At 33.0% G+C, this 57,671-nt stretch carries 49 protein-coding genes, 1 tRNA gene and 1 riboswitch (1 of these 51 running past the window's edge); of the genes, 32 read left to right on the top strand and 18 right to left on the bottom strand.

Features of this window, described 5'->3' with window-relative positions:
* The 3 genes from BLW23_RS20120 to BLW23_RS20110 form a co-directional block, all read right to left on the bottom strand.
* Positions 1 to 1,462: the 5' portion of a serine hydrolase domain-containing protein gene (locus tag BLW23_RS20120; protein ID WP_093673301.1), read on the bottom strand. 341 nt of this gene lie to the left of the window's left edge; the window shows 1,462 of its 1,803 coding nt (coding positions 1-1,462); its start codon is at positions 1,460 to 1,462; its stop codon lies off the left edge, out of view.
* Positions 1,463 to 1,648: 186 nt separating this feature from the next.
* Entirely contained in the window at positions 1,649 to 2,440 is a 792-nt protein-coding gene (locus tag BLW23_RS20115; RefSeq protein WP_093673299.1) for an alpha/beta fold hydrolase, read from the bottom strand.
* Positions 2,441 to 2,726: 286 nt separating this feature from the next.
* On the bottom strand, positions 2,727 to 3,221 hold the full coding sequence (locus BLW23_RS20110) for a lipocalin family protein (protein ID WP_093673296.1): 495 nt from the start codon (positions 3,219 to 3,221) through the stop codon (positions 2,727 to 2,729).
* Between the two features lie 460 nt (positions 3,222 to 3,681).
* Between BLW23_RS20110 and BLW23_RS20105 the strand changes: the two genes are divergently transcribed.
* Positions 3,682 to 4,938, top strand: coding sequence for a transposase (locus tag BLW23_RS20105; protein WP_093668298.1), 1,257 nt, complete (start codon positions 3,682 to 3,684; stop codon positions 4,936 to 4,938).
* Between the two features lie 138 nt (positions 4,939 to 5,076).
* On the opposite strand, the gene BLW23_RS20100 is transcribed toward BLW23_RS20105, so the two are convergent.
* The gene (locus BLW23_RS20100) at positions 5,077 to 6,021 is read right to left on the bottom strand and encodes a hypothetical protein (protein ID WP_093673294.1); all 945 of its coding nucleotides are present in this window, start codon (positions 6,019 to 6,021) and stop codon (positions 5,077 to 5,079) included.
* A 514-nt stretch (positions 6,022 to 6,535) separates the two neighbouring features.
* On the opposite strand from BLW23_RS20100, the gene BLW23_RS23810 reads away from it, so the two are divergent.
* From BLW23_RS23810 to BLW23_RS20090, 3 genes are read left to right on the top strand one after another with little or no spacing between them, the layout of a single operon-like run.
* Complete coding sequence (locus tag BLW23_RS23810) at positions 6,536 to 6,790, top strand: tyrosine-type recombinase/integrase (RefSeq protein WP_255362708.1); 255 nt, start codon at positions 6,536 to 6,538, stop codon at positions 6,788 to 6,790.
* Positions 6,791 to 6,822: 32 nt separating this feature from the next.
* A complete protein-coding gene (locus BLW23_RS23805; protein WP_410529751.1) occupies positions 6,823 to 7,140 on the top strand; it encodes a tyrosine-type recombinase/integrase in 318 nt (105 codons plus the stop codon).
* Positions 7,140 to 8,288: an IS91 family transposase gene (locus tag BLW23_RS20090; protein ID WP_093667562.1), complete on the top strand. Its 1,149-nt coding sequence runs from the start codon at positions 7,140 to 7,142 to the stop codon at positions 8,286 to 8,288. The genes BLW23_RS23805 and BLW23_RS20090 overlap by 1 nt, the downstream gene beginning before the upstream one ends.
* Positions 8,289 to 8,561: 273 nt before the next feature.
* Here the strand turns inward: BLW23_RS20090 and BLW23_RS20085 are convergent, their stop codons facing one another.
* Positions 8,562 to 9,290, bottom strand: coding sequence for a hypothetical protein (locus BLW23_RS20085; RefSeq protein ID WP_093673292.1), 729 nt, complete (start codon positions 9,288 to 9,290; stop codon positions 8,562 to 8,564).
* A 600-nt stretch (positions 9,291 to 9,890) separates the two neighbouring features.
* Between BLW23_RS20085 and BLW23_RS23800 the strand changes: the two genes are divergently transcribed.
* Genes BLW23_RS23800 through BLW23_RS20075 form a run of 3 tightly spaced genes read left to right on the top strand, consistent with a single transcriptional unit; the run spans position 9,891 to position 11,643 of the window.
* Positions 9,891 to 10,145, top strand: coding sequence for a tyrosine-type recombinase/integrase (locus tag BLW23_RS23800; RefSeq protein WP_255362708.1), 255 nt, complete (start codon positions 9,891 to 9,893; stop codon positions 10,143 to 10,145).
* 32 nt (positions 10,146 to 10,177) lie between these two features.
* Positions 10,178 to 10,495, top strand: coding sequence for a tyrosine-type recombinase/integrase (locus tag BLW23_RS23795; protein ID WP_410529751.1), 318 nt, complete (start codon positions 10,178 to 10,180; stop codon positions 10,493 to 10,495).
* Positions 10,495 to 11,643: an IS91 family transposase gene (locus BLW23_RS20075; protein ID WP_093667562.1), complete on the top strand. Its 1,149-nt coding sequence runs from the start codon at positions 10,495 to 10,497 to the stop codon at positions 11,641 to 11,643. Before BLW23_RS23795 ends, BLW23_RS20075 begins: the two co-directional genes overlap by 1 nt.
* A 373-nt stretch (positions 11,644 to 12,016) precedes the next feature.
* Here BLW23_RS20075 and BLW23_RS20070 read toward each other — a convergent pair whose 3' ends face one another.
* The 4 genes from BLW23_RS20070 to BLW23_RS20055 are packed head-to-tail and all read right to left on the bottom strand — an operon-like array spanning position 12,017 to position 15,254.
* Positions 12,017 to 12,475, bottom strand: a complete 459-nt coding sequence (locus BLW23_RS20070; protein ID WP_093673290.1) for a hypothetical protein — start codon at positions 12,473 to 12,475, stop codon at positions 12,017 to 12,019.
* A 3-nt stretch (positions 12,476 to 12,478) separates the two neighbouring features.
* The gene (locus BLW23_RS20065) at positions 12,479 to 13,729 is read right to left on the bottom strand and encodes a hypothetical protein (protein ID WP_093673288.1); all 1,251 of its coding nucleotides are present in this window, start codon (positions 13,727 to 13,729) and stop codon (positions 12,479 to 12,481) included.
* The gene (locus BLW23_RS20060) at positions 13,730 to 14,962 is read right to left on the bottom strand and encodes a DNA cytosine methyltransferase (protein ID WP_093673286.1); all 1,233 of its coding nucleotides are present in this window, start codon (positions 14,960 to 14,962) and stop codon (positions 13,730 to 13,732) included. It abuts the gene before it with no gap.
* Positions 14,949 to 15,254 carry a helix-turn-helix domain-containing protein gene (locus BLW23_RS20055; RefSeq protein WP_093673284.1) on the bottom strand — a complete coding sequence of 102 codons (306 nt, stop codon included), beginning with the start codon at positions 15,252 to 15,254 and terminating at the stop codon, positions 14,949 to 14,951. The genes BLW23_RS20060 and BLW23_RS20055 overlap by 14 nt, the downstream gene beginning before the upstream one ends.
* 1,221 nt (positions 15,255 to 16,475) lie before the next feature.
* A riboswitch (SAM riboswitch) is annotated at positions 16,476 to 16,580 on the top strand.
* 52 nt (positions 16,581 to 16,632) lie between these two features.
* Here BLW23_RS20055 and BLW23_RS20050 point away from each other — a divergent pair.
* The 5 genes from BLW23_RS20050 to metF are packed head-to-tail and all read left to right on the top strand — an operon-like array spanning position 16,633 to position 22,055.
* The gene (locus tag BLW23_RS20050) at positions 16,633 to 17,643 is read left to right on the top strand and encodes a homocysteine S-methyltransferase family protein (RefSeq protein WP_093673282.1); all 1,011 of its coding nucleotides are present in this window, start codon (positions 16,633 to 16,635) and stop codon (positions 17,641 to 17,643) included.
* Complete coding sequence (locus BLW23_RS20045; protein WP_093673280.1) at positions 17,627 to 18,097, top strand: hypothetical protein; 471 nt, start codon at positions 17,627 to 17,629, stop codon at positions 18,095 to 18,097. Before BLW23_RS20050 ends, BLW23_RS20045 begins: the two co-directional genes overlap by 17 nt.
* Before the next feature lie 49 nt (positions 18,098 to 18,146).
* Positions 18,147 to 20,825: a methionine synthase gene (gene metH / locus BLW23_RS20040; protein ID WP_093673278.1), complete on the top strand. Its 2,679-nt coding sequence runs from the start codon at positions 18,147 to 18,149 to the stop codon at positions 20,823 to 20,825.
* A gap of 4 nt (positions 20,826 to 20,829) precedes the next feature.
* Positions 20,830 to 21,078, top strand: a complete 249-nt coding sequence (locus BLW23_RS20035; protein ID WP_093673276.1) for a hypothetical protein — start codon at positions 20,830 to 20,832, stop codon at positions 21,076 to 21,078.
* A 20-nt stretch (positions 21,079 to 21,098) separates the two neighbouring features.
* The gene (gene metF / locus BLW23_RS20030) at positions 21,099 to 22,055 is read left to right on the top strand and encodes a methylenetetrahydrofolate reductase [NAD(P)H] (protein WP_093673274.1); all 957 of its coding nucleotides are present in this window, start codon (positions 21,099 to 21,101) and stop codon (positions 22,053 to 22,055) included.
* Between the two features lie 1,198 nt (positions 22,056 to 23,253).
* Here the strand turns inward: metF and BLW23_RS20025 are convergent.
* A complete protein-coding gene (locus BLW23_RS20025; RefSeq protein ID WP_093673272.1) occupies positions 23,254 to 23,781 on the bottom strand; it encodes a YceI family protein in 528 nt (175 codons plus the stop codon).
* A 35-nt stretch (positions 23,782 to 23,816) separates the two neighbouring features.
* On the bottom strand, positions 23,817 to 24,533 hold the full coding sequence (locus BLW23_RS20020) for a pirin family protein (protein ID WP_218134073.1): 717 nt from the start codon (positions 24,531 to 24,533) through the stop codon (positions 23,817 to 23,819).
* 327 nt (positions 24,534 to 24,860) lie between these two features.
* Between BLW23_RS20020 and BLW23_RS20015 the strand changes: the two genes are divergently transcribed.
* The 3 genes from BLW23_RS20015 (at position 24,861) to BLW23_RS20005 (ending at position 28,461) form a co-directional block, all read left to right on the top strand.
* Positions 24,861 to 26,969 carry a sigma 54-interacting transcriptional regulator gene (locus BLW23_RS20015; protein ID WP_093673268.1) on the top strand — a complete coding sequence of 703 codons (2,109 nt, stop codon included), beginning with the start codon at positions 24,861 to 24,863 and terminating at the stop codon, positions 26,967 to 26,969.
* 152 nt (positions 26,970 to 27,121) lie between these two features.
* Positions 27,122 to 27,340: a hypothetical protein gene (locus BLW23_RS20010; protein WP_093673266.1), complete on the top strand. Its 219-nt coding sequence runs from the start codon at positions 27,122 to 27,124 to the stop codon at positions 27,338 to 27,340.
* 56 nt (positions 27,341 to 27,396) lie between these two features.
* Entirely contained in the window at positions 27,397 to 28,461 is a 1,065-nt protein-coding gene (locus tag BLW23_RS20005; RefSeq protein WP_093673264.1) for a clostripain-related cysteine peptidase, read from the top strand.
* 351 nt (positions 28,462 to 28,812) lie between these two features.
* On the opposite strand, the gene BLW23_RS20000 is transcribed toward BLW23_RS20005, so the two are convergent.
* From BLW23_RS20000 to BLW23_RS19985, 4 genes are all read right to left on the bottom strand, one after another.
* A tRNA-Arg gene (locus BLW23_RS20000) sits at positions 28,813 to 28,886 on the bottom strand.
* Positions 28,887 to 28,933: 47 nt separating this feature from the next.
* The gene (locus BLW23_RS19995; protein WP_093673262.1) at positions 28,934 to 29,161 is read right to left on the bottom strand and encodes a putative signal transducing protein; all 228 of its coding nucleotides are present in this window, start codon (positions 29,159 to 29,161) and stop codon (positions 28,934 to 28,936) included.
* An 11-nt stretch (positions 29,162 to 29,172) separates the two neighbouring features.
* Entirely contained in the window at positions 29,173 to 29,325 is a 153-nt protein-coding gene (locus BLW23_RS19990) for an SsrA-binding protein (protein ID WP_093673260.1), read from the bottom strand.
* A gap of 250 nt (positions 29,326 to 29,575) precedes the next feature.
* A complete protein-coding gene (locus tag BLW23_RS19985) occupies positions 29,576 to 30,904 on the bottom strand; it encodes a cell envelope integrity TolA family protein (RefSeq protein ID WP_093673258.1) in 1,329 nt (442 codons plus the stop codon).
* A gap of 500 nt (positions 30,905 to 31,404) precedes the next feature.
* Here BLW23_RS19985 and BLW23_RS19975 point away from each other — a divergent pair, with 500 nt between their 5' ends.
* Positions 31,405 to 32,346, top strand: coding sequence for a calcium/sodium antiporter (locus BLW23_RS19975; protein ID WP_093673254.1), 942 nt, complete (start codon positions 31,405 to 31,407; stop codon positions 32,344 to 32,346).
* Between the two features lie 54 nt (positions 32,347 to 32,400).
* Here the strand turns inward: BLW23_RS19975 and BLW23_RS19970 are convergent, their stop codons facing one another.
* Positions 32,401 to 33,423, bottom strand: coding sequence for a glutamine synthetase beta-grasp domain-containing protein (locus BLW23_RS19970; RefSeq protein WP_093673252.1), 1,023 nt, complete (start codon positions 33,421 to 33,423; stop codon positions 32,401 to 32,403).
* A 190-nt stretch (positions 33,424 to 33,613) separates the two neighbouring features.
* On the opposite strand from BLW23_RS19970, the gene BLW23_RS19965 reads away from it, so the two are divergent.
* The 4 genes from BLW23_RS19965 to BLW23_RS19950 all read left to right on the top strand — a co-directional run bounded on the left by BLW23_RS19965 (position 33,614) and on the right by BLW23_RS19950 (position 39,797).
* A complete protein-coding gene (locus tag BLW23_RS19965) occupies positions 33,614 to 35,797 on the top strand; it encodes a glutamine synthetase III family protein (protein WP_093673250.1) in 2,184 nt (727 codons plus the stop codon).
* A 19-nt stretch (positions 35,798 to 35,816) separates the two neighbouring features.
* The gene (locus tag BLW23_RS19960; RefSeq protein ID WP_218134071.1) at positions 35,817 to 36,275 is read left to right on the top strand and encodes a GNAT family N-acetyltransferase; all 459 of its coding nucleotides are present in this window, start codon (positions 35,817 to 35,819) and stop codon (positions 36,273 to 36,275) included.
* An 8-nt stretch (positions 36,276 to 36,283) separates the two neighbouring features.
* Complete coding sequence (locus tag BLW23_RS19955) at positions 36,284 to 36,772, top strand: GNAT family N-acetyltransferase (protein WP_093673248.1); 489 nt, start codon at positions 36,284 to 36,286, stop codon at positions 36,770 to 36,772.
* Positions 36,773 to 38,615: 1,843 nt separating this feature from the next.
* Positions 38,616 to 39,797, top strand: coding sequence for an AIR synthase related protein (locus BLW23_RS19950; RefSeq protein WP_093673246.1), 1,182 nt, complete (start codon positions 38,616 to 38,618; stop codon positions 39,795 to 39,797).
* Positions 39,798 to 39,867: 70 nt separating this feature from the next.
* On the opposite strand, the gene BLW23_RS19945 is transcribed toward BLW23_RS19950, so the two are convergent.
* On the bottom strand, positions 39,868 to 40,161 hold the full coding sequence (locus tag BLW23_RS19945; protein WP_093673244.1) for an integrase core domain-containing protein: 294 nt from the start codon (positions 40,159 to 40,161) through the stop codon (positions 39,868 to 39,870).
* A 27-nt stretch (positions 40,162 to 40,188) separates the two neighbouring features.
* Positions 40,189 to 40,416, bottom strand: a complete 228-nt coding sequence (locus BLW23_RS23945; RefSeq protein WP_410529761.1) for a DDE-type integrase/transposase/recombinase — start codon at positions 40,414 to 40,416, stop codon at positions 40,189 to 40,191.
* Between the two features lie 711 nt (positions 40,417 to 41,127).
* Here BLW23_RS23945 and BLW23_RS19935 point away from each other — a divergent pair.
* From BLW23_RS19935 to BLW23_RS19885, 12 genes are all read left to right on the top strand, one after another.
* Positions 41,128 to 47,319 carry a hypothetical protein gene (locus BLW23_RS19935; protein ID WP_093673242.1) on the top strand — a complete coding sequence of 2,064 codons (6,192 nt, stop codon included), beginning with the start codon at positions 41,128 to 41,130 and terminating at the stop codon, positions 47,317 to 47,319.
* A gap of 60 nt (positions 47,320 to 47,379) precedes the next feature.
* Entirely contained in the window at positions 47,380 to 50,745 is a 3,366-nt protein-coding gene (locus BLW23_RS19930) for a leucine-rich repeat domain-containing protein (RefSeq protein WP_093673240.1), read from the top strand.
* Positions 50,735 to 51,466: a LolA3 family protein gene (locus BLW23_RS19925; protein WP_093671736.1), complete on the top strand. Its 732-nt coding sequence runs from the start codon at positions 50,735 to 50,737 to the stop codon at positions 51,464 to 51,466. The genes BLW23_RS19930 and BLW23_RS19925 overlap by 11 nt, the downstream gene beginning before the upstream one ends.
* Before the next feature lie 18 nt (positions 51,467 to 51,484).
* On the top strand, positions 51,485 to 51,766 hold the full coding sequence (locus BLW23_RS23390; protein ID WP_176829893.1) for a hypothetical protein: 282 nt from the start codon (positions 51,485 to 51,487) through the stop codon (positions 51,764 to 51,766).
* Positions 51,723 to 52,790: a DUF6443 domain-containing protein gene (locus BLW23_RS19920; RefSeq protein WP_093673238.1), complete on the top strand. Its 1,068-nt coding sequence runs from the start codon at positions 51,723 to 51,725 to the stop codon at positions 52,788 to 52,790. The genes BLW23_RS23390 and BLW23_RS19920 overlap by 44 nt, the downstream gene beginning before the upstream one ends.
* On the top strand, positions 52,721 to 53,074 hold the full coding sequence (locus tag BLW23_RS19915) for a hypothetical protein (RefSeq protein ID WP_093673236.1): 354 nt from the start codon (positions 52,721 to 52,723) through the stop codon (positions 53,072 to 53,074). The genes BLW23_RS19920 and BLW23_RS19915 overlap by 70 nt, the downstream gene beginning before the upstream one ends.
* Positions 53,075 to 53,424: 350 nt before the next feature.
* Positions 53,425 to 53,730, top strand: a complete 306-nt coding sequence (locus BLW23_RS19910) for a hypothetical protein (protein WP_093673234.1) — start codon at positions 53,425 to 53,427, stop codon at positions 53,728 to 53,730.
* A gap of 397 nt (positions 53,731 to 54,127) precedes the next feature.
* Positions 54,128 to 55,558 (top strand): hypothetical protein, encoded by a 1,431-nt coding sequence (locus BLW23_RS19905; RefSeq protein WP_093673232.1) that lies wholly within the window; start codon positions 54,128 to 54,130, stop codon positions 55,556 to 55,558.
* On the top strand, positions 55,485 to 55,892 hold the full coding sequence (locus BLW23_RS19900) for a hypothetical protein (RefSeq protein WP_093673230.1): 408 nt from the start codon (positions 55,485 to 55,487) through the stop codon (positions 55,890 to 55,892). The genes BLW23_RS19905 and BLW23_RS19900 overlap by 74 nt, the downstream gene beginning before the upstream one ends.
* A 190-nt stretch (positions 55,893 to 56,082) precedes the next feature.
* Positions 56,083 to 56,616: a thrombospondin type 3 repeat-containing protein gene (locus tag BLW23_RS19895; RefSeq protein ID WP_255362850.1), complete on the top strand. Its 534-nt coding sequence runs from the start codon at positions 56,083 to 56,085 to the stop codon at positions 56,614 to 56,616.
* Between the two features lie 62 nt (positions 56,617 to 56,678).
* Positions 56,679 to 57,320: a hypothetical protein gene (locus BLW23_RS19890; protein ID WP_143032240.1), complete on the top strand. Its 642-nt coding sequence runs from the start codon at positions 56,679 to 56,681 to the stop codon at positions 57,318 to 57,320.
* Positions 57,292 to 57,671: hypothetical protein (locus tag BLW23_RS19885; RefSeq protein ID WP_143032239.1), on the top strand; the 380-nt coding region annotated here is incomplete at its 3' end. The genes BLW23_RS19890 and BLW23_RS19885, both read left to right, overlap by 29 nt.

Raw genomic sequence — 57,671 nt, 5'->3', positions numbered from 1 at the left:
CAATTAATCCTAGTATAAGACTTAGCCACATTAAAACTAAATAAGTTGTGTTAACTTTTTCGTAGGTAACTAATCCATCGCTAATTATGGCTACATTTCCATTTTTGTATAAAACGTGAGAAGAGTTTACTCTATCTTCTTTTCTCAATAAATTACGATCAACAGGTAAAATAGTGTAAGTTTCTTTTTGAATTGATTTAACAAGGAGGCTATTGTTTTTCTTCTCCACTTTTATGGAATTGAAAAGTAAATCTAGGTAAGCAAAGAGTTTAAATCGAACAGGTTTCATTTTATAATAACCTTCAAATTCTTCAATATTTGAGGGTAAGTTTTCTTTTACATTCAGTTGTTCAGGCTTATTAACCTCAAGGTGATTTATTAAAATTGCATTGAATTTCTCATAATTAGCAGTTTCACTATCAGTATTAAAGCTTATGAAAAACGCTTTTTTTTGCTCGGGGAATAGATAGAATGTTGCTATGTAACCAGTTGTATTTCCACGATGAAATTTACCTACAACTCCATATCGATCTCTGTAGCTTAGTCCAAACTGATAGCCGGATTTTAATCCATTTTTATACGATTCTGTTGATGTTGGACTTCCCATTTGATTTAAAAGGGCTTTATCAATAAAAAGCTTTCCATCAATAGTACCATTGCTCATTAAGAATTTGGCGAATTTGGCCATATCCTTTGCAGTTGTGGTAAACTGACCTGCGGGACGTAAAAACATAGGTATGTTCTCTTGTGTTTTCCCATTGTCAAAATGTCCCATAGCTAGGTGCTTGTCAATATTCTTTCCTTTTTGAGATGTAAATTGAAAAGTACTGTTTTTCATGCCTAGAGGAACAAGTAAATTTTTATCCAGATAGGTTTCATAAGGTTTCTTAGTAACTTTTTCAATAATTAAACCTAAGAATGAATACCCCATATTTGAGTATGAAAATCGAGTTCCGGGTATGGTTCTCACTTTCAATACATATGGATTTTTAGTAAAAAGATATTCTAGTGGTGTAGTAGAAGTTGATTGAGTACTGAAAACCTGCCAAAATCTAGAATCTTCAATTCCTGCTGTATGATTTAATAAATCTCTAATTGTAACTGGATTACTTTCTCTCCAAGGATTGTTAAAGGTTATATTAGTTGAAAATTTGTAAACTGGAGCGTCAATATCTAATTTTCCACGGCTTGCTAAGTGAAGAATACCCGTGGCAATTAGTGTTTTTGTGACTGAACCAATTAAAACTCTATCATCATTTTCTAAAATTTCTTTTGTATCCGAATTCTTTAAGCCTATTGCCCCAGATGTAACCACACCATCTTTAACAGTTGACCATACAGCACCAGTTAAATTTTCGCTTCCAATGACCTTTTTTAATTCTTCTTCTAAAGTGTTATTCTCTTGTGCAACTGAGATATTATAAAAGAATACTGAGAGAAATAAAATAAAAAATTTAATCATTTTAAATAGTTTAAGAAGATGACGATTTATTATCCCGCTTGTTACGTTGTTGACGTTTTTTGTGGTGTTTTACGTATGATTATTTACGTTGTTTTTTACTAAAAGTAACTAAGAACACTTGTTTATCGTAAATACTTTATAAAGTAGCTTAAACCTAGTAATTAATTTTATATAGTGCTAGCAGCTTTATTTTTTTGATAAAAATGCTTTTGATTTTATTATAAACTCATCTTTGGTTTCACCTTCATGAGCTCCATGTGATATGTTTGGTAATATCCAAAGATCAGATTTGGGGAGATTTTTCTTAACGCGAACCACTTCTTCTAAATCCATACCTTCATCATCATCGCCTATCATGATTAATATCTCAGGTTTTATACTTTGCAATTCTTTATCACTTACTTTAATAGTATAATTTTTAAACTGATTCATCATTGCTTTTATGTGTTCATCTCCATCATGGGATGTCTTGAGCCAAGGAAAATTATTTCGGTTTTCAAAAGTAAAAGCTTTTAAATATTCAGGAAAGTCATTGATTGTCCATGTTCCAACTGCACCTATAGTTATCATAGATTTTATTAGAGATGGATTGATTAAGGTTAGTTGATAAAGCACATCTCCACCAAAACTAAATCCAATGGCTTTGATTTTTTTCAATTGCAAATATTGAATTAAGGAGTTAAGGTCTTGGGCAACAGATTTTATGGATAAATCCTCCTTAAATGGCTCTGATTTCCCATGTCCGGTTAAATCAATTAAATATACTTCATACTCTTTTGAATACTCTTTTACATACGGTTTCCATGATTTAGAGGATTGTGTGTAACCATGCAATAAGAGTAGAGGTTTTCCTTCTCCATAAATTTCGTAATAGAGTTTTTTTCCATTTATAGAAACGGATTCAGACTTTTTAGGCGTTTGAGATAAAATGTTAGTTGACATTAAAAGAAGAGTGATTAGAGTAGTGATTTTTATCATTTATTCAGTTCTTGATCTTTTGGATATTCCTGCCGACGGTTTTGTGTATGGTTTGTTGTCCTGTTTTGGCTCTAAAATAATGAATAAAACGCATACTTTGTATAGGCAATTATTTTTCCAAAAAAGCACTGCTTTTGACCGAAGGAAGCACGCAGTGCCGTACGTACGGTGGTGTACTCACTGTATTTCTTATTTTTTTCTTGAGTTCGTGAATCGTTTTACTTATTTGAGAGGCGCACTCTGCTCTATCTAAGGGCAGAGCCGTCTACTCGATTACAAATAGTTTTTACTCTTTTGAATATTCTTGGATTAATATAACCCCGTAAATTAGATTACCTGCAGCATCAATAACTCGATTTTCTTTTCGGAGAGTCAAAAGCTTATTATTATTCGATAAAATCATTTCGTCATATATTTGACTTAAATCAACAATTACAAGCTCAAAAATTGCCATACCAGATATTTGATAACCGTTTGTTGAACTATAGGACCAAATTCCGTTGGAAATCGATTGAACTGAGTCGTAACACCCTCCGTTTGGGTCTTCATTAAATTGTGAGAAAGTATAATCCTGATTAGAAGAAAATGTCATAACATTTCTTTCTTCACATTCAGAAAGTGATTCTTCCGATATTAGGACTTCATCTAAATCGAGTCTTTTTACGGATTTAAGTTTCCAATTTCCAATTATTGGGTCTTGATTTACAGATTCGTCCTCTTTCGAGCAAGATAAAATAATGAGCCCAATTAAAAATCCAATCAATAAATTCAGTTTTTTCATAGCATTAAATTTGATTCAAATTATTTGTAACGTTTTTGTGTATGGTTTGTTGCGTGTATAAATGTACTGAATTTTGGTTAAATCACTAACTTTACAGATAGTTACTTATCTTTGGTTTAGCGATTTGCAGCAATGAAATATACACTTTGTTGCCCACAGTATTTTCTAATCCGTTATTTTTCCTTGCATTTTAATTGGTTGTATTCCAACTACTTTATCTTTGTCGTCAAAGATTATTTTGGCACTGTCATAAAATAGCTAAACCCTTGTTTTTACGAGGGTTTTGTTGTATCTTATATTCATAATAAACCCCGAAAATCACCAAAAAAGGTAAAAAACGGGGTTTCCATTTGTGTAATTATGAAAATACGAAGAATTTCTGAAATGCAACACCGCATTTCAATTTTTTCCCCTCAGTGAGAATTATGATGCTCATTACACACGTTTTTTAGAGGGAGATTTGGGCAAAATCTATTCTGCTATTGATTGGGATGACTTGGTTACTACTTTAAATATTACTGAACAAAAAAAAGGGCGTAACTATCTTTTTAGCCCTAAAGGAAGACTTGGCTTGATGTTTTTAAAGCATTATGCCAATTGTTCGGATAGGAAAATGATTGAACAACTCAACTCAAATTTAGACTATCAATTTTTCTGCGATATAGAATTAGGTTTTGAACGTTTAACAAACTATAAAATAATAAGTCAAATACGTTGTGAATTAGCAGAGAAACTAGATATTAATTTAGTAGAAAAAGTTCTTTTTAATTCTTGGAAAAATCATATTGATAGTACCGACCAAATCGTAATGGATGCTACTTGTTACGAAAGTGAAGTTCGTTATCCTACCATCCAGAAATTACTTTGGGAATCTGTTCACTGGTTGTACAATCAATTACGTAAAACTTGCTCCATCTTAGGAACTAAGATGATCAGAAGTAGATATAACAAGTGGAAAAAACGTTACCAAGGATTTAGTAAAATGCGAAGAAAAACCAAGTCTAAACGTACTTCATTAACCCGAGCTTTACTGAAGCTATTAAGTAAGTTTATCGATTTTGAAAAGGAATTATCCAAGGCCTACAATATCGAGTTTAAGCCCTTGTATTATAAGCGAATCGACACAATCCAAAGAATTTACAAACAACAAAAAGATCATTTTGATACAGGAGAAAAAATCAAAGATAGAATTGTAAGTATTCATAAGGATTATATCCGTCCTATTGTTCGCGGAAAAGAAGTAAAGCCTGTTGAGTTTGGAGCAAAAGTTAACAAAGTTCAAATTGATGGAATTAGCTTTATAGAACATATTAATTTTAATGCGTTTCACGAAGGAAACCGTTTTATACAAACAGTTCAAAAAGCGCAAGGGTTAACTCGAAAAAAGGTAAAAGTAGCCGGTGGAGATAAAATTTATGCTACCAATAAAAACAGAACATATAGTAGCTCAAAAACCATACAGACAGACTTTATCCCCAAGGGTAGAAAACCTAAAAATCATAAAGAGAAAAAGCAACTTAGGGCTATCATTGCTAAAGAAAGAGCAACAAGATTAGAAGGCTCTTTTGGTAAGGATAAAGAACATTATCACCTACGGAAAATAAAAGCCAAAACAAAAAAGAATGAAATTCTATGGATATTCTTTGGTATACACACAGGAAATGCATTAGAAATTGGTCGAAGAAAAATAGCTCAAACAGACCAACAAATAGCCTAAAATAAAATCTTAGTATTTTTTTCATGGGAGAGCTACGTCTTGTAGGTACGTTTTTAGGAGATTCAATCAATAAAACCTCTTTTAAACAGAAATAGAGGATAGAATTTATATAATTTTATCCTCTATTTTCAATGTATTTTAAAAAATAGACTGTTTTCTGAAAGTGCCTATTTTAATCAGTTCGTTAGGTGGATTTGAAAGGTCATCTTTATACTTATACTGAAGCATTGTAAAAATACTTCCATCAAGTCCAGCCTGAATTCCGCTGTAAATTAATTCAGTTTCTCTGTTAAAGTCCAAATTATCAATCAATATATTTAACTGTTCATCTGTTACAGTTTTTAGTATTAATTCCGATAAATACTCTTTTGATTTTACTAAATTTTTATTTCCTAAAGTTTGAATAAATTCTTGGGATATTAATTTCAAAGTATCAAGCTTTTCCTCGCTCAATTTAGGTTCGATTTTCTTTTCCTTTTTTTTGTTTCTAATGTATAATCTAATTCTATGAGTTGGTGCAGTTGTAACTATTCCTCTCTTTTCGTAATAGTTTGATACAGAAGTGTACATTTCTATTTCAGTACTATCATTAGGAAACCATTTATCTTTCTTTTTCAAACCGCCTTTTTCATTGGCTTGTTTTAAATTTGATAAATCTCCTTCCGATTTAGATTTCCCATAAATTTCTGTTATAGTCTTTTCTAAATCATTGTATTTTTTGATTAAGGCTTTTTGATATTTTTTAGATTTCTTATCGTTTGTATTTGATTTTAAAGTCAGTAAACTTTCATCCCATTCATAAAGTATATGAGACATTGTACTGTCTTTTTTCTTGAAATAGTAATAAGCTACTAAATCAGAAATTACCTTTTGCTTTCGCTTAAATTTTATAGGTTGAGCATTACCATCAAATGAAACGTGATTTCGGATATTCGGAATTTGTTCACTATCCAAATCTTGTTCCATTTTCAGATATTTACTTAATGAGGTATTGTGAATATCAAATTCAAATTCTTGCCCGAAAACAACAATTCCGATTAATAAAAATCCAAGTGTTAATATATTTCTAAAAGGTTTCTTCATATTGTGGGCAACGTGTTTATATATGGTTTGTTGCGTGATTAAGCACCTAATTTAGTAAATAAAAACTGACCAAGAAAATCCGAGAGGATTTTCGTAAGTAAGCAATTTGCCAGCAATAAATTATATATGGTGTTGAACTAATCCTCGTTACCTCGGAAGCTTTTTTTGAAATGTTTTAAAAATAGTTAAATTTATGATTCAAAATTAAATAAGATGTATAAAAAAAAGTAAAACAATTTTAGAAACCTCTTTAGAGCAGGTTCCTGATTTTTCTATTGTCGTTAAAAAATTAACCAAAAGCTTTTCAATTAACGGTAAATCATCAAGTACATTAAATAATTATCTACGCTGTTTAGCCCACATAACCTTACATTTTAAGGTTAGCCCAGAAACTTTAGATAATGAACAAATCAATGATTATCTTTTTCATTGTCAAAATCTTCACAAAACCCCCTCTGAAAGTTTTTTTAAGCATACCGTTTTTGGACTCCGTGCTATTTATAAGGTACTGGGAATGGAGCAAAAGCGCATAGCGCTTCCTCAAATAAAAAAGCAAAAAGATTTACCTATTGTACTTAACAAACAAGAAGTTCGAGAATTATTAAAAGCACCTAAGTATCTTAAACATCGCCTTATTTTAGGTATGTTGTACGGTTGTGGTTTACGGAGTTATGAGCTATGTGGGTTGCTTCAATCTGATGTTGATTTTAATCGAAAAACTGTATTTATTAGAAAAAAAAAGGTAAGACAGATCGTTATGTTCCTTTAAGTACTCTTTTAATAAGAGGTTTAAGATGTTATTTGAAAACAGAAAACCCTGTAAAATATCTATTTAACAGTCAGGTTACTAAAGACGGAGCTGCTCAGCCAATAACAGTCAGAGCGATTCAATGGATACTCAAAGAGAATCGGGCTAAAGTGAATACAAAAAAGAAATTTACAGCGCATACACTACGTCATTCTTATGCAACACACTTACTAGAAGATGGTGTTAATATTATTAGCTTAAAAGAACTTCTAGGGCATGCTCATATAGAAACCACCATGATCTATTTACATGTCGCCAACTCAGGGAGTTCAAAAAAGTACAGTCCACTAGATACCTTATACACAGAGTAATGCTAGCAAAACATACGTTAGCAGGAGTGTTGAATTTAGAAGAAAATCATTTAAAAGAACTATCTAGAAGTAGTTGGCATGAAAGAACGCTGCATGCGATAAGAAAATGCCGTACCAAAGCGCTAGGAGGACATTTAGATTGGTGTAAATCATGTGATAAACTGCATCTACAATTCAATTCTTGTCGCAATAGACATTGCCCTACTTGTCAAGGTCATAAACAACAGCAATGGATTGAAGGTAGATCTAGAGAGTTATTGCCAGTTCCTTATTTTCATGTCGTTTTTACCTTGCCCGATAATTTAAACTCAGTGGCACTTCAATATCCGAAAGAGCTATATAAAATACTGTTTGATAGTGCTTGGAAAACCTTGGTTGCTTTTGGAAATAATCCCAAGGATCTAGGCGCTAAAATTGGAATGATTGCTGTGTTACATACTTGGGGACAAAATTTAAGCTTACATCCTCATTTACACTGTATTGTTCCTAAAGGAGGAATAACAAAGGCAGGGTATTGGAAAGAAGGGAAAAACAAGGATGATTTCTTATTCAGTATAAAGGCCTTAAGTGTAAAGTTTAGAGGTGTTTTTGTTGCTGAATTAAGAAAAACAATTCCAAACTTACCACAATCACTCTATGACAAATTATTTAAACACAAATGGGTTATCTATGCAAAACCTCCTTTTGGTAACCCAAAAAACGTACTAGAATATCTAGGAAGATACACACATAAGATAGCTATTAGTAATCATCGAATACAGGCTATTGATAAACAAAAAGGCACCGTTACTTTTCGTGTTAAGAACTACAAGAAAGGTGGTCAAGTAAGTAATTTAACTTTAAAAACCAAAGAGTTTATACGTCGTTTTCAACAACATATTTTACCTAAAGGATTTACTAGAATTAGGCATTATGGTATTTTAAGTAGCAGTTGGAAAAAAGAAAAATTACCTCGTTTACAAATGCTATTAGCAGATAAAGAGAAAGACTGTATTGATGTTATTATTACGAAAGAGAAAAGTGTACATCGCTGTTGCCCGATTTGTAAAAAGCCAGGTCTAGTCACATTAATAATTTTTGATAGTAGAGGCCCTCCTAAAAACTATAAAGAACTGGTTATTAGTAAAGTTAAAAAACACATATTATAAAATTATCTTCAAAAAAGAGGACTGGACCACTAATGCTTAGATCTGAGATTTTTACCTAAAAAAGCGATTACAAAAAGAATAATAAGTGCTGAAAATAAAAATCAAGGCTATGAAATCCGAAAACCAAGAGAATAATCGCTGAAAAACCACTAAACAAATTACTAAAATTAAACTGAATTGATCGTTTTCCCCCTTATGGAATACGGATCAGTCAACAGGGCATATAGCGTTAGCCTATCGGCACGCCATATGCTTAGTTATTAGGCACAGTACTTATTCCGTTTTAATTGGCTTGAATATTCCATAGTCAGAGAACATTTCTACTTTGGTCTTATTTTTTGGTGTTAGGAAATAAGTTTTATTCGACATGATTTCATTATTTCTTTCGTTAATTCTCAAGTCTTCCATAACTAATTTTTTGATTATTCCGAGACTATCATTTTTTTGAATTAATACCATTTTCTTTTTTAGTTTTAAACTGTCTAAATGTATTCCGTTCAAACTTTCTATATCGTCTAAATCATAGAAAAAAATACTATCGCGTTTTTCTTTAAAACTTTCAAAATGAAATCTACCTAGTCCGCCACCTTTTTCGGCAAAACCACGATATTGGTATATAGTATTTTCGATTTTAATATTTTCCTTTTTTGAGTTTTCAACTTCTATTGGTTCATAAATAGGTGTTGAATTTTTGTAATTTTCTCCACAACTATTGTCACACTTATGAGTAATACCTGAAATTTTGTTCTTGTTCGGAATCTCTTTTAAATAATAAAATGGTAGTTCTTCTTGAACATTGACTTTAAAAGTTTCTGTTGAATCTAATATAATATATCCATTTGCGTTCGAATCAAATCCTCCCCAAGCGTCATATTTATATACTATTTTAGAACTTCCTTCTATTTTTAAAGCATATAGTTCACTAATATACCAATCTCCAAATCCGCAACCGTAAATTGAGATTAAAAGTCCGAAACAAAATATTTTAGCGATGTTTTTCAAATTATAAAATGATGTTTTTTCGTATTGTGCCTAACGTTTAGTATAAGAAACGTAGGGCAGGTGATAAGCACTTTCGTTTCGATTTATTACTTAGCTAAATATAAATATTTTGCTTTTATCTTTTCTATTATAAACGCCAAATTTTATATTTAGCGTACTTCCTTAATACTCACAGACCTTTCGATTTAGCACAAACGCCCTATGTTTTTTATACATTGTTGAACTAATCCTCGTTACCTCGGAAGCTTTTTTTGAAATGTTTTAAAAATAGTTAAATTTATGATTCAAAATTAAATAAGATGTATAAAAAAAAGTAAAACAATTTTAGAAACCTCTTTAGAGCAGGTTCCTGATTTTTCTATTGTCGTTAAAAAATTAACCAAAAGCTTTTCAATTAACGGTAAATCATCAAGTACATTAAATAATTATCTACGCTGTTTAGCCCACATAACCTTACATTTTAAGGTTAGCCCAGAAACTTTAGATAATGAACAAATCAATGATTATCTTTTTCATTGTCAAAATCTTCACAAAACCCCCTCTGAAAGTTTTTTTAAGCATACCGTTTTTGGACTCCGTGCTATTTATAAGGTACTGGGAATGGAGCAAAAGCGCATAGCGCTTCCTCAAATAAAAAAGCAAAAAGATTTACCTATTGTACTTAACAAACAAGAAGTTCGAGAATTATTAAAAGCACCTAAGTATCTTAAACATCGCCTTATTTTAGGTATGTTGTACGGTTGTGGTTTACGGAGTTATGAGCTATGTGGGTTGCTTCAATCTGATGTTGATTTTAATCGAAAAACTGTATTTATTAGAAAAAAAAAGGTAAGACAGATCGTTATGTTCCTTTAAGTACTCTTTTAATAAGAGGTTTAAGATGTTATTTGAAAACAGAAAACCCTGTAAAATATCTATTTAACAGTCAGGTTACTAAAGACGGAGCTGCTCAGCCAATAACAGTCAGAGCGATTCAATGGATACTCAAAGAGAATCGGGCTAAAGTGAATACAAAAAAGAAATTTACAGCGCATACACTACGTCATTCTTATGCAACACACTTACTAGAAGATGGTGTTAATATTATTAGCTTAAAAGAACTTCTAGGGCATGCTCATATAGAAACCACCATGATCTATTTACATGTCGCCAACTCAGGGAGTTCAAAAAAGTACAGTCCACTAGATACCTTATACACAGAGTAATGCTAGCAAAACATACGTTAGCAGGAGTGTTGAATTTAGAAGAAAATCATTTAAAAGAACTATCTAGAAGTAGTTGGCATGAAAGAACGCTGCATGCGATAAGAAAATGCCGTACCAAAGCGCTAGGAGGACATTTAGATTGGTGTAAATCATGTGATAAACTGCATCTACAATTCAATTCTTGTCGCAATAGACATTGCCCTACTTGTCAAGGTCATAAACAACAGCAATGGATTGAAGGTAGATCTAGAGAGTTATTGCCAGTTCCTTATTTTCATGTCGTTTTTACCTTGCCCGATAATTTAAACTCAGTGGCACTTCAATATCCGAAAGAGCTATATAAAATACTGTTTGATAGTGCTTGGAAAACCTTGGTTGCTTTTGGAAATAATCCCAAGGATCTAGGCGCTAAAATTGGAATGATTGCTGTGTTACATACTTGGGGACAAAATTTAAGCTTACATCCTCATTTACACTGTATTGTTCCTAAAGGAGGAATAACAAAGGCAGGGTATTGGAAAGAAGGGAAAAACAAGGATGATTTCTTATTCAGTATAAAGGCCTTAAGTGTAAAGTTTAGAGGTGTTTTTGTTGCTGAATTAAGAAAAACAATTCCAAACTTACCACAATCACTCTATGACAAATTATTTAAACACAAATGGGTTATCTATGCAAAACCTCCTTTTGGTAACCCAAAAAACGTACTAGAATATCTAGGAAGATACACACATAAGATAGCTATTAGTAATCATCGAATACAGGCTATTGATAAACAAAAAGGCACCGTTACTTTTCGTGTTAAGAACTACAAGAAAGGTGGTCAAGTAAGTAATTTAACTTTAAAAACCAAAGAGTTTATACGTCGTTTTCAACAACATATTTTACCTAAAGGATTTACTAGAATTAGGCATTATGGTATTTTAAGTAGCAGTTGGAAAAAAGAAAAATTACCTCGTTTACAAATGCTATTAGCAGATAAAGAGAAAGACTGTATTGATGTTATTATTACGAAAGAGAAAAGTGTACATCGCTGTTGCCCGATTTGTAAAAAGCCAGGTCTAGTCACATTAATAATTTTTGATAGTAGAGGCCCTCCTAAAAACTATAAAGAACTGGTTATTAGTAAAGTTAAAAAACACATATTATAAAATTATCTTCAAAAAAGAGGACTGGACCACTAATGCTTAGATCTGAGATTTTTACCTAAAAAAGCGATTACAAAAAGAATAATAAGTGCTGAAAATAAAAATCAAGGCTATGAAATCCGAAAACCAAGAGAATAATCGCTGAAAAACCACTAAACAAATTACTAAAATTAAACTGAATTGATCGTTTTCCCCCTTATGGAATACGGATCAGTCAACAGGGCATATAGCGTTAGCCTATCGGCACGCCATATGCTTAGTTATTAGGTGCTGGCTTTTCTTTCCACAAACTTGCTAGCGTTGGCAAAAGACATACTCTTTGACAAGTTTTGGCTTGGGCGGTTGGCTTTTGAGCGACTTGGCAATGTGTATGGCTTTAAGCGTTGGAAAATATTGTATTGCTATCATAATGAATTATGACTTCTTTCTTTTTGTTTGTACTTATTAAAAAATCAATTTCATTTATTTCGAGTTTACATTTATCAACTTCTTTTTTTATGTCAGAAACTCCTATTCCGTAAAATATTGAGCTAATATTATAATCTGATAATAATAACTCAAGTGAATCTGAATAATTTAATTTTGTTTTTATTTCAACTAATTTATCAAAGTCTGGTTGGTAAAATCTGTCTTTATTCTCAAAAAATACTGCAATTCCATTTCTAACAGCAATTATATCTGGAATTATTCCTCCTTTATTTTTTTCAGTTCTATTGGTATTGTTCAAATGAAGTAAAACTCCCGTTCCACTTTGTGGGAAATCAAAACATACTATTTCCCATTTGTTATTTTGTAGCCATTTTAAAATATTCTTAGTGACGTTTTCTTCTCTCATAATTTATGCATCTCTCCAAAGTGAACCATCAGTAAATAAAATTGCGTCTGCAAAATAAGAGAATATCCTTATAGGTTTTGGTTTACTATAAGTAGAACCATATCTAGCGTGCATATAATATCTAGGGATTTCTTCATTGGATATATTGTGATAGCCTTTTAATAATAAGCTTCTTTTTTCTCCTGTTTCTGCTTGTTTTGCAAAATCATCTACTGAACAATTAGTACTGTCAACAGTAAATGTTTGATTTTGATGGTCTATATTCATAGAACCCCAAACCATTACTAAATTAACATCTCTGTCTTCAAATGTTTGACCAATTCGACATTTGATATAATCTATAGCGGCTAAACATCCAGTAAAAGGGTCTCCTTGAGGTCTCCATTTAGAACCAGTATAATAAAATAAAGTTGTTGCTCTTGAATTTAATAATTCTGAGTCGTTTATATCATAATTTCCATTGTTATAAGATGAAAGAAAATTAATTAAATATTGTGTTGGTAACTCTATTGATGAAGTTAAAGGAGATGCATCTAAACTTCCGTTTTTATTGGTATACTCAGTTCGCATCCAATCTCTTTTATTTCTAATCTCTCTTTTTCTAATAAATTGTTGAACTGCTTGAATTCCATTTTGTTCAACTTCGTTAACTAGAAGGTTTATATGCGTGAACATTTCTTGCATTTGTGTGTCTTGTATTTCAGGACAACCAGCATAGTTCATATTAGTTTCCATTCTTCGTCCTTTATTGTTATTTATAAAGTTTGTAGAAATTTGCGGAGTAGTGGTATGTGTTCTATAATCTGTAGGGTAATAATAAAGTAAAACAGGTTTATTATAAATATCCATTACATCATCTAGAGCTTTAAAAATTAGAGGGTTGATTTTATCCCATCTTGGATTACTGTTTTGTCTAGATATTATTGTTGCTTCAGGATAAACATAAAAAGTAGGAACACCATTTTCAACTGCTGCTGCTAGTCGTGAAAAACGCTGAAAAGCGTTATGTCCAGTTCCAGCTTCTCTACTTTCTTCAATTGCTAATATTGGTTCATTGTCAAACTCTATAATAATATCAGGTGCATCTAAATATAAAATTTTCTTTAAATGGTCAGGTACCTTATGAAATTGTTTGGGTTTACTAGCATCACTGTCTGGTAAAATTGATTTGGTGGTATTTCTAGCTGTTAAAATTGTATTGTCAATTATAAAATCAGCAAAACTTTCTGAACTGTGCCATATTCTGTAATTCATTTATAAATGTTTTTTTATTGCTAATGCTACAGCCTTTGCCAAAAGTGGAGGAACTGCATTACCTGTTTGTACGCGGGCTTGAACTGTTCCGCCTTTTACAATAAAGTCATCTGGAAAACTTTGTATTCTACATCTTTCTCTGATTGTTAAACCACGGTTGTCTTTAGGGTGTCCAAGTTGAAACTGAGGTCTAATTCCGCCAGATACTTGTGTCGGACTTAAAATGTCCCAAGCTAAACGTATTCGTTGTTTAAACTTTTGGTACATAGGTTCTCCTGGTTTAGTGTTTTTAATTTTTTCAATTGTAGCTAAGGGATGATTAGGAGCAGTATGACCTGTTACGCTACCATTTGTATTTAAACGCATTAACTCTTGAAAAGGGCTAAAAGGTTTTTTTTGATATTTAACTTTAGTTTCTTTAGTTTTTAAAGAAGGTAAATCGCCTATCGCATCTTTTATTGTTACATAACTTTTTTCAGCCTCTGGTCCGTGTGTTTTGATTATGTCATTAAAATCAAATTCCTTATTTCTAATGCCAACAAATACAAGTCTTGTTCTTGTTTGCGGAACTCCATAATCTGGAGCATAAAGCAGTTTGCTTTTAACTGTCATATGCCCAATTTCACTAAGATGAGTTTCAATGTCAGACACAAAATTACCTGTACTTTTCATTCCAGAAACGTTTTCAAGAACAACAACTTTAGGTTGTAAAACTTCAACGAAACGAGCGAATTCTTTGTACATAAAATTTCTGTCGTCATTCTCGTGTCTTTTTCTGTTATTTAGTGAAAAACCTTGACAAGGAATACCTCCAATAAGAACATCAAGTTGTCTCCCATTTAGTAATTCTTTTATTACTTCTGGATTCACTTTTTTTACATCTCCTGTTATTGTTGATGAATTTGGATGATTTGCTTGAAATGTCTGAATAGATGGTGTGTGGATGTCACAGCCAAGAATAGTTTCAAAGCCTGCCATTTCAAAGCCTAAAGAAGTTCCACCACATCCACAGAATAATTCCGCAACAATAGGTTTTTCTGTATCAGTATTAGTTCCTTTTTTGAATATTGGTTCTTTGTTCCAGTAATATCCGTTTTCTTCTACTTTAATGGAAGTGTCCCAAATACTTTTTTTGATAATATCTGGTTCTTCTTCTCCGTAAATATTGATTTGTCCATCCTCTACAATAGTAGAAGTTTCATCTTTTACTATATATTCTTTAGTTTCTGGCATTTTCTGTTTTTTCGTATGATAATTGTTGTTCTGCTACTTTCAAAGCATTAAACCCTTCCTGTTCGTCTTTAACTATTTCATATAGCTTAGTTCCAATCCACAAAGCATTTAATTCCGAAAAAGGGTAATTAAATATTTTGCTGACTGTTAAAAGATGTTCTCTTTTTAAAGTTTTTTGATTGCTCTCAACTTTACTCAAGAATCCATCTCCAATTTCAAGTTTTGAAGCTAATTCCCTTTGAAACATTCCAGAACTTTCACGAAGTTCTTTAATTTTTTGTCCGAGTGTCATTTTACCAATTTTAGACTTGACTTATTTAGGTCAAATTTAATTAATTTTTTCAGAATATTGTTAAAAGCGTTGGGGAATTTTAGCTCTTTTGGTTTTTAGTGCGTTGGAGTTATGTATTGGCAAAACCGAAAGTGCTAAAATAGGCGGTGGATTTTTCAGCTTGCACCTAACGTATCCTATATGCGCCGTTTTAATGGCGTATATGGGGTGTTGTTTTTAGTATTTTATACAATAGTAAATATACAATTTATAAAATACGTAGTCTGTCAGTCGCTACTTTAAAACCTTTCCAATTTTCATTTTATTTTTTTATTATAAACTTTATCAACCACTGACTGATAAGGTTCTGTTATAAAAAAAGGTCCCTTAAAATTTAACTAATATTGTAGCAATTATTTATAATACAGTAAGTTACCTTAAATGAAACTTGACAATGTCAAATTTTTCCGATAACTTCGTCAAACTGTTTTACGTTACCAACGTTTTGATAGTGAAACTCTCAACGATGTCAATCGTACAGTTTGAGACGAAACTTCATTAAAGTCTCTTTCCTTAGTATTTTAAAAATTGCCCTTAGAAAGAAATTTTAACAAACCCAAAATGAATATTCGGTATCCAAAAGGCTGAGCATATTAAATACAACTGGTTATATCCAGACAAATATAATCTTTATCAAGTTTATTTCACCTGATAACTGGAACTTTTAGGTCTTGTTATTGGGATTGTTTTTTCTTGGTGCAGACTCTAAAAGTGAACAAACTTTACAATTAGAGAAGAGATATTGAAGTCTATTTAAATCTCCCGAGGTTAGCAGTGTTTACTTAATCTTTTAGTATTTCTTTTTAGCTACACCGCTAAGCTAGAAAACATGCCAATTTTTATGTGGTATTATGTAACTCCTTATTTTTAAGGTAAATTATTTAAAAACGAATAACCATATATAATATTCCGCTTTGCTTTATATAACTCAATATCGATTCAGTCGTTTCTAAGAAGGAAGTGGCTGAGAAACTTAATTACATTATAATAGTATGTAATCTTTAGAGGTTTCTCCTCATAGTAAAAATTATGAGAGACAAAACTCAGCACGTAAAACTAAAATAGTAACATTCAATATAGAATTGTTAAAATTCATGATTGAACGTCTAAAAATCCACTAAAAACATAGGGTTAAATAAAAAATAATTCGTTTATTTGCACGCGAGTTCATAAGCTTAACTTGTGTTATCATGAAAGGTGGAGGGAATAGATCCGTTGAAACCTTGGCAACCCTTTGAAAATCAAAGAAGGTGCTACATTCTACTGTGAAGAACAGAGAGATAACGAAAAGAAAAATACTTTTCTCTTTTCCTGATAACACAACTTTAAAAAATCAGGAATGTCAAATATTTTTAAAGAAATACAAAAAAGAATTTTAGTGTTGGATGGTGCTATGGGAACCATGTTACAACGCTATAAATTTACGGAAAAAGATTTTCGTGGCGAACGTTTTAAAGACTATGCAACACCTTTAAAAGGAAACAACGATTTGTTATCAATAACACAACCAGAAGCGGTAAAAGAAGTACATAAAAAATACTTTGCCGCTGGTGCAGATATCGTTGAAACAAATACCTTTTCAGGTACTACTATTGCCATGGCTGATTACCAGATGGAAGATTTGGTATATGAACTAAATTATGAATCGGCGAGACTTGCAAAAGAAGCAGCGGATGAGTTTACAGCAAAAGAACCGCACAAACCAAGATTTGTGGCAGGATCAATTGGCCCGACCAATAGAACGGCAAGTATGTCTCCTGATGTAAACGATCCAGGGTATAGAGCCGTAACTTTTGATGAACTTCGTATAGCGTATAAACAACAAGCCGAAGCCTTGTTAGATGGAGGTTCTGATCTTTTATTAGTAGAAACTGTTTTTGATACCTTAAATGCAAAAGCAGCCTTGTTTGCTATTGAAGAAATTAAAGAGGAAAGAAAAATTGAAATTCCCGTGATGGTTTCAGGAACTATAACTGATGCTTCTGGACGAACGTTGTCTGGGCAAACAGCAGAAGCATTCTTAATTTCTATTTCGCATATTCCACTATTATCTGTTGGATTTAACTGCGCTTTAGGAGCCAATCTTTTACAACCACACTTAGAGGCAATTGCTCCGAGAACTGAGTTTGCAATTTCAGCACATCCAAATGCTGGTTTGCCAAATGCTTTTGGTGAGTATGATGAAACACCAAATGAAACTGCCGAACAAATTGAAGAATACTTAAAAAAGAATTTAATCAATATTATAGGAGGGTGTTGTGGAACAACACCTGAACATATACAGGCAATCACCAACGTTGCCGCCAAATATAAACCAAGAAAACTACCTACAAATGAAAAAAATGATTAGTGGAGTATGCATTATACTTCTAGCAATGTCTTGCCAAAAAGGCAATACCGAAACAGTCGTAACTACTAAAGCGAAAACTCAAGACGAAAAAACGTTAAAAATTGAAGGATCTTGGAAGTTAGTTTATGGAGAAATTAAAGAGAAAGATTCTGTTCAAGTAAAAGACTTGTCTAAAACTGATTTCGTAAAAATCATAAACAAAAGTCACTTTGCCTTTTTTAATCAGAACAAAGAAAGTTCTGAAGGGTTTTATGGTGGGGGAGGAAGCTATACCTTAAAAGGAGATGCTTATGTTGAAAAACTTGAGTACATCGGAATGGAATCTATTAGAAATCACGAATTCCCTTTTAAAGTAAAAGTAGTTGGCGATACCTTAATCCAATTTGGAAAAGAAGAGGTGAAAGATGCTGGTATCAATAGAGATATCATTGAAAAATATATTAGAATAAAATAAATTGTACTGTTGTTAGCTTCGGTTAACAACAGTATTATACCGTTTCATAATGAGTAAAGCAGAAAGTAAATACATGCGTTTATCAGGATTAGAACCTTTAATAATAACTCCTGAAAGCAATTTTATTAATGTTGGAGAAAGAACTAATGTTGCTGGTTCTCGTAAGTTTCTCAGGCTTGTAAAGGAAGAGAAGTTTGATGAGGCATTGGCAATAGCAAGGCATCAAGTAGATGGAGGCGCTCAAATTATTGACATAAATATGGACGATGGTTTGATTGATGGTAAACAAGCTATGGTTCGTTTTTTAAACCTAATTGCTTCGGAACCTGATATTTCAAGGGTGCCTATTATGATTGATAGTTCCAAATGGGAAATCATTGAAGCGGGATTACAAGTAGTTCAGGGTAAATCGGTAGTGAATTCTATTTCTTTAAAAGAAGGAAAAGAAAAGTTTATTTGGGAAGCAACGCAAATAAAAAGATATGGAGCCGCAGTTATTGTAATGGCATTTGATGAGGTTGGACAAGCGGATACCTATGAACGAAGAATTGAAATAGCTGAAAGATCGTATCGAGTTTTGGTTGACGAAGTAAACTTCGCACCAGAAGATATTATTTTCGACTTAAATATTTTCCCTGTGGCTACAGGAATGGATGAGCATAGAAAAAATGCTATCGATTTTATTGAAGCAACACGCTGGGTGCGTGAAAATCTACCTCATGCAAGTGTAAGTGGCGGGGTAAGTAATGTTTCTTTTTCTTTTAGAGGAAACAACACTGTGCGAGAAGCAATGCATTCTGTATTTCTATATTATGCGATTAAAGCAGGAATGAATATGGGAATTGTAAACCCTTCTATGCTTGAGGTGTATGATGATATTCCTAAAGATTTATTAGCACATATAGAAGATGTTATTCTCGATAGAAGAGAAGATGCTACAGAACGTTTGCTTGATTTTGCTGAAACAGTAAAAGGAAAGAAAAAGGAAGATGATGGCAAGGCTTTAGAATGGCGAAATAAACCGCTACAAGATCGAATAACACATGCATTGGTAAAGGGTATTGACACTTTTATTGTGGAAGATGCTGAAGAAGCACGTTTAAGTGTTGATAAGCCAATTGAAGTGATTGAAGGACATTTAATGTCTGGAATGAATGTTGTCGGTGATCTTTTTGGAGAAGGAAAAATGTTTTTACCACAAGTGGTGAAGTCGGCACGGGTAATGAAAAAGGCTGTGGCCTATTTAAATCCGTTTATTGAAGCTGAAAAAGGTGAAGAACAGCAAGCTTTAGGAAAAATATTAATGGCTACCGTTAAAGGTGATGTTCACGATATAGGTAAAAACATAGTAAGTGTTGTTTTAGGATGTAACAATTATGAAATAGTAGATTTAGGGGTAATGGTACCGCCTGAAAAAATTATTGAAACGGCTAAAAAAGAAAATGTTGATGCCATAGGCTTAAGTGGATTAATCACTCCGTCTTTAGACGAAATGGTGTATTTAGCGAAGGAAATGGAACGTCAAAATTTTGAAATTCCTCTATTAATTGGAGGTGCAACAACTTCAAAAGCACATACAGCGGTTAAAATAGATACACAGTATAAAAACGCGGTAGTTCACGTAAATGACGCTTCTAGAGCTGTTACCGTTGTTGGAGATTTATTAAACCAAAACACGAGAAACGAATACGTAGCAAAGCTTAAAAATGATTATGAACAGTTTAGAGATAAGTTCTTAAAAAGAGGAAAAGAGAAGCATTATATTCCTATTGAAGAAGCACGTAAGCGTAAATTTAAAATAGATTGGGAGTCAATTAATATTCCAAAGCCAAAAGAACTAGGGGTTCAAAAATTAGAACAAATAAGCTTAAAAGATTTACTACCATTTTTTGATTGGAGTCCGTTTTTCCGTTCTTGGGATTTACATGGAAAGTATCCAAATATTTTAGAAGACAAGGTAGTTGGTGAACAAGCAACTAGTTTGTATGAAGATGCACAAAAAATGTTGCAAGAAATTATTCAAAAACAATCCTTAAAGGCGAAAGCAGTTTTTGGTGTATTTGAAGCAAATACAATTAATGATGATGATATTTCTATTAAAAAGAAAGGAAATGAGGTAGGGATATTTAGAACCTTACGTCAACAATTAAAGAAACGAGAAGGAAAGCCAAGTTTTGCACTAGCTGATTTTATAGCGCCTAAAGAATCTGGAAAACAAGATTATATGGGGGCTTTTTGTACAGCTATATTTGGTGCAGACGAATTGGCGAAAGTTTATAAAGATAATCATGATGATTATAATGCAATTATGGCACAAGCAATCGCAGATCGTTTTGCGGAAGCTTTTGCTGAATACCTGCATCATCGTGTTAGAACAATTCATTGGGGCTATGCTTCAAACGAAAATTTAACCAATGCCGAGTTAATTAAAGAAGGTTATAAAGGGATTCGTCCAGCACCTGGATATCCTGCTTGTCCAGATCATTTAGAAAAAGAAACTATTTGGGATCTGTTACAGGTTGAAGAGAATATAGGAGTTACGTTGACCGAAAGTTTGGCTATGTGGCCTGCTGCTGCCGTATCAGGATATTATTTTGCAAATGAAGAAGCAATGTATTTTGGTTTGGGTAAAATTACCGATGATCAAGTGAGAGATTTTGCTTCTCGTAAAGGGATTTCTTTAGAAAAGGCAAGGAAATGGTTACATCCAACGATAGCAGATAATTAAGATTATGGAGAAAAATGAATTTATTGAACTGACATTAGGAAGTCATAATATAGTTCATGGATACGATAAAGATAATAAAGAAATTATTGAAAGTGTTCATGTAGAAGGATTTTCGAAAAAACTCGTTGCAAAATCAAGAATAAAATCCGTAAGTGAAAAGTTTATTTTAACGGATTATGCTGAAGGAAGATGGATTTATTGGGAGTATCAAGAAGACTTTGAAACAATTAAAAACAAACTACTAAAAGAATAACTCTTTATATAGAGAGACTTATGAAGGTAACAGAACACTTAAAAAACGCAAAAGGGAAAACCTTATTTTCATTTGAGATAGTTCCTCCGCAAAAAGGACAGAATATCCAGGAGCTTTATAACAATATTGATCCATTAATGGAGTTTAATCCTCCATTTATTGATGTAACAACTTCTAGAGAAGAGTATATATACCTTCCAAAAGAAAAAGGGTTGTTAGAGAAGAAGGTAACTCGAATGCGTCCAGGGACTGTTGGTATATGCGCTTCGCTAAAGTATAAGTATAATGTTGATGCAATACCACATGTATTATGTGGCGGATTTACCAAAGAAGAAACGGAATATGTATTAGTTGATTGTCATTATTTAGGACTTGATAATGTTATGGCACTTCGTGGAGATGCACGAAAAGATCAACAGTATTTCAAGGCTTCTGATGGAGGAAATAATTATGCATCTGATTTGGTAAAGCAGATTAGTGACTTAAACAAAGGAAAGTATCTACACGAAATTATTGAAACACCATATAAAGCAAATTTTTGTATTGGTGTAGCAGGATATCCTGAAAAACATTTTGAATCGCCGAGCTTAGCAACAGATTTGAAACGCTTAAAAGAAAAAGTAGATGCTGGAGCTGACTACGTTGTAACGCAAATGTTTTTTGACAATAAAAGATATTTTGAATTTGTGAAAAAAGCTAGAGAGATTGGAATTGATGTACCAATTATACCGGGAATTAAACCATTAGCAGTTCAAAGACATTTACAAATATTACCACAGATTTTTAGATTAGATTTACCAGAGGAATTGGTAGAGGCTGTTGAGGGCTGTAAGAATAATAAAGAAGTAAGGCAGGTAGGAATAGAATGGGCTATCCAACAAAGCAAAGAACTTGTTGAAGGTGGTGTTCCTGTATTACATTATTATTCAATGGGTAAATCAAGTAATATAAAAGCTATAGCTAAAGAGTTGTTTTAACCTGAAAATAGTAATAGAGAATTTAGTTTCGATAAACTAAGATTATAAAGTTTATTTCTAGTATAAATATATTGGAAACCTTCTAATGAGTATTCGTTAGAAGGTTTTTTTATGCGGTAAAACTTGATGTTTTTTAGATATGAATATATGACACCCTTTTTGTTCTTTAAAATAGCATGTTGTGGTATTAATTCCTTTTTTCAAATTGAAAGTAAAAACAATACAGTCTATGTATTTATAATAAAGTATAAGGAGTGTTTTCTTGAAAATAGTTGAAAAGAATAATGCTTTATAAAAAAAGGAAAGCTATCAAAAACATAGGGAAATTTAATGAGGGAAAATCGTTTTGATAGCTTACAATTGATTAATTATTAAGGGGAAATAATGTTCAATTACACTACAAATGTATCGGTTTTTTTCAGTTGTATAGGTAATGTAGTGTTTTTGCAGTGAGATATGTTGTATTTGAAATTAGACATATGATGTCTTATTTTAGACAATTTAGGGCTAAAATGAGATGAAAAATGAGATAAACTATTTTTTAAAGAATTTTCAGTTATTGGTTACCACAACAAAAACAAGGTGTTTAAAATTCAGGGAATAGAATTTAAGTGAAGCGGTGTTACTTGAAGATTTAATGTTTTTCAAATTAGAAATAACACGTATCTCTAGGTCAATAATAAAATCTACTTTTTAATAAACGAACATTATAGAAAGATAGTATGTACATTTCTATACAGAACGAATGCTCCAGTAAACGTTGGGGTGGTGTGAATTGAAAAGGCTAGTTAAATTTTTTGAAATAAAAAAGCTACCAAAACGTGGGGGGAACTTTCAAGGGGATGAAAATCTTGTTGTTTTGATAGCTTAGTAGTAGCTATTTAATTTAAGGGGAATATCTCTTAATTACACTGCAAATATATATACGATTGCTCGCTGAAATTGTAGTGTAGTGCGTTTGCTGTGGATTGGTGTTTGTTTAAAATGGACAATCGTGATTTTTAATTTTGGATGCTTTTTTTCCCAAAAAAAAAACGAGAAACTTTATAAAGTTTCTCGTTTTTTGAATAATGACGTAAAAACGATGTATATAAAAATAAACCTATTTTACATCAAATGGTTAGAACTTCAATTGGATGTTCATATATGATAGGTATGTGTTTCAGTATTTTTACAAATTATCCTTATTCTGAATATTTTATTCTTGTTTAATAAATTGAAGAGCAATCGCTAATTTAATTGTATCGCTAACAACGATATTACCCGCTTCCGTTACCGCACTCCAGTTTAAATTGAAGTCTTTTCTATTAATTATACCCGTTACTTCAAATCCAGATTTTGTTTGTCCGTGCGGGTCCATTGCCACCCCATTAAAGTCTACATTTAACGTAACTTCTTTCGTTATATCTCGGATAGTTAAATTTCCAGTTAAAGAGTTGCCATCAAAAGATTTAGATACAAAGGTTAAATCAGGGTAAGTCTGGCTATTGAAAAAATCGTCCGACTTTAAATGCCCATCGCGATCACTGTTTTTAGTGTTTATTGAATCCGTTTTTGCCGTAAAGCTGAAATTTGCGTCAATAAAGTTTTCATTTTCTGTTTCTACAGAGGCATTAAAATCCTCAAAATGTCCTGTAACCGTTGAAATCATCATGTGCCTTACTTTAAAGCCGATTTCTGAATGAGTAGTGTCAATATTCCAAATTGTTTTTACTGCTGTTTCCATAATTAAATTGTTGTTTATAGTAGTATTATTTATGATTAAAGAGTCATAGGGACTTCCATTAGTAGTATTTCAGTGCTACTGTCAGCATGAATGTCTAAGCTATCAACACCCCATACACCGAAGCCGTCTCTTTTATTTAAGTTTTGATGGTTAATAGTAGCATCGCCTTTCAAGATAAAGGCATAAACACCATTTTTATCTGGATTTTTCAATGCATAATTTACAGTGTTTCCTTGCTCTAAATTGGTAATATGAAACCATGCATTCTGATGAATCCATACACCAGCGTCTTCTGGAGTAGGAGAAAGAATTTGTTGTAATTTGTTTTCTCTATCTATAGTATTTAATGTAATCTGATCATATCTGGGAGTAACTCCTTTCTTATTAGGGAGAACCCAAATTTGTAAGAACTTTACTTCGGAGTTACTATTCTTGTTATATTCTGAATGAGTAATTCCCGATCCCGCACTCAATACTTGAATGTCACCTGATTTTATTACAGCAGTATTTCCCATACTGTCCTTATGTTCTAAGTCGCCTTCTAGAGGTATTGAGATAATCTCCATGTCTCTATGTGGATGGGTGCCAAATCCCATGCTTGGAGCAACAATATCATCATTTAAAACCCGCAAGGTTCCGAAGTGCATTCTCTCAGGGTTGTGGTAGTTTGCGAAACTGAATGTGTGTTTAGATTGTAGCCATCCGTGATTTGCTTGACCTCTTGTTACTGCCTTGTGAAGCACTGTATTCATGGTTTTATATTCTTTATTAGGTAAATGATTAAATCCTATAGGTGTATTCTTCTGAGAATTGTTTTTTTCTTTATTGTTTGCCATCGTTCCTACACCTAAAAGAGAAAATGCGCCTCCAACAATGGTTTTCTTAATAAACTCTTTTCGTTTCATAATTGTTTTGTTTGTTGTTATGTAGGCGAATACTATGCCGTTAATGTATTTTACTGTTGGTCAGTCGTTTGCTGTTTGTTGTGTGCTTTATTTTTTCCTTAAAATCATCTTTTTCTTTTATTTGAGAAAATATTAGGGTATTTTTCAAATATGAAATTTAATTAAAATAGTAGAATGGAATCACCTTTATTAAGAGAATGGCTTGTTGAGAATTTGCCATACGAGGTAATGTGGATGGATGAAGAGGGTAAAATTGTATATGTAAATAAGAAGTTTTGCGACCGTTTAGGTTATAGCAAATCTGAAGTTACAGGGCTTAGTATTTTTGATATAAATACTACCGCGACTAAAGATAGTTGGAAAAAGCATTTTCAGGTTTTAGTTGAAAAAGGAGAGCATAATTTTAGAGCGACCCATAAAACAAAGAAGGGAAGTTTTTATGAAACTGAAGTTTTTGTGCAGTTTTTCTCAAATAACAGAAAAAATATTATTTGTGCGATTGTAAATGAAATTACCAGTTCTAGTTTTTATAGAAGCTTAGTAAAAAACACTCAAGATATTGCCAATATTGGTGGGTGGAAATTAAATCTTCAAGATGGAAGTATTATAGTGACTTCAGGAGCACTTAAAATTTTTAATACGGATAAAAAGGAAGATTTATTACCAGGAGAAGTCATTGGTTTCTTTAAAGAATCAGATAGAATAAAAAGCTATTTAAAAGACGCTATTCAGACAGGAAAGCCTTTTGATGTCATTCTTGAAACAGATGAGGAACAATCACGTTTTATAAGAGTTATTGTAAATCCTATAATAAAAGGAAAGAAAGTATTTAAAATCCATGGTGTTTATCAAGATGTAACCGAACAGCAAGAGCGAGAAAATGTATTGAGTCTGTATAAAGAAGTTATTAATAACGCCGAGGATATTATTTATGTCTATGACAAAGAAGGGAAACTAGTTCATTTCAGTGAGTCTGCAATATATTCTTTGGGGTACTCTCGTGCGAAGCTAGAAACTAGTTCTGTTTTTGATTTAGATCCAGCCGTATCTCCTGAATGGTGGAAAGAACATTTTGAGAAAATTATCGAAAAAGGAAGTTTACGTTTTGAATGGTTACTGGTAAGAAAAGACGGAACGAAATTTCCTGTTGATATAACTGCTAACCATTTAGTGCATAATAATAAAGATTTTAATTGCGCGATTGTACGTGATGTTTCAGAGAGAAAACTCCGTGATTTAAAGTTGTATGAAGCTTTAGAAGAGATAAAAACATTGAAAGAGCGTTTTCAAGAAGAAAATGAGTATCTGCAAGAAGAAATTAATAGTAAAATTAACTTCGATACTATTATTTGTAAAAGTGATGCTTATAGAAAAGTTTTAGAACAAGTGAATCAGGTGGCTCCAACAGATACCACTGTTTTAATTACAGGAGAGTCTGGTACAGGAAAAGAACTTCTGGCAAGTGCTGTTCATAATAATAGTTTCCGAAAAGATAGAGCTTTGATTAAGATCAATTGTGCAACATTACCTAAAGAATTAATTGAGAGTGAACTATTCGGGCATAAAAAAGGAGCGTTTACTGGAGCTATAACTGATAAAGTGGGGAAATTTTCGTTGGCCGATGGAGGGACTATTTTTTTGGATGAAATAGGGGAGATGCCTGTAGATTTACAACCCAAGCTTTTGAGAGTTTTGCAAGAAGGGGAGTTTGACGAGCTTGGCGGTTCTAAAACTATAAAGGTAAATGTTCGGATAATAGCGGCTACCAATAGAAATTTAGAAGAGATGATTTTAGAAGGAGGTTTTAGAGAAGATTTATATTATAGGTTAAATGTATTCCCTATTCATAATATTCCTTTAAGAGCTAGGAAAGAGGACGTTCCTCTATTGGCAAAATACTTTTTAGAAAAGTTTACGGCAAAGGCAGGAAAAGCTTTTAAACGACTCTCTAAAAGGACCATTGAGGCTTTAATGAGTTATAGTTTTCCAGGGAATATTAGGGAGTTGGAAAACTTAATTGAAAGGGCGGTTATTATTGAAAATGGAACTACTTTAAATCCCGGAAGCTGGCTACCAAAAGAAAAAGGGATTTCTCTAACTTCCGATTTTAAATCTTTTGAAGATGTACAGAAGGATTATATCGTTGAGGTATTGAATTATACAAACTGGCGTGTTAGCGGAGTAAAGGGAGCGGCTGCTATTTTAAATATGAATGCCAAAACCTTGTTTGCTAAAATGAAGCGATTAGGAATAGAAAAACAAATCAGTTTGAAAAGGAGTTAATTAAAAGAGTGAAATGCAGGAATAATTTAAGAAAACGACTTGTTCCTAGCTGATTCGTTTTTTGGATTTTTTAAAGAATACCTATTTATAGGGAGTTTGAAATCAGATGTATTGTCATAATATGTGGGTAATTAACCAATAATTTTTTTATTATGAAAATAAATGATTTATACAATTTAAAAGATGAGTTACATGCAAAAATAGAAGAAGCATTTAATAAGCTCGAAAGTCATATTCCGAAGGAAAAAGGAGTAGATGCCGATTTAACAAAGCTTGCTGAAAAAGTATGGGATCAGTTCAATGATGGAATTGGTGAAGTGTCAAAGGTAGCAGGTGAGGCGTATGCAACATATGTTGATCAGAATAATTAATGTAAAAAGACCTGAGTACAACCTCAGGTCTTTTTTTTGAATTAATACAGGTAAATATGACAAATGTATTTCTTTTTATAGCGGGAGATAATAATTTGGACATGGAGAGTGAGGAAGAGTTAAAAGGAATTCTGAGCTTAGAAGTAGAGAGTAGTTACAGAGTTTTTATTGAGATTGATCGTTATAAAACCTATGTGTCTCATGAAAAAATGAAAAGGAAGTCTAAACGATATGTGGTTGATTCTAATGGGGTTAAGAAGTTTTTTGTTGAAGAAAAAAATACAGGAGATTATAGGACGTTAAGGAGTTTTATTAAATGGGGAAATAGTAGGTGTCCTGAGGAGAGTAATTACTTGATATTATGGGGGCATGGTTATGGATGGGAAGGCTGTGCGCATGATTATTCTCAGAATGATTTACTGGAATTAGATGAGTTAAAGAAGGCATTAGAAATAAGAAGCAATAAGGGTTTTGAATTGGTGGGATTTGATATGTGTCAAATGGCAACAATAGAAGTTTCTTATGCTGTTAGAAATTTTACTGACTTCATGATCGCTTCACAAAACATAGAACCACCCGAAGGGTGGGATTATAATAGTTTGTTTAAACAACATGATAGTCCTCTTAATTTTTCAAAACAAATATTAGATGGGTATTTAGACCAATGCAGGTTGAAAAAAATCAAGGATTTTACATTGTCAATAGCACATTTGAAAAACATAAATAAGTTTATGGATTTATTTAATAACTGGTGCTTGATGGTTTTGACTAACGAAATGCTACGTAATTATTTTATAAAGCTTAGAGCCGAGTTGATAGATTTTAAGTATCATAATTATGTCGACTTAAAGTATTTCATACAGAAAATGTCAAATAAAGAGAATGACTCGTTTAGGATTGCAAGTATGGACTTAGTTTCATTTTTAGACGGGGTGTTGTTAAAGACTATAAGTGGAAATGTGTATAAGCATGCTACGGGTCTGTCAATCTACTTTCCCTTAGATGAAATTCCGCAAACTACTTTCGTGAAATACGGTAAAACTGAATTTGGAAAGGACGCTGAAAATTGGGTTGGCTTACTAAACGAATATCAAAAACAATTTAAATTAAAGAGGCTGTGATGTAATGGTGATCACCAATGGATAACTCTTTACGGCTTGCATCTAAAGTATGGTTAGTGTTTTGAATAAGGTGTGATTAAATTTTTACTATGGTAGTTTATTTTAGAGATTGATAATAGAAAATAATCATGAGGTATATATTAGAGATCATGTAAGAAAGAGCAAAATAAAAAAAAACTTAATAAGAGAATGCAGATTGAAAAATATTGAGAAAAAAATGGATCAAAACTAATAGTTGTGTTAAAGCAAAAATTTGTGTTAATCGAAAAAGAAAGAATTCAAAAAAATCATTAAAACAATCCCGTTTTTAAATGAAAAACTCCTAACAATTTGTTAGGAGTTTTTTGGCTGTGACCTCGGCAGGATTCAAACCTGCAACCTCTTGAGCCGTAATCAAGTGCACTATTCAGTTATGCTACGAGGCCATTGATTTGCGGGTGCAAATATATAACTTTATTTTAGTTTTATAAAATTATTTTCCGATTTCTTTTGTGAAATTTTCAATAATATTTTTAGCTCCTTCTAAATCAGTGTTTAAGATGTGTAGCTCAACAGAATCGCCTGTAGTTCCAAAACCAGCAAGTCGTGCAGATTCCTTTTCATCTTTAATAATAAACCGACTATCGTTCTCTTTTAATAACGAAGCTAATCGGTTAATTAAAATACCAGACCCGGTATATACTCTAATATATTCTTCCATATTTTTTATTTTTATTTTAATGAATTCATAGTAACAAAAGCTCTCCACCCAATAATGGCTAATTGGAATTTTGAAGCTTTTGATATATCCAATTGCCTTTTTGTAAAAGAAGGCAAAATAGTTTTATTAACCTTAGCTAATAATTGAAACAATGCGGTTTTCATTATGTAGTTGATTTCTATCAAAAATAATGAAAATTACTTTAATCTGCATTATGTATTAATAGCTAGGAATGAGTATTGAAAGTACAATAAAATTTGTTATTTCCTTTTGTTTTTGGTAGTAAAGTTATGTTAATGAAATCAATATTTGTTGTTTTAGGTTTTGAAATAGTTTTTACATAGGTTAGATTTTCGAATATATAATAAGTGTTAAGAATTGACAGAGTGCTTTTTGCACTCTGTCTGTTGATTTTTATTTTTTCTTTTCCATCATTTTCTTAGCCAATTCAGCACCAATTAATGATTCTAGCAAATTCCCACTGTTTCCGTTTTTACCTCCTTCTATATAAGTTGAAGGAAGTCTCAAATCTTTTAATTCTTTAGCAACTCCCACTGCGGTTTTATATTCCCACTCAGCACGTTCCTGAGGGGTTAATCCAGCACTAACCAATTTTGCATTTTCATAGTATTGAGCATCGGCAGCAACTTTTTTACTTTTTGCCTTGAATTGTTCAACTTCATATTGTTTCTTTTCCTTAGTTAAGTTAAATTCAGCTACTTTGGCTTCCGTTTCAGCAGCAATGGTTTGTTGTATTTGTGCTTTTTCTAACCTAGCTCTTTCTTTTGCTTTTTCAGCTTCACCTTTTGCTTTTTCTTTCTGTGCTCTGTAAAATTCTCTTTCAGCTTGTTGTTTTTCTAATTGTGTTTGTGCTACTTCTTCTTTTTGCAATTGTAATCTGTTGTCGAAAGTTTCTTCCCAGTCAATTTCAGTTACTACAGCTTGCACAACAGTAAGGCCATATGATTTAAGTGAGTTTCCATTTACTCTAACAGGCTGTCCTTCTCTATATTTTATCCTAAATCTTTTCTGACGTGATTCTTTATTAGGCACCGTTCTCACAACGGTACTGTCACCAATAACTTCAGGTTTTTCATTATTTGAAAACTCTTCAAGTACATACATACCATTTTCTAATTGGTCTTGAAAGTATCTGTCGAAGTCAGCCGCCTGCCCAGAAATATAATCCTGTGCAGCCATGAGTTTACAGGTGTTCTTTATTGATTGATCAATATTTGGGATAATACGAGAACGTATCAAGTTCTTTTCAGTTTTATTTCTATCAGCAACAGATAAAAATTGATCTTCATCTGAAATATTAATGCTGATAACAATAGAGGTAGCAATTTTCCCTTTTACTGCGTCGTTAAACTCCCATTGCCTAGCCTTATCAACATAGGCATATCTACTTTGGTCGCCCAAATTTCCTTTTGAATTAGGAATTACATATTTGATAGGCATTTCAAATTGAATAGGAATCAAACGTCCCCACATTTTAGTATTTATCCCTTGTCTGAATACTGCTTTTTGATCTCCCCAAGGATATTGAACGGCGTAGGCTGTTCCTGGTTCGGCATAGAAAAACATGCCAGTAGTAATACTTAAAAATACGCCTAAGGTTGTTATTTTAATACTCCGTGCTGTTGTAAACCAGTTGAGGTATTTATTGTTTTTTATGATTGAATTCATTAGCAGAGTAATGATACCAACAACAATTAGTAGAATTCCAAAAAATGTTAACATAGTATAATTTTTTATAGTTGATTAATAAAATAAAAGCAAGAATGTCATAGAATTCATTATAATTACAAGTAGTTTTAGTGTAATAGTGATCATTAGTTTAATAGTGTTTTTGTTAATAAAATTGTGTCAATTCCGGGATTGTTTTTTGAAGATATGAGAAAGCAAATTGTCCGTCCAAATGAAAATGAAGTTATTTTTCAAATTGAATTTATAATCGTAGTTAAAAAAGTGTTTTTTGTTTTAATATGTAGTTTTGTTCTCTTGTTTTTTGTTTTAAATTTTAATTGTATTTGTTGTTTTGTATTTGTAATGTAAAGTAAGTAAAGGGGGTGTTTTGTCTTTTTTTTAAAAGCAAAGGGGAAAACGTTATTTTTTGGTTGAAAAAAAGAATTTAGATTTTCAGTCACTTTAAAAAGTAGTATTTAAAAGTGGTAGAATGAAGTTCCGTTTCGACCTTCGTAAACTCGTTAAAAATCCTATCTTCGCAAAAAAAGTAATCCATGAGCATTTTATACATCATTATAGGTTTAACATTATTGGTTTTTGGAGGAAACTGGTTGTTAAAAGCAGCTGTAGGCTTATCATTAAAGTTGAACATACCAAAAATTGTTATTGGTATGACAGTGGTGTCTTTTGCGACCTCTGCTCCGGAATTAATAGTAAGTATAAAATCGGCACTTAATGGAGCTACTGGTTTAGCTGTAGGAAATGTTATTGGATCTAATATTGCGAATTTAGCGTTGGTGCTAGCGATAACCGTAATTCTATCTCCAATAGATGTGGAAAAAAGTTTCTATAAGACGGATTGGCCAGTAATGATGATCGCTTCTGTGATGTTGTACTTTTTTATAGCGAACGATAGTACTATTCAAACTTATGAAGGAGCTATTTTATTTGCTTCATTAATTGCATTTCTAATTTACTTATTGCGTTTCCAAAAGCTGGCAGTGGTAGATGAGGTACCTGAGGATGATGAAGAGATGCCACTATTTAAAATAGCTATGTTCTTAGCAATTGGAGGTTTCGGTTTATGGGCAGGTTCTGAACTTTTAATAGATGGATCGGTTACCTTAGCGAAAAATTTAGGAGTGAGTGATGCTGTAATCGGAGTAACTATAGTTTCTGTAGGTACCAGTGTTCCAGAATTAGCGGCTTCTATAATTGCAGTTATCAATAAGGAAAAAGCAATATCATTAGGAAATTTGATTGGTTCAAATGTGTTCAATATTTTGGCGGTATTAGGTATTACATCATTAATTACCCCAATAGAAGTGAAAGAGGATGCCGCAAGTTTAATTAGTCATGATATTTTTTGGATGTTAGGAATTTCATTTGTGATACTACCTTTAGTTTTTATTCCAAAAGGAAGAAGGTTAGGTTGGAGAGATGGAGTACTATTGTTAATGGCTTATATAACTTTTGTATATATAACATTATCGTAAATAAAGGAAATAAAAAAACCGCCATTGGCGGTTTTTTCGTTTTGTAGCTGTTACTTATGCTTCGACTTCAATTTTAGCACTTTTAACAGTGTCAATAATTCTTCCAGCTACTTTATAAGGATCAGCATTTGAAGCTGGTCTTCTATCTTCTAACCATCCTTTCCATCCTTGCTCTACAGTAATGATTGGAATACGAATTGAGGCACCACGGTCAGAAATACCAAAACTGAAATCGTGTATTGATGCAGTTTCGTGTAAACCTGTTAAACGTTGATCGTTATATTGGCCATAAACTTCAATGTGTTCTTTTGTTACCGGGCGGAAAGCTTCACAAACTTTTTCATAAATAGCTTGACTTCCACAAGTTCTTAATACAGTATTAGAGAAGTTTGCGTGCATACCAGAACCATTCCAGTCTCCTTTTACTGGTTTTGGGTGATATTCAATGTAGAATCCATATTTTTCAGTTAATCGGTCAAGTAAATATCTGGCAATCCAAATTTCATCACCAGCTTTTTTAGCTCCTTTAGCGAATAATTGAAATTCCCATTGACCAGAAGCAACCTCTTGATTAATTCCTTCGAAATTTAATCCAGCAGCAATACATAAATCAGCATGCTCTTCAACAAAATCTCTACCATGAGTATTTCTACCACCAACTGAACAGTAGTACATACCTTGAGGTCCAGGATATCCACCAACAGGGAAACCTAATGGAAGTTGTGTGTGAGTGTCCATAATAAAGTACTCTTGCTCAAATCCAAACCAGAAATCATTATCATCATCATCAATACCGGCACGACCATTGGTTTTATGGGCAGTACCATCTGCGTTTAAAACTTCTGTCATTACTAAGAAACCATTTTCACGAGCTGGATCTGGATAAATCGCAACAGGCTTCAATAAACAATCTGAATCTCCTCCTTCTGCTTGTTTAGTTGAAGAACCATCAAAAGACCAAACAGGGCATTCTTCTAATTTACCATTAAAGTCTTCTACAACTTTGGTTTTACTTCTCATGTTTTGAGTTGGATAGTAACCATCTAACCATATGTACTCTAATTTTGATCTACTCATTGATTTCACTTTTTTACTATAAAATATTGTTGTTGTGTTATTTACTACAAAAGTGAGTATTTTTTCTATTACCCCCAAATTTTAAGGGGGTGTTTTTACTAAAACGTTTTATTTTTGAGATGACCCTTGTTTTTTTAGGGGTGTAATTTGATATTTCTTATTTTTGAGGTGTAAAAATTAAGATTTTGATATGTCAGTAAGTCGTTTTAGTGCTTTGCAAGAAGCTTTAAATAGAAATATTGTTTCTGTTGAGGAGAAAAAAAGAAGATCAGAGCTGTTTGGTGAGAATGTATTTAACGAAAGGGCGATGCGACAGCATATGACAAAAGAAGCCTATCAAAGTGTAATGGATGCAATTGAATTTGGGGTGAAGATTGATAGGAGAATTGCGGATCAAATTGCAGTGAGTATGAAAGATTGGGCGCTTTCAAAAGGGGCTACTCATTATACTCACTGGTTTCAGCCTTTAACAGGGGCTACTGCAGAAAAGCATGACGCTTTTTTTGAAACTATTGAAGGAGGCGGAGCCATGGAGCGTTTTGATGGAGGTCAATTGGTTCAACAAGAACCGGATGCTTCTTCATTTCCTAATGGAGGAATAAGAAATACGTTTGAAGCACGTGGATATACTGCATGGGATCCTACCTCTCCTGCGTTTATATATGGTACAACATTATGTATACCCACGGTGTTTGTTGCTTATACTGGAGAGGCGTTAGATAACAAGGCGCCATTATTAAGAGCGCTTCAGGCGGTTGATGAATCTGCAACAGCTGTTTGTAAGTATTTTGATAAAAATGTTACAAAGGTAAATGCCACTCTGGGGTGGGAGCAAGAGTATTTTTTAATCGATAAAGCCCTAGCGGCAACACGTCCAGATATTATGATGACAGGAAGGACGTTATTAGGACATGCCTCAGCAAAAGGACAACAGTTAGATGATCATTATTTTGGAACTATCCCTCCGAGAATTATGAGTTTTATGCGTGACTTGGAACAGGAATGTATGTTGTTGGGAATTCCTGTTAAAACTAGACATAATGAAGTAGCGCCAAATCAATTTGAATTGGCGCCAATACATGAAGAAGCTAATTTAGCAGTTGACCATAATTCATTGTTAATGGATGTGATGGAGAGGGTATCGCAACGTCATCAGTTTAAAGTATTGTTTCATGAAAAGCCATTTGCTGGAATTAATGGTTCTGGGAAGCATAATAATTGGAGTTTGTCTACAAATAAAGGGGTTAACCTATTAAGTCCTGGTAAAACACCAACAAAAAACTTACAGTTTCTAACATTTTTTGTAAATACAATAAAAGCAGTTTGCGAATATGAAGAACTTATTAGGGCATCTGTGGCAAGTGCAAGTAATGACCATAGGTTGGGAGCTAATGAGGCTCCACCCGCTATCATGTCAGTATTTATTGGTTCACAATTATCTAGTGTTTTAGATGAATTAGAAAATGTAACCAAAGGAAAGTTGTCTCCACAGGAAAAAACAGACTTGAAATTAAATATTGTTGGTAAGATTCCTGAAATCCTTTTAGATAATACCGATAGAAATAGAACTTCGGCGTTTGCATTTACTGGAAATAAGTTTGAATTACGTGCAGTGGGCTCTCGTTCAAATTGTGCAGGGCCAATGACGGTGTTGAATACAATTATAGCAAAACAGCTAAAAGATTTTAAAAATGAGGTTGATAACTTGGTAGATGATAAAAAGCTAAAGAAAGATGAGGCTATTTTTAATGTACTAAGAGAATATATAAAAGAATCTAAAAAAATTAGATTTGAAGGAGATGGTTATGGAGTGGAATGGGAAAAGGAAGCCAAGAAGCGTGGGTTAAGTAATAATGAAACAACACCAGAGGCTTTAAAGGCTCAAATTTCTGAAAAAGCAATTTCACTTTTTGAGGAAATGAAGGTTATGAATAAGGTTGAGGTTGAGGCGAGGCATGAGATTGAACTGGAAGAATATGTAAAGCGTATTCAGATTGAAAGTCGAGTATTGGCAGATATAGCTCGTAATCACGTTATTCCCATCGCTATTCAATATCAAAATACCCTTATTGAAAATGTAAGAGGGTTAAAAGAGATTTTTGAGAAGGAATTTGAAACTTTTGCAAAGGAACAAATTGTTCTAATTAAAAAAATCTCTAATCATATTGCAGAAATTAATTCCACAATAGAATTAATGACTGAAGAAAGGAAAAAAGCAAATAAGTTGACAGGGCAAAAAAATGCAGATGCTTATGATAATAAGGTAAAACCATATTTTGAAGAAATAAGGTATCATGCGGATAAACTCGAATTACTGGTTGATGATAATTTATGGGCGTTGACAAAATATCGAGAACTTTTATTTATGAGGTAATAACTAAATACTTATGTGTATGTTGGAAGTGATTAATTTAATACGAACTAATTCGGTAAATGGTGATTTTAAAATATTGGTTGGAGAATTAGATAGGTATCTTTCTGGTGTTAATGGTGATGATGATGATTTTTTTCGAGGACATAACAAAATTGACCATTTAAATCACGTAATAATTGCATATAGTGAAGGAGGGGCAGTTGGATGTGGAGCATTTAAAGTAACGATGAATAAAGGTGTAGAGATAAAACGGATGTATATAAGGTCTGAATTTAGAGGGAATAAAATAGCAGTACGGATTCTGGAGGAACTTGAAAAATGGGCTAGAAATGAAGGTTTTGAGCATGTAGTTTTGGAAACCAGTAAGGAAATGCGCTCAGCTATTCAATTGTATAGGAAGAAAGATTATGAAGTAATTCCGAATTATGAGCCCTATACCAATATGAAGTCTAGTATATGTTTTAAAAAAATACTTTAAATAGTTCTATGGAGGTTCAAGTAGAAAAACTAAGTTTTAATCATTGGGGCGCAGTCGCTGGAATCTATCAAGAAGGAATTGATACAGGGAATGCGACCTTCAGAACCGAAGTTCCGAATTGGAATGAATGGAATGTTGGGCATCATGAGCATAGTCGTTTCATTGCTTTAATAGAAGGAATGGTAGTTGGTTGGAGCGCGCTTGCACCTGTTTCGAGCCGTTTTGAGTATAGGGGAGTTGCTGAAGTAAGTGTGTATGTGGCTCTTTCGTATTTAGGAAACGGAATTGGGGGTGTTCTAATGGAGAGACTCATTAGTTCTTCTGAAGAAAATAATATATGGACATTATATTCAAGTTTGTTTCCAGAAAATGTTGGAAGTATAAAGCTGCATGAAAAGAAAGGTTTCAGGTTTGTCGGTACAAGAAAGAAAATTGCTCAGCTACATGGAGTCTGGAGGGATACTTCATTATATGAAAGAAGAAGTACGTTGTTTTAAATTGAAAGCAAAAAAAACTTACCGAGTTTGAGAACTCGATAAGCTTAAGTGAAAACTAACCAAACTTTAATCATTTGCTTTAACCACTTCAAAGGTACAATGAGAAAAAAGTTAGTGTTTATTGATTTTCGCCTTTTTGTTGATGTTATTTTCTGTCATTGTCTTAAATACGACAAATAATTGCTCATTTTTGCATGCCCTTTAAAAACAAGGGGTTTTGCCTGTTTTTTTGTCTTTTTAAGTAAAAAAATAGTGAAGGAAAATATACCAAGAAAGGTTAGAAGAAAATTAGCAATTATCTGCTTTTTTACTAACAATAATTCGTTCCAATTAGGGGTTTGAGTGCTTGCGTAGGAAAGTTTGAGGTTAAATCAGGGTAAGCAAGATGAGATAGTCGTCGATGGATTGACCAAAAACCACTCTACTATTCTCAGGGAAATATGAAGATTATACTGTTTTTTTTAACACGAGTAAATAGTATTCTCTATCTAGAGAGGATGGTAATTTCAGACGTTTTAAGACGAAAAAAAATAGAATGCTCACATATGGAGCATTCTTAGTGTAGAAAACAATAATCTAGGGGAAACTAAATAACTGATTTGACTTTTTGTTAGATTAATACATTAAAAATAAGTAGATTAAATATTGATTGCAATAGGGGAAATCCCTAGTATTTAGATAAGTAGAATAATGGAGTTAGATATAGAAACCCCTATAAAAGAGGAATCCTACTCAAGATAATGAGTAGGATGTTTCCCCTTAAATTACTTATTTAGTATGGTTAGACTAAATAACGCTATGCAAAGTTATGAAAAAGATAAGTTTTGTGAAAGTAAACGAGTCTTCAATATTATATCAGTTATGCTTTGATATTATTGTAAAAGGAAATAATGATTTTTTTTCTTTATTCGGGTTTCAAAAATAAAACATAGCCTTATTTACGTTTTCTTTTGAAAAAGAAGAAGAAAGGATAAAAGGTGTTTTGTTACAGTAATTTCAATTGGTAAAAGGTGTTAGATGTACTGAATATTATTTATAGAGCCTGTTTTGATTTTTTCTATTTCCTAAAAAACTGTTTAAATGTATCGGTATTATTTATTTATAGCTCCACTGTGAATTTAAAAAAAGGATTCATCTGAATAAACTTTACTTTATTTTCAGTCAAAACAATAGGCTATGAGTGGGCACTATTTAAAATAACCGTGGTGAAACATCTTCCTTCCTTTGCTGTTGTTAGAATAATGAGAGGTGGTAGTTTAGGGTTATGTTTAGTTTTCTTATAAGGTAAATCTAACTTTTTGGGGAAGTAATTTTAGAGGGCAATGGGTGTAAATAAAAAAAACTCCAATAAAGGAGTTTCTTTTTCTATTCTAAAATAGCAAGTGATACATTTTTTAGAATGTATTAATATTTGAGATTCCCGTAACAAATATTACTCAAATATAAGAGGAAAAAATGAAATAATAAACGGGGAAAAACACTTAAAATCAGGTAGATAGAATTTTCGGTCTGGCTTCAGGGGAACTACTTAGTTGAAATAAAAAACCCACTCAAAAGATTGAGCGGGAAAATTGCTATGAAAAAGAAAAATCTTAAGACGTCTCTTAAGACATTACAAAAATGAGCAAGAAAAATGAACTAGGCAATAAGGGAAAACCCTGAATTTTATATCAGGGAAAACCATTAGTTGAAATCTAGCTAATTTTACTAAAAAATGGTAATGTGTTGATTTTTAGAATGTAGTTTGTTTTTTCGAAGCTTTATAGGAATCATAATAATAAGTAGTATTCTCTTTGAAAGTTTCTTGTTTTGAATTAATTTCGCACCTACAAAACAACAACACATGAGTCAAGAAGTATCTAAACGATATGCACAACGTGGAGTATCTGCGTCTAAAGAGGATGTACATAACGCTATTAAGAATATAGATAAAGGATTATTCCCGAAAGCATTTTGTAAAATTGTTCCTGATTATTTATCAAATGATGAAGAGTATTGTTTAATAATGCATGCTGATGGGGCTGGAACAAAAAGTTCGTTGGCCTATATGTATTGGAAAGAAACTGGAGATGTTTCGGTATGGAAAGGAATTGCTCAAGATGCACTGATAATGAATATTGATGATCTTTTATGTGTTGGTGCTACCGATAATATTATGCTTTCCTCTACAATAGGAAGAAACAAAAACTTAATACCGGGAGAAGTTCTTTCTGCCATCATTAATGGAACAGAAGAATTGATTAATGAGTTAAAAGGTTTTGGTGTAACAATACATTCTACTGGTGGAGAAACAGCCGATGTAGGTGATTTAGTAAGAACTATTATTGTAGATTCTACCGTAACAGCGAGAATAAAAAGAGAGGATGTAATTGACAATGCAAATATTCAAGCAGGAGATGTTATTGTTGGTTTGGCCTCATTCGGTCAAGCGAGTTATGAGAAAGAATATAATGGAGGAATGGGAAGTAATGGATTGACCTCTGCGCGTCATGATGTTTTTCATAAATACTTAGCTGAAAAATATCCAGAAAGTTTTGATCCTTCTGTACCTTCTGATTTGGTATATTCTGGAAACACAAAGTTAACTGACGAAGTTGAAAATTCACCAATTGATGCAGGTAAATTAGTATTGTCACCAACAAGAACATATGCTCCAATTATAAAAAAGATTTTATCTACGTATAAATCAGATAAAGTACACGGAATGATTCATTGTTCTGGAGGTGCTCAAACAAAAATTTTACATTTCACAGATAAGAATCATGTGGTAAAAGATAATATGTTTGAAGTTCCGCCATTGTTTAAATTGATACAGGAACAATCAAAAACAGATTGGAAAGAAATGTATCAGGTATTTAACTGTGGACATAGAATGGAACTCTATGTATCTCCAGAAATAGCAGAGGATATTATAGCCATTTCAAAATCATTTAATGTGGATGCACAAATTATAGGAAGAGTAGAAGCTTCTAAAAAGAAAAAATTAACCATAAAAAGTGATTATGGTACATTTGAGTATGAATAGTTAATAGTAATTTTAGAGCTGACTAGTCCTAAATAACCGATACAGATTATTTAAAGATTAAATTTATTATTTAATTCTCAGAGATTCTAGCTTCTCTGAGAATTTTTGTTTTATACCGTTTTGGTTTTAATAGCCTTTGCTGATGCATTTTTTTAGGAGTGAGCATATGGTTAGATAAATGAGGTCTCATATAATTGCAAAGATCTATAGCTTCTTTAATTAATTTAGTTTTGACATCTAAGCTGTCCACTTTAAGAGCTATGTTAAATTCTTGTTTTAAAATTCCATTGACTCTTTCTGCTATGGCATTTTCATAAGGGTCATGTTTTTCAGTTATACTAGTTTTAATTTTGTTTTGAGTCAATAAGTTTTGATAATCATTAGCACAATATTAGAGCCCCCTGTCCGAATGATGTCTTAAAGGGAGAGTCCTGTGTTTTCTATTATAAAGAGCCATTTGTAATGCTTTGAGTGAGTCTTCTACTGCAAGAGAATCAGACGCATTATAACCTACTATTATTTGAGAATATGCATTAGTAATTAAAGCTAAATATGAGGAGTTATCTCTTGTTCCTATATAGGTGATATTATTTACCCAGACTTTTTCTGGTCTGTCAATTTGTGTGTTACAAAGGATATTTTTATGTTTTTTAAATCTGTGATAAGAATCAGTAGTCTTATGGTAACTTTTTTAGGAACGATTAACATGTGGTTAACTCTTAGTGTTCGAAATGGTTTATACCTACCTACTTTTAAACGCAATAACTCTTCTTTAAGCATATAATACAACTTTTTAACACCTATACTAGGTATTTTATTTCGAATACCTTGTACCAAGACTATTACTTGTTGTACAATAGATTATTTATGAGCTTTAAAGTTTATAGATCGATAGTATACCTGTCGAATTACTTTAGGGAATTCTGTCCGTTGATTATTAGTTTGTTGAATTCGGGGATTCACGATACTAAATAGGTTGTTATGTAGTTTTCAATAATAAAAATAAATACTAGTTCGAATTAAATATGTGGACTATTCTGTTTTTTTTTGAAAAAGTATATAGAATTTGTTTCTGTCAGTTATAAAAGGAATATAAGAATTAAAAAAGTGGTGTTTTTTTGAAAATATGAAAGGTTAAGAATCGTTATAAACGTAATAAAATAGAGGCTGTGTTGATTATTTTGCAATTTTTCAAAATAATTAAATCAATTTTTTTTTGGAAAACCGAAATATTAATCTAATTTTATAACAAATTAATTGCTAGGAGTTTACTTCTAAAATTGTAAGAAAGATTATTAACAGATTGCTTAAATATTGCTAATTACTTATTATGAAAATTTCTAAGACTAGTAGAGCCAGTAAGGCTTTATCGGTGTACATGGCATTGAGTTTGATATTTCCTCAAACCTTTATTAACAGTGCCTTTGCTCTTACAGGAGGGCCGTCTCAACCCGAATTTAATGCTTTTACCCCCATAGGAACCACTGATATGGTTGATTTATCATCAGGAGACTTTAATTATAACATTCCCATAATGGATGTGGGTGGGTATCCGCTCAATCTGGCCTATACTTCAGGAGTTAATATGGACCAAGAGGCTTCTTGGGTAGGTTTAGGATGGAACCTGAACGTAGGACATATTAAAAGAAGTGTGAGAGGATTGCCTGATGATTTCGATGGAAGCCAAGAGAATGGTGACCAAATGAGATATGAAAATTATTTTAAACCTAACAAAACATTTGGAGCGCATTTTGGTTTAGGAGCTTCGTTTTTTGGTCTTAAAGAATTAGGAACTAAAGGCTCAGGAGGTTCTGGTAACTCAGGAGGTTCTGGTGGTTCAGGAAATAATTCAAATTCTTCAGGAGGAGGTTCTGGTTTGCTTAATGTTAACATAGGCTTGGGAGTAGAGTATAATAATTATAGTGGTTATTCAGCTACGCCTTCATTGGGAGTTTCCATTAAATTAGCAAAAAATGCGAGTGTCGGTATGGATATCTCGGCGTCCGCTGTTGATGGACCAACGATAAGCCCAGTAGTAAGTTTGTCGAAAAAAATAGAAGGTAAGAAATATAGTTATGATGGAGGTGGAAGTATAGGTTTATCCATTAATTCAAGGAAGGCCATAAGCACTTTAAATTTAAGTGCGGGATTGGAAGCAACAAAATTGTCCAATAATAAAAGTAGAAGTATTGGTCATAGTGGAAGTATTCCATTAAATGATCATATGGTTTTTACGCCAAATAAAAGAGTTGCTACGATTTCAACGCAGTCAAAATATAGCGCGGCTATTGGAGGAACTGTATTTGGTATTAGTGGTCAAGTAAAGGTGACAGGTTATGGCTCTGAACAAAGTGTTCACCCTAAGCATGTTGATAGACCTGTTGCTGCTTTTGGTTATGAGTATACTGAGAAGAATGAAAAAGATACGATTAACGGAATCTTAGATTTCGTTAGAGAAAAGGATCGGAATTTCAACAAACATACCACTATTTTACCGGTAACGAACTATACCTATGATAACTACGTGATTAATGGGCAAGGAGTTGGAGGAGCCTTTAGGCCTCATCGAGGACAAATAGGTTTTTTAAACGATACAAGAGTTGTTGATTCAGGAGATGGATCAACGTTTGGAGCAGAAGCAGAAGGAGGTTGGGTTTTTGCATTGGGTGTTGATTATCATAATACGGATACCTATTCTCGATCCGAGAATTGGGCGGTAGAAGCGGGGAATTATGCTTTGAACAAATTTACGGATAAAACGGATTCTCAAGGAAAGGCATATGAAAAGGTTTTCTTTAAGGACAATGGAGATATGAATGTTGACTATGAACAACTGTCTGGAGGGATGTATTCGGATACAAGCACAGGAGGCACCAACCCAGTTCGTTTAGGAATTTCAGGTAATAAACATAATAGAACTTTAATTCGTAATTACCATAAAAATGATAACTCATTGTTGCGTATTAATGAGACTAAGATTCGTGAAAACCGTTTGCTTAGAAATCAAGTAATTCAAAAAATTACTCAGCAAGAAGCACAGCAATATTACAATGGTTTTTTTAGAACCAGTATCTATGGGAAGCCTCATCATACAGCTGGATTTAATGTGCTAAAACCTGACGGTAGTCGATATGTTTATGGTTTACCAGCGTATAACATTACTAAAAAAGAAGTAACCTTTGCGGTTAGTCAAGGAGCAACGGTTGATGATAATAAAGGACTTGTTACTTACATTCCAGATCCATTTCCAAATGATGAAACTCCACAAAATGATAACAGTACTAGTAATGGTAAAGGAGTAGATAATTATTTCAATAGAATCACAACGCCAGCACATGCGCATTCGTATTTGATTAGCTCTGTGTTGTCATCGGATTATGAAGATGTAACAGGTAATGGTCCTACTGATGATGATTTTGGAGCCTATACCAAGTTTAGCTATGAGCGACCTTATAAATATAATTGGCGAGTGCCATACACGCAAAATACGGCTACTTTCAATAGAGGCTTGTATTCACACCCTAATGATCAAAAGGGGAACTATATCTATGGAGAACGTGAGCAAGTTTATATAAATGAAATAGAAACAAAAACTCATATCGCTATATTTTCTTTGTCTGACAGAAAAGATGGTTATGGAGTTATAGATGAAAATGGAGGAAGAGGAATCGCAACGACTAAAAGAATAGATAGTATTTCGCTATATTCTAAAAAAGAATATCAAGAATTAGGGACAAATGCTATACCAATCAAGGTAGCTCATTTTGAATACGATTATTCGTTATGTAGAGGGATACCTAATAACTCTCGAATAAGTACTCCAGGAGAGTTAAATCAAGGAGGAAAGTTAACCTTAAAGAAGTTATATTTTACGTATCGAGATTCGCATATGGGAAGACATATGCCTTATGAATTTGATTATGGGCAAATCGATACTGATGGTAATGGTGTTTTTGATAAAACAATCAATCCTTCTTACCATATAAAGGGATATGATATATGGGGTAATTTCAAGGAGAATAAAGGAAATGGAGATAATTTGGACGGTGTTCCTTCGAATGCGGAGTTCCCTTATACAGAACAAATTGCTCAAACAAATGATCCCAATCAAAATACGGTACATGACAATTCCGTTGCTTGGTCTTTGACTACGGTACAATTACCATCAGGAGGAGATTTAAAGTTAGATTATGAAGCAGATGATTATCAATTTGTTCAAGATAAAAAAGTGATGCAGTTATTTCAAGTTACTGGAGCTGGTTCTTCTCAAAACCCAACAAGTTCTGAAATCACGAATAATACCTTATACAACAATAATCAAGAGAATAAATACATCTATGTAAAAATACCAGAGGCATTTAAAAATAAGGAAGTAGCTGATTTTATTGGAGGGTTGGAAGAAGAGCCTATATACTTTAAGTTTTTATTGAATATGACCAAAACGTATGTTTATCAATATGATTATGTGAGCGGCTATTTACATTTAGATGATTCACGATCAGTATTGAAGTTTACAGATAATACCGATGAGTATTTAAGTATTCCCATGAGATTTTTAAGATTAGATGGTAAAGAAGGTGATCCTCCTATTAACCCAATTTCAAAAGCAGGAATGTATTTTGGACGTCATAATATGAATCGTATTGTTTATCATGATCATGGTCAATACTCCTCAGGTACTGGTTTTACGGCTATAGTTAAAGAAATAGTAGCTTCCATAGGGGCTTATACCGAGATAGGAAAGGGGCCAAATAAGGTGCTGAGAGAGAAATCATGTGCTAAATTCTTTAAGCCAAATAAGTCATGGATTCGATTGCATAATCCTATAGCAAAAAAATACGGAGGAGGTTTGCGAATCAAGAAACTTCAAATGAGCGATAATTGGGACGTAATGACAGGAAATGATGGAGACCCATTATATAAAAAGTTTTATGGACATGAGTATGTATATAAAAATGAAGATAACACTTCAAGTGGTGTGGCAACATTTGAGCCAAATAGTAGTAGAGAGAATCCTTTTGTAATTCCAGTCTATAACAGAGAAACTGGCGGTAGTGAGGCGGTTATTGCTCCAATGGAGTCTAATTATGTTGAAAAACCAATAGGAGAGTCTTTCTTCCCGGCACCAACCGTTACCTATGGAAGAGTCATGGTTAAAAACTTAACTCACGAGAGTATAAGCAAACATGCAACAGGAAAAGTAGAACATCAATTTTATACATCGAAAGATTTTCCGACAAAGACATCTCATACAGATTTAGTACCAAAGGAAAGTTTGCATAATGACCCTCCTGGGGCTGTAAGTAGCTTTTTAAGTTTTAGTGTAAAGCATCATTTAACAGCTTCACAAGGATTTGTAGTTGAGGCCAATAATATGAATGGGAAGCCTTTAGGCAATTGGGTATATACAGAAACAGGAACCTCTCCGATTTCTGGAGTAAAGTATGAATATGATTTAGAAGCGGATGGTTCATTAAATAATATCCAACGTATAATAAATAACCAAGGAAATATTTCGGAAGTATCTTTAGGAGTGACATATGATGTTGTGAATGATTTTAGGTCAAATTATAACAGACAAGTTACTGTAGGGGTAAATACAAATTTAGCAGGGTTCTTGGCTTTTATATGGCCAGTATTAGTACCTGTTCCATTACCTAACTATGAAAGCAACGAGAATGTATTTCGTTCTGCTGTAACAACAAAGGTTATCAAGAGAAAAGGAATTTTAAAGAAGAAGATAGCTTACGATTTAGGTGCGCAAGTATCAACAGAGAATTTAGCATGGGATGCAGAATCTGGACAAGTATTAGTAACCAAAACAAAGAATGAATACGGGGATCATTATTACAATATGAATTATCCAGCATATTGGAAACATTATGGAATGGCAAGTGCCTCAAGAAACCTCGGGATTTCAGGAGAATTAGTTAGAGATAATACAGGGAACACCTTTTCTTTGAGTCGTAATGATAGCGACCTTTCAAGCCTGCTTGATATAGGAGATGAGTTGAATGCGACTGTTATAAATAATATAAGTTTAGGAGGAGCAATAATTCCGCTGCCAACATCAGAAAAGCTTTGGATCATAAGAAAAAAGGAAACCTCTGATTTAACAAAATTTATCTTAATGAATCAAGAGGGTGAAATTTTAAATGACTGCAGAGGAGAGAGTGGAATAGCAAGTACGGCGAGGGTGTTTTTCAAAGTAGGTCGCTCTTCACATCGAAATTTACAATCAGCATCAATGGCAAGTATCACTACAAAGCAGAACCCAATTGTTGATCAAAACAACAATTATAGAAGTCAGTTACCTTCGTTTTTAAATAACAACCCTCAAGAAACGAAGATAATCAATGCAAGTGCTGTTCAATATAGTGATTTTTGGAAACCAGTAAATCAGAATAACAACAAGTACTTTGTAATAGATTCTTCAATATATACGAATGAACAATTGGGTGAGTTGAATGAAGATAAATTATTAGAAATTTATGATAATTATGATATCAATCCCTATGTTCATAATATAAGAGGTAATTGGAAGGCAAAGAAGTCTTGGGCTTATTTGACAGGACGTTATAATTCTTATGAACCAAATACTAGAGATGATGGATATTTTACAAGTTTCACGCCTTTTTATTCGTACAATAATGGTTGGGAGATTAATAGTAATGCGATCAATCAACATTCATCAATAAAATGGACTTTTGCAAGTGAGGTAACACAATACGCCCCACAAGGAGTAGAATTAGAGAATAAAGATGCTTTAAATAGATATTCATCGGCTCAGTATGGATATAAGTATACTTTACCTACGGCTGTGGCTTCAAATACGGCATACAAAGAATTAGGTTATGATGGTTTTGAGGATTATCCGAGCTTACAATTATCTCTAGCGGAGAGAAGATCCGTGAATCACTTTAGTTTTGTAGATGCATTTAGTTTAGAGAGCTCGTCAATGGTTACTGATCAGGAGGCACATACAGGAAGAAAGAGTATTGAAGTAAAACCTAGTAAGTCTGTTAGTTTAATAAAGAAGTTAGATGACGTCAACCCAAATATAGTTGAGGATTGTGTAGACGAACCTAATGGTGATATTACAATTACAGACGGAGGAACTCCAGTCGATATTATCTGCCATGATGATCCTTTTTTTAGTTATAGAAGAGTTTTTACAGTTGTTGGAAATCCGAATGAAACAGTCAACTATAAAATATATGGAAATGTAAGTATTGGTGATTCTGAACATGAGGGGGTTATGATGACTGAGGTGAGAACTAATGGTTCAACAACCTCTCAAACGAGAACCTTACTTGATACTAATGTCCTTGAAGAGAACGCTTGGACCCGATCAGTCAAATTGAATACTGAAGGTAAGTCGGTTATTACAGTAGCATTTTGTCCAATACTTTGTGAAAATTCAGGAAATGTTTTACAACCCCCCTCTATTATTCGACTTAAATTTAAATTTTCAGAAAGTGCTATTAAAGATGTAAGTGCTGATGTAAGATGTGCTAAGTAATAAAGAAGATTATTTAATTTATGATATTGAAAAAACAAGGCTTTAAAAGAGTATCGAACTATGAAAAATAAGAAACCATACATTTTTCTAATAATGCTTCTCTCATTCATGATGAATACCATGGAAGCTCAAGATATACAAAAAGAAATTTGTGATAATGAAGCGATATACGAAGTAGCGGCTTCCCAAATCGAAGAAGATTCTGTTATATTGAATTGGTTTGGTATAACTGACAATAACGATTTTATAATAATTTATGGACTAAAAGGATTTAAGCCAAAAAATAAAAAAGCAAGGGTACAAAGAATTCGTACGAACCAAAATATTGAACTGATAACAGGTCTTAAACCTAATACAATTTATGATTTCTATGTAAAACTAAAATGTCAAAAACGTAAGTTTTACAAAAAAATCAGAGTGAGAACACTGAAATCTGGTCAAAGCCAGCGAATAACTACCTTTTCTACTAGATCGACGTTCTCGGTAAGTTCTTTGGAAGAAGAGAAGCAAGCATTATGGGACTTTTATACAGCTACGAATGGTTCCCAATGGAAGAATACTCTAGCGAATAACAAGTCATGGTCATTGGACAGGCCAGTTTCTGAATGGTTTGGTGTAACCGTCGATAGTGATGGGTACGTTACTAAAATACAGATGAGACAGAACTACCTAGATGGAGAAATAACAAGTTCAATAAGTAAATTGAGTAAGCTCTATCAACTTGATTTAGGAGGGAATAAGATAAATGCAATACCAGCTGAGTTTGGAAGTTTGTCAAACTTAACTTACTGCTATTTGAACGATAATATATTAACTAGCGTCCCGAATGAAATAGGAACCCTTGTGAATTTACGTTCTCTATCAATAAGAGGTAACCGTATTAAAAGTTTACCTTCAACAATAGGGAATTTAACCCTGTTATCTTGGTTTAACGCAGACAAAAATCAATTTACTACGTTGCCGAGTTCCTTGGGTAATTTGTCTAACTTATCAGCATTATTCCTAGGTGAGAATAAATTGGAGAGTTTGCCTAATGAAATAGGTAATCTAAGGAAGCTTACATATTTACTTTTGAAATCTAATTTATTGAGCAGTATCCCTAATGAAATAGGGAACTTGACTCTGTTGCAGTCATTGTATCTAGAAAGAAACAGAATAAACTCAATTCCTTCTACAATTGGGAGTCTGGTCAATTTAAAATATTTAGTAGCGAATTATAATCAGATAAATAATATTCCTCAGAGTATTTCAGGGTTAACAAATTTAACATGGTTAGATTTTAATGAGAATAAAATTCCTACAATACCTGAAGATATAGGGAATCTTACGAAGCTTAATAGATTGGATTTTAATAATAATGAAATTGTAGATGTACCATCAAGTATAGGAAACTTACAAAATCTAACCTATTTAGGTTTTTTAGGGAATAAGATAATCAGTGTGCCTTCCGAAATAGGGAATCTTGCGAAACTTAAATGGTTAAGGCTAGAAGATAATCTAATAAAAGAAATTCCATCTAGTTATGTTAATTTAACTCGTTTAGTTCAAATATACATTTTAAAAAATAACTTAAATTTTAATACAATTGAGAATATTTATAATGGAATTAACGCCATACCTACATTAAGACGCTTTTCTTATTCTCCTCAATCAAAAGTAGATCAAGAGGAGTTGAAAGAAGAATTTGTTGGAACAACGGTAACTATGACAAGTAATCAAATGGTAAGTCAAAACAATAGCTACCAATGGTATAAGAATGGAGTGGCTATATCAGGAGCAACGAATAAAGATTTAGTATTAACCAATGTTCAGGAGTCTGATTCTGGAGTATATCATTTTAGAGTGACGAACAGTATTGTTGCGGGCTTGACATTAGAGCGTCATCCAATAACATTAATAGTATCTGTACCAAAATGCCAAGTTTCGGAAGCTGAGAAGAATGCTTTATGGAGTTTTTATACGTCTACCAATGGAGCTAATTGGAAGAATACAGTTTCAGGGAATAAGCCATGGAGTTTAGGGGTTCCTGTTTGTGATTGGTATGGAGTAACAGTTGGAGTTGATAATAAAGTGGTAGAGTTAAAACTTACAAGTAATAATGTATCAGGTACTATTCCTAGTGAGATCGGTAATCTATCGAGTTTAAGTGTTTTAGACTTACGAAGTAATTTGATATCAGGAGTTTCAACAGGTATAGGGAGCCTTTTAAGTTTAAAGAAGTTGTATTTGTATGAAAATCAATTAACAGTACTTCCAGAGAGTATTGGTAATTTATCAAGTTTGGAGACTTTTTATTTAAACAGAAACCAAATCACGGTACTACCAGAGAGTATAGGGAACTTAACAAATCTTAAAACTTTAGCAGCTCATGAGAATCTATTGACTTCTTTACCTACAAGTATTAATACACTTACTAAGTTGAAGTTTTTATATATCAATAAAAATAAGCTCTCAGGAAGTATTCCGATAAGTAATACGGTTTTGATTAATACATTACTAGAGTTTGTTTTTAGTGATAATTATTTAGTTTTTTCAGATTTTGAGAGTAATCACACGAATTATAAGACAGAGATTTCGAGATATATTTATTCACCTCAAGCGAAGGTTGATGTTGTAGAGGAAAAAGTAGTTCAATCAGGGAGGTCTATTACTTTATCTAGTACTGATTTAACTAGTTCTAATAATAGTTATCAATGGTTTAAGAATGGGGTAGCTATATCAGGAGCAACAAGTAAAGACTTGGTATTAAACAATGTTCAGGAGTCGGCCGCAGGTGTGTATCATTTTACGGCAACCAATAGTGTTGTTACTGGGTTAACTCTAGAGCGTCGTCCAATTACTTTATTTGTGTCAGAGACACCTGTAATTACTCCAGTGCCATTAGCTACTATTGAGAGCACACATGCTGGATCTTTCCGTCCTGTTTATGAGAAGAAGTATATGATTAGTGGTTGGGTAAAGGAGAAGAATGTAGCAGGAATCAAGTCATCTAATTATACAAGTTCGGCGATTCGATTGTATACCGTTGGTTTGGCGTCAGGAAGTTTAGAGGAACCTGTGTTTATAGGAGATTTTCACCCTACAGGCGATATTATTGATGGTTGGCAACGCATCGAAGGTATTTTTAAGATCAATAGTTATCAGAGTTCAGATCAAACCGCAGTAAATAACTTGGTGATAGAGTTAAAAAACACTTCAGCGGATGTAACGAGTTATTTTGATGATATCCGTATTTATCCATTTAATGGAAGTATGAAGAGTTTTGTTTACGACGATGATACGAAGAAACTCATGGCAGAGTTGGATGAGAATAACTATGCTACATATTATGAGTATGATAAAGAAGGCGGTTTGGTACGCGTAAAGAAGGAAACAAAGAAAGGAATATTTACAATTCAAGAAACAAGATCGAGCAATGCGAAGTAATAATAGTAGAAGAGTAATATTACAGATAGGATTGTTTTTATTGTTTTTTCTAACTGTTAGAGGATATGCACAAAGGAGTAAGGCGTCCGCACTTATGGATAGGTACGCTGCATCCCTTAAGACACATAAGGAATATCAGGTAACCATAAGTTACCAGATTTATAAAGGTTCAGAATCAACAACACCCCATGATAGTGTCACGGGTATTTTGTATAAAAGCCAAGGGAATACTTATAGTAATATGGGAGAGGCAGAAATTATAAGTACAGGGTCAAATTATATCAAGATCAATCATAAAGAGAAGGCGATGCTTTTAAGCCAGCCTTTAGCCAATGCAAATCAATACGATATTAATTTAGTAGAGCTTTATAAATATCTTGATGTTAGTTTACTAAAAGAGACAGAGAGTTTTTATCGATTGGAATTTAAACCTAAAGGTTTAACACAATTACCATTTAGTTCTCTCATTATAGATTTAGATAAGAAGACTTACTTAATCAAGCGTCAATTGTTTAAATACTTTTCGAAGATGAATTTTTCGAAGGATTACCAGAACCCTGATTATGATCATTACAAGTTAGAGATTGTTTATGAGAGTTACCGGATGTCGAATTTTTCAATATCGAAGAAAGCTTTTGATGTTGGTAGTTATATAAAGGATGTAAAAGGAAAAAAAGTTGTTGGCCCGAAGTATAAGGGTTATGAATTAGTAAAAATATAAAGGGAAAAAATTACTATGATGCAAAAAATAAAATTACAGTTATTCCATTTTCTACTCTTGTTTTTGATTGGATTTACTTCCTTTTCTCAAGAACTAGTTGAATTAAATAAGGAGTTAAAGAGCTCGATAGATTTTATAAGTAGTACAGAATCTAAAGTTTTGTCATATAAGACATTTGTGGAGGTTGGTATAATAAATGATCAAGCTCCATTTGAGGATATCACTACAACGGTTCAATTAAGAGTAACCAAGCTCGATGCGTTTGGTACCCCACAAAACAGATGCTGCCTCGACCTATGAAACGACATTAAGGGTTGAAGGGAATCAGGTTGATAAGAATAAGGTTTTACATGATAAGGTAGTACATAAAATATCGTCTTTTGCAGCAGATGTGATCGTTACAGGAGTTAGTTATGTTGATAGTTCAGGAACGGTTATAGGAAACCCTGGAAATGTTTATATCAAGGCATGGTCAGAACACGATATTGTTCATCCTATATCAGAGAATCCTAATTATAGCTTAGTTGTAGCACCATCGGACAATAATACAAAGGTTGAATTTCGATGGTTACCTGTTTTAGGAGCAGAGGAGTATCATTTAGAATGGACATGGGTTGATAACTATAAGAAAGAAGTTACAGATGTTACAGTTATAGAGCCAGTAGCTTTACCATTTACAGATAAAGATTTTTCCTACAATAACTCACGAATTCAAACAAAGAGCACAAGTTACAAGATTCCTAATATTTATAATTCGGGATATGTTTTAGCAAGAGTAAGAGCAGTGGGGCGTTTTGTAGACAATCCAACAGTTACTTATACTGCTAATTGGAGTGGATCAAATGCAGCAAAAAGCGCGGTTGCAGATTGGCCAAATACGGCTGTGTCAAGTCATGATGAGTCAAGAAAGAACTGGCAGCTTCAAATGTCTTTTGCAGAAGAAGGAAAGAAGAAAGAAGTGATTAGTTATTTTGATGGAACTTTACGTAACCGTCAAACAGTTACCAAGATAAACAGTACAGACAAGGCAGTTGTAGGAGAAGTTATTTATGATTATCAAGGTCGTCCAGCAGTAGAGGTTTTACCTGTACCAGTGGCTAGTGATACATTGAAGTATTATGATAGTTTTAATTTAAACAATAGCAACTCGGTTTATACCTATAGAGATTTTGATTTAGATTTACCGAACTGTGCTACACCACGTTCGGAGATGTCAACAAGTAAAGGGGCAAGTAAGTATTATTCAGCAATGTATTGGAAGATACGACCAACAGATGGCAGAATTTTGTTGCAGATGCGAAAGGATTTCCATTTTCACAAATAGAATATACCCCAGATAATACAGGAAGGATTCGAAGAAAAGGAGGTGTAGGAGATACACATCAATTGGGAACGGATCATGAGATGAAATACTTTTATGAAACACCAATGAGTCGTGAAGAACTTACTCGATTATTTGGAGACGTTAATGTAGGTGATTTAAAGCATTACAAGAAAAATACAGTTATAGATCCTAATGGTCAGGCCAGTGTTAGTTATATTGATGCACAAGGGCGTACTATTGCTACAGCCTTAAAAGGGAATTCACCAGATGCATTAAACCCTTAGAGGATGAAATAGATTCGCTAGGGGTATTACACAAAACCCTTACGGCGGATATTTTAAACAATAGATCAACCAGTTCTTATAGCCATCGAATTTAGACGATACATTACTCTCAACCAAGGAGGTTATAGCAACAGAAGATGGAACTCAATTCACCTTCAACTACAATTTTAACAAGGATACTAATTATGTGATTCAGTGTGATACGTTAAACACAGAGAATTACAAGTTTGTATATGATTTCGGATTTTCAGTAAAAGACGAATGTGGTACAGAGTATATAGCTTCCTATGTAGATTCTATCCAAAGAAATCAAAATAATAGATGCAACAGGAGTTACAGAGAATTTCCAGTTGAGTAATCTTAAGATTGGAACCTATTCTGTGACTAAAAAGCTACAAGTAAATAAGGATTCTTTAAACTATTTTGCAGATCAATATATTGAAAGTTTAAAAGATAGCACGAGCACGTGTTATGTAGATCCAAATGCTTTTGCAACCAATATATCTTTAGCAGGATGTTTGGATGTATGTCAGCTATGTATTTTTGACTATGGTATTGAAATGACGATCTATCGTAAAGATGATAATAATAATTATATACCTTATGATTCTTTTAATACCTATATAGAAAGACAAAACAGTTTTTGTGTTAGATAGATTAGCGCAGCCAGACAAGTATCCTAAATGAAAGTATTCGTTATAATGCCGATGGAGAATTGGAATGGGATAATTTAAGTTTAAAATGTATTTAACTTAAAACAGAAATGAGTTATGGGCTATTCAGGATTTTAATGAGAATATTACTTATGAATATACGGCAGAGGCTTATGATGCTGCTCAAAGAGAGTATGTAAAAGATTTATTAAATACGTATTTTGATATTGATGCGAGTAACCCGAGTAGCCTTGGTTTTGAATATCAAGGAACTGTATTACAGGTTCCAAGTACTTTAACAAATACCCAAGCAACTTTAGCACGAAATTTAGAGAAGACCTATCAACAACAATTTGAAGAAGGTGTGGCGGCTTGTGAGGCTTCATGTAGAGATTATCAGATGGAGTTTGATGGGTGTGACATCAATAAAGAATTGATTTTTGGAGATTTAAAGCCTGGAGGTCAATATGGACAAACAGAAGAAAATGGAGATGGTTGGGAACTTAGTGTTTTCAATGAAAATAATATATTACCTATAGTAAATATTAGTTCCCCATTCTCAACTCCAAAAACATGGAGGTATCCTTTATATAGATATTATAAAGATGAGTATGGAAATCCTTTTTTGATTGAATTAGATGAGAATAACAAACCCGAAACCTTAGTTGAAAATGATCATGAGGTTATTGATGGTAAGAAGTATGTACGTCCTCATAAGTTGAAACGTTTAGATGATTTTCTAAGATATTGGCAAGATTCATGGGCAGAGCAGCTTAGATTTAACCACCCAGAGCATATATATTACAGTTATTCGCAAGTATTATGTCATAAGCGTAATGTTAGTGTATATAATTCAGTGATTCAAGGAAACAGAGATATTCAGTTGAATACTTATGGATACGATTCATATCTTAATCAAATCGAGTCTTATGCACTAGCAAAAGATGCTGGTTTAACAGCTGGGTTGACTACTTTACAAGATAAGGATCCATATTTTAAATTGATCTTATCTATGCAAGGAGCCTATGATGAGCAGCGTAGAGATCAGAGAAATCGAATAATGACTTCTGCATTTACTAAGTATGACGGTATGAGTCGTAATGGTATTGATATTGGTATGTTACAAGCGGCTTATATTACGGTTACACATAATGGTCTTACCGATTTTACGCCTGTATCCAATTTTAGTTGGTCAACAGTTGATGCTCTTGCTTCTGATGCTATAAAGAATAAAATATGGATTACCTACCGAAGCTTTTATATAGGATTGAAACATAAAATTCAACATGTTTTCTTGAGCCATTATGTTCATAGTTTATCTGCAGCGGGAAACAGAAGTTTCTTAAATGATTGTATAGGAGAAGGAGACGGCACAGTTAGAAACTATTTAAAAGTTTTGTCAGCCTATGATGTTGAAAGTAGTTTAGTTTTTGCTACAGACAGGACTTATTATTGTCAAGGTAGCGCATTATGGAAAACTCGCCAAAAGCGTTTTATCCCTATTGATAATTTATATGATTCTCAATCGGACCCTCAAACTGTTTTAGATGAGAACCAAGCAGAGGGTAGTTATAACCAATATGCAGAGACAGGAAAGTGTCCAAAAGCCTTTGATTTAGAGTACACCTTAGATGGTATTGTAAATGATGAAGTAAGTGATCAAAATGGCCAGAAATTAGCATTGAACGGATTTGATGTTGTTTATAGAGGGCAGTACGTAACCAGAAGTATATTTGAAGGAGTGCATGGTCAAGATTTTGAAAAACATACCATCACAGAGTCAAATTTCTTTAGAAAGTGTAAATACAGGAGAACACACTCGTTCGATTAAAATTGACGATAAAGAAATCTGTGTTTTAGATATTAGTGCAACAGGATTAAGCTGGAGTAATTATAGTGTTAGTGGTAATAGTGGATGGTTAGTACAAAACTTTGAAAACGTATTTTATGATGGTTATGAGGAGCAGGCTGATGGAAGTATTTTGTATAAATTCGAGGTTCTAGCAAAGGTTATTGACGGACAACGTCCAAGAGATTATGTATTTACAGGAACCACCAAATTAGCTATTGGAGAATGTCAATTTGTAAATAGTAGCGCAGGAATAGATACAGCAGGTATTGGAGAAATTATAGTACTCCCTAATGATAGCATTTTAAAACGTTGATGTTTGTGATACATGTGGAGAAAATGCTACAGGGCAAGATTTAGATAAGGACGGCGTAGACGATGGTTGTGATATTTGTCCACCAGACCCACAAAATCCTAATGCAAATACGTATAATCCAAGTCAACTTGATACAGATGGTGATGGTATAGGTAATCTATGTGATGAGAGTTGTGATGATAGTACAGGATTGGATTATGACAAAGATGGCATACGAATATGTGATAACTGTCCTAGGAAATATAATCCGGGCCAGTTAGATACAGATCAAGATGGCGTTGGTGATGCTTGTGATAACTGCCCAACTAAGGCAAATACAGATCAGTTAGATTCAGATGATGATGGTATTGGTGATGTTTGTGATTTGAATGCCCCCGATTGTGTTGTTGAACATCAGAATATTCCGATAATGATAAATCATTTTGAAAGAATATTAATAGATTTATTCCCTAATAATATTCCTGCTTCGACCGAAACTTCGATTGAAATTACTTCGGGTCCAATAGATAGTTTTGTAGTAGATTTTAATTTAGGAGAATCATATCAACAAAACTTTTTAATAAAAACATATAGAACTTATATAACCTCGATTCGCCTAATCAAATTAAGATTCATTATTCACCTCTTACAGGAATTTATGGACTTGATAGGAGTGAAGAAGCCGTATGGCTTTATTTCGAGTTCGCAACTGATAGTAATGATTTTAATCTTTCTGATATTTTAAGTGTAAATGAAATTAGAGGATATGAGTTTAATGAGTTTGGTAGAATTTTAATGAATTTAATTTTGACAAAGAAGGATGGGAGTATAATCTATGCATGTTCTTTTGCTATTGGTCATAAACAACCAGGTACCTTAGGTACTTATCGTAGTGATGATACTTGCAATATAATAAATAAACAATGGAATCATTTTGGAGCCTCTGTGACTACTAGATCTTCTTTAGATATAGTTAATAACAATGAGAATATTTTTTATGGGAAGTTAATTTCTAGGAATAATATTGAAGAAATCCCAGTTACATTTTCAATTCCTACACCAGAAGAACCAGTAGAAGAAAACCCAGATGAGATTACTTTACCTGATTGTAATTGTATTCCACAACCCGTTGAACCAGTGAGTTGTGATAACGAATATGCGAGGTTTGTTCAAGAGTTGGGTGTTGTTGAACGAACTGTAGATGATGGTTATGGAGGTACCTTTAAAGTAATGGGTACAAACATTGAAGGCTATACATTAAGTAATGACTTTAAGGATTTAGACCTACCAGAGTACCCCTTAGTTAACGAAGGAAGAGATTATTTCTGTGCGATGAATTTCGGATACATTATCAATGATTATCTGAATTATTTAGAGGTAATGCTTCCATTAGATACAGAAGTAACCGTTCAGCGTTCTATTGATAATAAGTATTTTTGTATCTCTTAATGATTTTGGAAACACCTATTTAAATTACGGGTATGATAAAATGGCATCGGTAATTTCAAGTTATAGAGATTACTTACTGGATCCTAATATTACAGATAAGAGAGGTTGGGTAAACTATGTAAATATTGTTTACAGAAAAGCCAATCCAAAGGTTTGTCCACCGAAAGCTTTGGTACCAACGGAAGTTGAAGGGATCCCCTTACGAGACACCTGTCTTGATTTGGCGGAGAATTTATCGAGTACCAATACTAATGAGAATTACTTAAACTATTTAGCTCAAGAGAGAAAGCGTTTTATTCGTGAATACACAACTGAGGCATTAGCAGCAGCTAAAGAAAATTTAACTGTAGA

The organism is Tenacibaculum sp. MAR_2009_124 (assembly GCF_900105455.1).
In the GTDB taxonomy this organism is placed as follows: Bacteria; Bacteroidota; Bacteroidia; order Flavobacteriales; family Flavobacteriaceae; genus Polaribacter.
The sequence above is the reverse complement of the archived record's forward strand: the minus strand, read 5'-3'. Positions and strand labels throughout refer to the sequence as shown.

Excerpts from the sequence above, each read along its gene's own strand:
- BLW23_RS20115 (WP_093673299.1), bottom strand. The coding sequence starts at position 2,440 with ATGATAAAAATCACTACTCTAATCACTCTTCTTTTAATGTCAACTAAC.
- BLW23_RS20110 (WP_093673296.1), bottom strand. The coding sequence starts at position 3,221 with ATGAAAAAACTGAATTTATTGATTGGATTTTTAATTGGGCTCATTATT.
- BLW23_RS20100 (WP_093673294.1), bottom strand. The coding sequence starts at position 6,021 with ATGAAGAAACCTTTTAGAAATATATTAACACTTGGATTTTTATTAATC.
- BLW23_RS23810 (WP_255362708.1), top strand. The coding sequence starts at position 6,536 with ATGGAGCAAAAGCGCATAGCGCTTCCTCAAATAAAAAAGCAAAAAGAT.
- BLW23_RS20090 (WP_093667562.1), top strand. The coding sequence starts at position 7,140 with ATGCTAGCAAAACATACGTTAGCAGGAGTGTTGAATTTAGAAGAAAAT.
- BLW23_RS23800 (WP_255362708.1), top strand. The coding sequence starts at position 9,891 with ATGGAGCAAAAGCGCATAGCGCTTCCTCAAATAAAAAAGCAAAAAGAT.
- BLW23_RS20075 (WP_093667562.1), top strand. The coding sequence starts at position 10,495 with ATGCTAGCAAAACATACGTTAGCAGGAGTGTTGAATTTAGAAGAAAAT.
- BLW23_RS20070 (WP_093673290.1), bottom strand. The coding sequence starts at position 12,475 with ATGAGAGAAGAAAACGTCACTAAGAATATTTTAAAATGGCTACAAAAT.
- BLW23_RS20065 (WP_093673288.1), bottom strand. The coding sequence starts at position 13,729 with ATGAATTACAGAATATGGCACAGTTCAGAAAGTTTTGCTGATTTTATA.
- BLW23_RS20060 (WP_093673286.1), bottom strand. The coding sequence starts at position 14,962 with ATGCCAGAAACTAAAGAATATATAGTAAAAGATGAAACTTCTACTATT.
- BLW23_RS20055 (WP_093673284.1), bottom strand. The coding sequence starts at position 15,254 with ATGACACTCGGACAAAAAATTAAAGAACTTCGTGAAAGTTCTGGAATG.
- BLW23_RS20050 (WP_093673282.1), top strand. The coding sequence starts at position 16,633 with ATGTCAAATATTTTTAAAGAAATACAAAAAAGAATTTTAGTGTTGGAT.
- BLW23_RS20045 (WP_093673280.1), top strand. The coding sequence starts at position 17,627 with ATGAAAAAAATGATTAGTGGAGTATGCATTATACTTCTAGCAATGTCT.
- metH (WP_093673278.1), top strand. The coding sequence starts at position 18,147 with ATGAGTAAAGCAGAAAGTAAATACATGCGTTTATCAGGATTAGAACCT.
- BLW23_RS20035 (WP_093673276.1), top strand. The coding sequence starts at position 20,830 with ATGGAGAAAAATGAATTTATTGAACTGACATTAGGAAGTCATAATATA.
- metF (WP_093673274.1), top strand. The coding sequence starts at position 21,099 with ATGAAGGTAACAGAACACTTAAAAAACGCAAAAGGGAAAACCTTATTT.
- BLW23_RS20025 (WP_093673272.1), bottom strand. The coding sequence starts at position 23,781 with ATGGAAACAGCAGTAAAAACAATTTGGAATATTGACACTACTCATTCA.
- BLW23_RS20020 (WP_218134073.1), bottom strand. The coding sequence starts at position 24,533 with ATGAATACAGTGCTTCACAAGGCAGTAACAAGAGGTCAAGCAAATCAC.
- BLW23_RS20015 (WP_093673268.1), top strand. The coding sequence starts at position 24,861 with ATGGAATCACCTTTATTAAGAGAATGGCTTGTTGAGAATTTGCCATAC.
- BLW23_RS20010 (WP_093673266.1), top strand. The coding sequence starts at position 27,122 with ATGAAAATAAATGATTTATACAATTTAAAAGATGAGTTACATGCAAAA.
- BLW23_RS20005 (WP_093673264.1), top strand. The coding sequence starts at position 27,397 with ATGACAAATGTATTTCTTTTTATAGCGGGAGATAATAATTTGGACATG.
- BLW23_RS19995 (WP_093673262.1), bottom strand. The coding sequence starts at position 29,161 with ATGGAAGAATATATTAGAGTATATACCGGGTCTGGTATTTTAATTAAC.
- BLW23_RS19990 (WP_093673260.1), bottom strand. The coding sequence starts at position 29,325 with ATGAAAACCGCATTGTTTCAATTATTAGCTAAGGTTAATAAAACTATT.
- BLW23_RS19985 (WP_093673258.1), bottom strand. The coding sequence starts at position 30,904 with ATGTTAACATTTTTTGGAATTCTACTAATTGTTGTTGGTATCATTACT.
- BLW23_RS19975 (WP_093673254.1), top strand. The coding sequence starts at position 31,405 with ATGAGCATTTTATACATCATTATAGGTTTAACATTATTGGTTTTTGGA.
- BLW23_RS19970 (WP_093673252.1), bottom strand. The coding sequence starts at position 33,423 with ATGAGTAGATCAAAATTAGAGTACATATGGTTAGATGGTTACTATCCA.
- BLW23_RS19965 (WP_093673250.1), top strand. The coding sequence starts at position 33,614 with ATGTCAGTAAGTCGTTTTAGTGCTTTGCAAGAAGCTTTAAATAGAAAT.
- BLW23_RS19960 (WP_218134071.1), top strand. The coding sequence starts at position 35,817 with ATGTTGGAAGTGATTAATTTAATACGAACTAATTCGGTAAATGGTGAT.
- BLW23_RS19955 (WP_093673248.1), top strand. The coding sequence starts at position 36,284 with ATGGAGGTTCAAGTAGAAAAACTAAGTTTTAATCATTGGGGCGCAGTC.
- BLW23_RS19950 (WP_093673246.1), top strand. The coding sequence starts at position 38,616 with ATGAGTCAAGAAGTATCTAAACGATATGCACAACGTGGAGTATCTGCG.
- BLW23_RS19935 (WP_093673242.1), top strand. The coding sequence starts at position 41,128 with ATGAAAATTTCTAAGACTAGTAGAGCCAGTAAGGCTTTATCGGTGTAC.
- BLW23_RS19930 (WP_093673240.1), top strand. The coding sequence starts at position 47,380 with ATGAAAAATAAGAAACCATACATTTTTCTAATAATGCTTCTCTCATTC.
- BLW23_RS19925 (WP_093671736.1), top strand. The coding sequence starts at position 50,735 with ATGCGAAGTAATAATAGTAGAAGAGTAATATTACAGATAGGATTGTTT.
- BLW23_RS23390 (WP_176829893.1), top strand. The coding sequence starts at position 51,485 with ATGCAAAAAATAAAATTACAGTTATTCCATTTTCTACTCTTGTTTTTG.
- BLW23_RS19920 (WP_093673238.1), top strand. The coding sequence starts at position 51,723 with ATGCGTTTGGTACCCCACAAAACAGATGCTGCCTCGACCTATGAAACG.
- BLW23_RS19905 (WP_093673232.1), top strand. The coding sequence starts at position 54,128 with ATGGAGTTTGATGGGTGTGACATCAATAAAGAATTGATTTTTGGAGAT.